This is a genomic window from Collinsella sp. LCP21S3_A3 (assembly GCF_052118905.1).
In the GTDB taxonomy this organism is placed as follows: Bacteria; Actinomycetota; Coriobacteriia; order Coriobacteriales; family Coriobacteriaceae; genus Collinsella.
The window spans coordinates 1-49,470 of record NZ_JBQKGH010000013.1 but is presented as its reverse complement, the minus strand read 5'-3'; the positions used below and the strand labels follow the sequence as shown (position 1 = coordinate 49,470).

At 58.4% G+C, this 49,470-nt stretch carries 36 protein-coding genes and 2 tRNA genes; 36 read left to right on the top strand and 2 right to left on the bottom strand.

Annotation, left to right across the window (positions count from 1 at the left end):
* Positions 1-94: 94 nt before the first annotated feature.
* Complete coding sequence (locus ACTQ0H_RS07360) at positions 95-418, bottom strand: hypothetical protein (RefSeq protein WP_441538542.1); 324 nt, start codon at positions 416-418, stop codon at positions 95-97.
* Positions 419-861: 443 nt separating this feature from the next.
* Here ACTQ0H_RS07360 and lspA point away from each other — a divergent pair, with 443 nt between their 5' ends.
* From lspA to ACTQ0H_RS07240, 24 genes are all read left to right on the top strand, one after another.
* On the top strand, positions 862-1,389 hold the full coding sequence (gene lspA / locus ACTQ0H_RS07355; protein WP_441548017.1) for a signal peptidase II: 528 nt from the start codon (positions 862-864) through the stop codon (positions 1,387-1,389).
* Positions 1,389-2,402 carry an RluA family pseudouridine synthase gene (locus tag ACTQ0H_RS07350; protein ID WP_441016312.1) on the top strand — a complete coding sequence of 338 codons (1,014 nt, stop codon included), beginning with the start codon at positions 1,389-1,391 and terminating at the stop codon, positions 2,400-2,402. The genes lspA and ACTQ0H_RS07350 overlap by 1 nt, the downstream gene beginning before the upstream one ends.
* Positions 2,403-2,484: 82 nt before the next feature.
* Positions 2,485-3,780, top strand: a complete 1,296-nt coding sequence (locus ACTQ0H_RS07345; protein WP_154515488.1) for a glycosyltransferase family 2 protein — start codon at positions 2,485-2,487, stop codon at positions 3,778-3,780.
* Positions 3,781-3,858: 78 nt separating this feature from the next.
* Complete coding sequence (locus tag ACTQ0H_RS07340; protein WP_427728148.1) at positions 3,859-4,281, top strand: prepilin peptidase; 423 nt, start codon at positions 3,859-3,861, stop codon at positions 4,279-4,281.
* A 31-nt stretch (positions 4,282-4,312) separates the two neighbouring features.
* Entirely contained in the window at positions 4,313-5,560 is a 1,248-nt protein-coding gene (locus tag ACTQ0H_RS07335; RefSeq protein ID WP_441538547.1) for a deoxyguanosinetriphosphate triphosphohydrolase family protein, read from the top strand.
* 60 nt (positions 5,561-5,620) lie between these two features.
* Positions 5,621-6,970, top strand: a complete 1,350-nt coding sequence (locus tag ACTQ0H_RS07330; protein ID WP_441538548.1) for a replication-associated recombination protein A — start codon at positions 5,621-5,623, stop codon at positions 6,968-6,970.
* A gap of 100 nt (positions 6,971-7,070) precedes the next feature.
* Positions 7,071-7,661, top strand: coding sequence for a hypothetical protein (locus tag ACTQ0H_RS07325; RefSeq protein WP_441538550.1), 591 nt, complete (start codon positions 7,071-7,073; stop codon positions 7,659-7,661).
* Positions 7,654-8,031: an ATP-binding protein gene (locus ACTQ0H_RS07320; RefSeq protein ID WP_154515503.1), complete on the top strand. Its 378-nt coding sequence runs from the start codon at positions 7,654-7,656 to the stop codon at positions 8,029-8,031. Before ACTQ0H_RS07325 ends, ACTQ0H_RS07320 begins: the two co-directional genes overlap by 8 nt.
* Position 8,032: 1 nt before the next feature.
* The gene (locus ACTQ0H_RS07315; RefSeq protein ID WP_427717298.1) at positions 8,033-8,824 is read left to right on the top strand and encodes an RNA polymerase sigma factor SigF; all 792 of its coding nucleotides are present in this window, start codon (positions 8,033-8,035) and stop codon (positions 8,822-8,824) included.
* A complete protein-coding gene (locus tag ACTQ0H_RS07310) occupies positions 8,821-10,230 on the top strand; it encodes an AI-2E family transporter (protein ID WP_441538552.1) in 1,410 nt (469 codons plus the stop codon). The genes ACTQ0H_RS07315 and ACTQ0H_RS07310 overlap by 4 nt, the downstream gene beginning before the upstream one ends.
* 148 nt (positions 10,231-10,378) lie before the next feature.
* Entirely contained in the window at positions 10,379-13,036 is a 2,658-nt protein-coding gene (gene alaS, locus ACTQ0H_RS07305) for an alanine--tRNA ligase (RefSeq protein ID WP_441538554.1), read from the top strand.
* 17 nt (positions 13,037-13,053) lie between these two features.
* Entirely contained in the window at positions 13,054-13,482 is a 429-nt protein-coding gene (ruvX, locus tag ACTQ0H_RS07300) for a Holliday junction resolvase RuvX (protein ID WP_035138185.1), read from the top strand.
* Complete coding sequence (gene mltG / locus ACTQ0H_RS07295; protein WP_427793774.1) at positions 13,475-14,908, top strand: endolytic transglycosylase MltG; 1,434 nt, start codon at positions 13,475-13,477, stop codon at positions 14,906-14,908. Before ruvX ends, mltG begins: the two co-directional genes overlap by 8 nt.
* 2 nt (positions 14,909-14,910) lie before the next feature.
* The gene (locus ACTQ0H_RS07290; protein WP_117646451.1) at positions 14,911-15,408 is read left to right on the top strand and encodes a YqeG family HAD IIIA-type phosphatase; all 498 of its coding nucleotides are present in this window, start codon (positions 14,911-14,913) and stop codon (positions 15,406-15,408) included.
* Positions 15,409-15,416: 8 nt separating this feature from the next.
* On the top strand, positions 15,417-15,950 hold the full coding sequence (locus tag ACTQ0H_RS07285; protein ID WP_154515515.1) for a shikimate kinase: 534 nt from the start codon (positions 15,417-15,419) through the stop codon (positions 15,948-15,950).
* Positions 15,947-17,056, top strand: a complete 1,110-nt coding sequence (locus ACTQ0H_RS07280; RefSeq protein ID WP_441538556.1) for a hypothetical protein — start codon at positions 15,947-15,949, stop codon at positions 17,054-17,056. Before ACTQ0H_RS07285 ends, ACTQ0H_RS07280 begins: the two co-directional genes overlap by 4 nt.
* Positions 17,057-17,188: 132 nt before the next feature.
* Complete coding sequence (locus ACTQ0H_RS07275; protein ID WP_441538558.1) at positions 17,189-18,319, top strand: M24 family metallopeptidase; 1,131 nt, start codon at positions 17,189-17,191, stop codon at positions 18,317-18,319.
* Positions 18,320-18,478: 159 nt separating this feature from the next.
* A complete protein-coding gene (gene efp, locus ACTQ0H_RS07270; protein ID WP_154515524.1) occupies positions 18,479-19,042 on the top strand; it encodes an elongation factor P in 564 nt (187 codons plus the stop codon).
* Between the two features lie 24 nt (positions 19,043-19,066).
* Positions 19,067-19,429 carry an Asp23/Gls24 family envelope stress response protein gene (locus tag ACTQ0H_RS07265; RefSeq protein ID WP_441538560.1) on the top strand — a complete coding sequence of 121 codons (363 nt, stop codon included), beginning with the start codon at positions 19,067-19,069 and terminating at the stop codon, positions 19,427-19,429.
* Positions 19,430-19,432: 3 nt separating this feature from the next.
* Entirely contained in the window at positions 19,433-20,017 is a 585-nt protein-coding gene (gene nusB, locus ACTQ0H_RS07260; protein WP_441538562.1) for a transcription antitermination factor NusB, read from the top strand.
* 2 nt (positions 20,018-20,019) lie between these two features.
* Complete coding sequence (locus tag ACTQ0H_RS07255; RefSeq protein ID WP_390397661.1) at positions 20,020-20,286, top strand: exodeoxyribonuclease VII small subunit; 267 nt, start codon at positions 20,020-20,022, stop codon at positions 20,284-20,286.
* An 8-nt stretch (positions 20,287-20,294) separates the two neighbouring features.
* On the top strand, positions 20,295-21,098 hold the full coding sequence (locus ACTQ0H_RS07250) for a TlyA family RNA methyltransferase (protein WP_441538578.1): 804 nt from the start codon (positions 20,295-20,297) through the stop codon (positions 21,096-21,098).
* On the top strand, positions 21,095-21,955 hold the full coding sequence (locus tag ACTQ0H_RS07245; protein ID WP_441538564.1) for an NAD(+)/NADH kinase: 861 nt from the start codon (positions 21,095-21,097) through the stop codon (positions 21,953-21,955). The genes ACTQ0H_RS07250 and ACTQ0H_RS07245 overlap by 4 nt, the downstream gene beginning before the upstream one ends.
* On the top strand, positions 21,945-23,573 hold the full coding sequence (locus tag ACTQ0H_RS07240; RefSeq protein WP_441538565.1) for a DNA repair protein RecN: 1,629 nt from the start codon (positions 21,945-21,947) through the stop codon (positions 23,571-23,573). Before ACTQ0H_RS07245 ends, ACTQ0H_RS07240 begins: the two co-directional genes overlap by 11 nt.
* Positions 23,574-23,793: 220 nt before the next feature.
* Here ACTQ0H_RS07240 and ACTQ0H_RS07235 read toward each other — a convergent pair whose 3' ends face one another.
* The gene (locus ACTQ0H_RS07235) at positions 23,794-24,651 is read right to left on the bottom strand and encodes a MurR/RpiR family transcriptional regulator (RefSeq protein WP_427717331.1); all 858 of its coding nucleotides are present in this window, start codon (positions 24,649-24,651) and stop codon (positions 23,794-23,796) included.
* Positions 24,652-24,922: 271 nt separating this feature from the next.
* Here ACTQ0H_RS07235 and ACTQ0H_RS07230 point away from each other — a divergent pair, with 271 nt between their 5' ends.
* The 12 genes from ACTQ0H_RS07230 (at position 24,923) to ACTQ0H_RS07175 (ending at position 49,226) form a co-directional block, all read left to right on the top strand.
* Positions 24,923-26,932 (top strand): fructose-specific PTS transporter subunit EIIC, encoded by a 2,010-nt coding sequence (locus tag ACTQ0H_RS07230; protein WP_441048795.1) that lies wholly within the window; start codon positions 24,923-24,925, stop codon positions 26,930-26,932.
* A gap of 505 nt (positions 26,933-27,437) precedes the next feature.
* Positions 27,438-27,701, top strand: coding sequence for an HPr family phosphocarrier protein (locus ACTQ0H_RS07225; RefSeq protein WP_022094575.1), 264 nt, complete (start codon positions 27,438-27,440; stop codon positions 27,699-27,701).
* Positions 27,702-27,834: 133 nt separating this feature from the next.
* Positions 27,835-29,538, top strand: a complete 1,704-nt coding sequence (gene ptsP / locus ACTQ0H_RS07220; protein WP_427728175.1) for a phosphoenolpyruvate--protein phosphotransferase — start codon at positions 27,835-27,837, stop codon at positions 29,536-29,538.
* A 74-nt stretch (positions 29,539-29,612) separates the two neighbouring features.
* Positions 29,613-30,545, top strand: coding sequence for a 1-phosphofructokinase family hexose kinase (locus ACTQ0H_RS07215; protein WP_154515554.1), 933 nt, complete (start codon positions 29,613-29,615; stop codon positions 30,543-30,545).
* Positions 30,546-30,772: 227 nt separating this feature from the next.
* Entirely contained in the window at positions 30,773-31,705 is a 933-nt protein-coding gene (locus ACTQ0H_RS07210) for a 1-phosphofructokinase family hexose kinase (RefSeq protein ID WP_441538568.1), read from the top strand.
* A 192-nt stretch (positions 31,706-31,897) separates the two neighbouring features.
* Positions 31,898-33,292, top strand: coding sequence for a CCA tRNA nucleotidyltransferase (locus ACTQ0H_RS07205; RefSeq protein ID WP_441538570.1), 1,395 nt, complete (start codon positions 31,898-31,900; stop codon positions 33,290-33,292).
* Between the two features lie 225 nt (positions 33,293-33,517).
* A tRNA-Glu gene (locus tag ACTQ0H_RS07200) sits at positions 33,518-33,594 on the top strand.
* Positions 33,595-33,616: 22 nt separating this feature from the next.
* Positions 33,617-33,693, top strand: a tRNA-Glu gene (locus ACTQ0H_RS07195).
* A 151-nt stretch (positions 33,694-33,844) separates the two neighbouring features.
* The gene (locus ACTQ0H_RS07190) at positions 33,845-35,137 is read left to right on the top strand and encodes a lysylphosphatidylglycerol synthase transmembrane domain-containing protein (RefSeq protein WP_441538572.1); all 1,293 of its coding nucleotides are present in this window, start codon (positions 33,845-33,847) and stop codon (positions 35,135-35,137) included.
* Positions 35,138-35,273: 136 nt separating this feature from the next.
* Positions 35,274-35,882 carry a TetR/AcrR family transcriptional regulator gene (locus ACTQ0H_RS07185; protein WP_441083359.1) on the top strand — a complete coding sequence of 203 codons (609 nt, stop codon included), beginning with the start codon at positions 35,274-35,276 and terminating at the stop codon, positions 35,880-35,882.
* 31 nt (positions 35,883-35,913) lie between these two features.
* Positions 35,914-37,509, top strand: coding sequence for a sensor domain-containing diguanylate cyclase (locus ACTQ0H_RS07180; RefSeq protein WP_441538575.1), 1,596 nt, complete (start codon positions 35,914-35,916; stop codon positions 37,507-37,509).
* A gap of 245 nt (positions 37,510-37,754) precedes the next feature.
* Complete coding sequence (locus ACTQ0H_RS07175; protein WP_441548016.1) at positions 37,755-49,226, top strand: SpaA isopeptide-forming pilin-related protein; 11,472 nt, start codon at positions 37,755-37,757, stop codon at positions 49,224-49,226.
* Positions 49,227-49,470: the final 244 nt, after the last annotated feature.

Here is a 49,470-nt window from a genome sequence, read left to right as displayed (position 1 = left end):
ACCTTCGTTGGCGCGGTTGGGCAAAATGCGTTGGCGCTGTTGGCACATCTATCTTGGTGCTATTGGATTTTTACGTTGGTGTAACTGGCCCTTTTTATATTGGCATTAACATGGCGGCGTCGTTCCTGTCGTTCTTGGAGGCCGAGTCGGCGGCCGACCTGGGGATCTTCGAGACCGCGGCGACGACGCACTCGACGCCGAGCCCGGCGAGCTCCCTTTGCGGGGCGAAGCCGAGGTAGCCGCTCTCGTAGGCCGCGAGCGACGGCCCGGGGAACCCATCCATCCACCCGGCGATCTCGCCCCAGGGGTTGCCGGGGAACCTCCTCGTCACGGCCTCGCCGGTGTCCGCGTCGAGGGCGCAGACGGTGGTCGACCTCAGGTGGACGTCCATCCCGAACGCGGTAGAATACTTTGGCATGGGAGCCTCCCAACCTCGTTGCGGCGCGGCTGCGCCTATGGCACTTCAACATCATTGTCGCAGCCCCGACCCGCGGTCACGAGCGGGGGCTCCTATCTTTTTAGTGCCCTCGGATTGGGTCATAGTGTCTGTCAGTAGTCTTTTTGGGACGGGGCTTTTTTAGCTGCCCTACCTCAAATAAGGACTTAATCTTCGAAAGCGCTGGACTGGGTAGCTAAAAAAGCCCCGTCCCAAAAAGACTACCCGGTGAAGGGACAAGGGGACAGCCCCTTTGTCGCATTGGTGGATATGTCGTGCGTTCTGCGTATGGCAATATAAGATGGTTATTTGCGTTAAATGGAATTCGATTATTTTGAGGGTAGGGGATTTCTTTGGGTCGTGGTGCGGATATGACGCCGCCTTTGCGTTGGCGGTTGCGTGTTGCTGGTGGGGTGGCGCTCTTTGTGTTGCTTGTTGACCAGCTGACCAAGCTTGCGGTTCGTGCCGTGGGCGATACCCTGCATATGACTGTTATCCCCGGCGTGATCGATTTTGTGTTTGTCCGCAATATCGGAGCTGCCTTTAGCATGGGCGAGGGCCATGGCATAGCGTTTGCCGTGCTGGCGCTTGGGGCCATTGCCGCCATTGCCGTGTACTTGCTCCGTGCTCCTCAGCTCGCTCGCCTAGAGGTCGTGGGTATGGCCATGGTTGCGGGCGGCGCCATCGGCAACGCGATCGATCGCCTGGCCATGGGCTTTGTGACTGATTTTATTGCCACTACCTTCATTGATTTCCCCGTCTTTAACGTGGCCGATATCGGCATTACCGCCGGTGTCGTGCTGGCGCTCATCGGATACATGTTCTTGAGTCCCGCCGCTCGCGAGGTCGATGCGACCGCCGAGCTCAACGCCCGTGACGAGGCCCGCGCCAAACGTAAAGCTAAGCAGCGTGGGGAGCATGCCCGCAAGATTCGCGAAAGGAATGAGCGCTAATGGCCGACATCCATATTCTCGTTGCCGACGATTGCGCCGGTCAACGTCTCGACGCCTATCTGGGCGCCAACGATGGCTGTCCCACGCGCTCTGCCTGCGCGCATCTGATCGAGGGAGGCGCCGTTGCCGTCAACGGCGAGACCTGCCTATCTAAAAAGTATGCCGTACGCTCCGGTGACCGCATCTCGGTCGACCTGCCCGAGCCGCATGACCCGACCGACGTGATCCCCGAGGCCATCCCGCTCGACATTCGCTATGAGGACGACTATCTCATGGTGCTCTCCAAGCAGCGCGGCCTGGTGTGCCATCCTGCGCATGGTCATGAGAGCGGTACGCTTGCGAATGCCCTGGTCTATCACTGCGGTATCGACCATCTGGGTACCGTGCAGGGCGAGGACCGCCCCGGCATCGTGCATCGTCTGGATCGCGATACCTCGGGCCTTATGCTCGCGGCTAAAGACGACGACACCCAGCGTGCGCTCCAAAATCTCATCCGCACGCGTACCCTCGACCGTCGCTACATTACGCTCGTTCACGGGCACATCGCCATGGACGAGGGCACTATCAATACTGGTATCGCTCGCTCCACGCGCGACCGCGTGAAGATGGCGGTTTCCGATGACCCCTTTGCGCGCCAGGCCATCACGACCTTTAAGGTCCTTGAGCGCTTTGATTCCACGCGCTTCGACGACGGCTACACGCTTGTCGAGTGTCACCTGTTTACCGGCCGCACGCATCAGATTCGCGTTCACATGCGCCATATCAACCATGCCTGCGTGGGCGATCCACTCTATGGTAAGTGCGATGCTCGTGCCGATCAGGGTCTGACCAGGCAGTTCCTGCATTCCTGGCGTGTGGCGTTCGATCATCCCGTGACGGGGGAGCACATCGAGTGCCGTGACGAGCTGCCATGGGATCTTGCGGCGGTTCTGGATGATTTGGCCCCGCGTTCGCTCGGCCGCACTGCCGCTGGCAACGAAATCGTCCCTCAGCTCGGTCTGCTCGAGGCCTAGCCAGTATTAGGTGGTTTCTTGAACTCCGTAAGCCTGCGGTAAGATATACGGTTGTTTACGTCACGCGTTCCTGGGAGCCTGCATGCTCGCCTTTTTACAAACCAACACACCCATCGTGATCTTCAACCAGATTGTCGTCACGCTGCTTACGGTCTGCTTTCTGTACCAGGTGGTCTTCTTTGTCATCGGCGCTCTTCGTGGTGAGGTCGCACCTCCCAAGGCCAAGAAGCTCCATCGTTATGCCTTTTTTATCGCGGCGCATAACGAGGAGGCCGTGATCGCCAACCTCGTGCGCTCCATTAAGGACCAAGATTATCCGTCCGAGCTTATCGAGGTCTTCGTGGTCGCCGATGCCTGCACCGACAACACGGCGCAGCTCGCGCGCGAGGCGGGCGCCGTCGTCTATGAGCGCAATGACTTGGCCCGTAAAGGCAAGAGCTGGGTCATGGACTATGGCTTCGACCGCATCCTTAACGAGTATCCCGATACGTTTGAAGGCTACTTTATCTTCGATGCCGATAACGTTATCGCCCGCGATTACGTGTCCAAGATGAACGATGCTTTTGACCAGGGCTTCCATGTTGTTACGAGCTATCGCAATTCCAAGAACTTTGGCAGCTCGTGGATCTCGGCAGCTAATGCCACGTGGTACCTGCGCGAGGCGCGCTTTCTCAACAACGCGCGCAACATCTGTAAGACGTCTTGCGCCGTTTCGGGTTCGGGCTACCTCATCTCCGCCAGCGTTATCGAGGGTATGCACGGCTGGCAGTTCCACACGCTGACCGAGGATATTCAGTTCACCACGTTCTGTGCCATTCACGGCATTCGCATTGGCTATGCGCCGGCGGAGTTCTTTGACGAACAGCCCGTGACGTTTAAGGCATCCTGGAAACAGCGTATGCGTTGGACCAAGGGCTTCTACCAGGTGTTCTTTACGTACGGTAAGCACCTGGTCAAATCGACCTTCCGCTATCATCGCTTTGCCGCCTACGACATGTTTATGACGATCGCACCGGGCATGCTGCTCTCTCTGATCTCGATGCTCGCTAATGCGACGTTCCTCATCGTGGGCGGCCTTTCGCACGGTTTCTTGGCTACCGAAGTCGAGATGCAGGCGTGTGCCGCTTCTCTCATTATGACCTTCGCTATGATGTATCAGACTTTCTTTATCCTGGCGCTGCTCACGACTATCTTTGAATACAAGCATATTCACTGCGCGCAAAAGTGGCGTCTGGTAACCAACCTGTTTACCTTCCCGATCTTTATGTTCAGCTATATCCCCATTACGGTGGCAGCGCTGTTCTTGAAGGTCGACTGGGTGCCGACGCAGCACGCCGTAAGCGTTACCCTCGACGAGGTCATGCAGGGCGCCAAATAACCACCATCAAAACCACCACAAAGGGGATAGAACCTTTGCGGTGGTTTTTACGTTTGAGCGCTCAGTTGAGGGGTTTCGATGTTCTATATCCCGTTTTGGATTTGCATCTTTGCCGGCGCGGCGATTGATGTCCGCGAGCGGCGGTTTCCCAATGAGCTTGCCGGCGCGTGTGCGGTGGCGGCGTTTGCAGGCGTCTGGCTCGACAAGGGTGTTAACATGGCGCTTGACCACGCCGGTCTTGCGGTCATCGTCTACCTTGCCCTTGTGCTTACTGAGTCACTCTGGCGTCGCCTTCGCCATGCCCCTGGCGTTGGCATGGGGGATGCCAAGGCGCTCTTTGCCCTTTGCACCTTCGATCCCCTGGGCGGCGTCGTCGCGTTTGCGGTTGCGCTCCTGACCCTTGCCGCTGCCTGTCTCATCGTAAAATCGCGCTCGCTGCCTTTGCTGCCGTTTTTGGTGCCAATATTTGCCATAATCGAGTTCGTGGGTAGTACGCTGTAACCGTTTGCGCGCCCTTTTTAAGGAGCATGCCATGGCAATCAATCAACAGACAGCCGCCATCAAGGCGCGCCTGGATCGCATTCCCGCGGCGTTGTCGCCCGAGCTGGTCGAGCGCATTGCCGCCGACCGCGCCGCGGGTGTCGTTAATCCCTATCGATGCGGTGACGACCAGGCCATCCGCCGTGTCGATCGGGCCGCAGACGAGGGCACGCTTATGCGTCCGGCCTTTATGCGCGATATCGAAAAGATTCTGCATCTGCCAGCATACACACGTTATGCAGGCAAAACGCAGGTCTTCAGTTTTCGCAGCAACGACGATCTGTCGCGCCGCGGCCTGCACGTGCAGCTTGTCTCGCGCATCGCTCGCGATATCGGGCGTGCTCTGGGCCTCAACTGCGATCTGATCGAGGCGATTGGCTTAGGCCACGACTTGGGCCACACGCCCTTTGGCCATGCCGGTGAGCGTTTCCTCAACGACATCTATCATGAGCGCACGGGGCGTTATTTTTTCCATAATGTGCAGTCGGTCCGCGTGCTCGACGCGCTGTACGGCCGCAACGTGTCGCTCCAGACGCTCGATGGCGTACTGTGCCACAACGGCGAGTACGAACAGCGTGTTTTTGAGCTTTCGGACATGGGTTCCTTTGACCAGTTCGACCGAACCGTCGAGGAATGCATTGCCACGGGTTATAGCGCAATTGAGCACCTGCGCCCCATGACGCTCGAGGGCTGCGTGGTTCGCATCTCGGATATCCTTGCCTACGTTGGGCGCGATCGCCAAGACGCCATTGCGGCGGGCCTGCTGTCACCCGACGACTTTGACGATGACCTGGGCGGTGCATACAACAGCTGGATCCTTACGCATGCCTCTATCGATATCGTCGAGCACAGCTATGGCAAGCCGCGCATCGAGATGAGCGAGGACCTGTTTGAGGAAATCCGCCGGGCCAAGCGCGAGAACTACGAGAAGATCTATAGCAAGGGCGGCATAGAAGGCGACTCCGAAGCGGAGCTGCGCGAGGCCTTCGAGAAGCTCTATGACCGTTGCCTGCGGGATATAAACGAAGGCGACGAGTCCTCGTATATCTTTAAGCACCACATTTCTCGCATTGAGCAGCAGCTTTCCTACTACGATCGCACCTATGCATGGCAGGACGATAAGGACCAGACGGTCGTGGATTACATTGCGAGCATGACGGACGGTTATTTCTGCGAGCTCACGAGCAAGCTGTTCCCGGGATTGATGTTTCCGCACCGTACCTATATTAACGAACGGTAGTTCGTATATATTCGGTATACTGTTCATGGAAAACGTTTTTGATTGATGCACGGGATGGCTATGGACGACCTTTTTTCTGCTTCGACGCGTGAGCGTTCCTTTCAGAATGCGCCGCTTGCGGTGCGCATGCGGCCCAATTCGCTCGACGAGTACGTGGGCCAGCAAAAGGCCGTCGGTAAGGGCTCGTGGTTGCGTGCCGCGATTGAGCATGACGTGCTGTCGAGTGTGATTCTGTATGGGCCGGCCGGTACGGGCAAGACGACGCTGGCCCACATTATCGCCAACCATACCAAGAGCGAGTTTGTCGAGGTCAGCGCCGTGACGGGCACTGTGAAGGACCTGCGCCGCGTGATTGACGAGGCCAAGACGCGCCTGAATACGTACGACCGTCGCACCATTCTTTTCATCGACGAGATTCACCGCTTCTCCAAGTCGCAGCAGGATGCCCTGCTGCATGCGGTTGAGAACCGTACCGTCGTTATGATTGGCGCCACGACGGAGAATCCGTACTTCGAGGTCAACTCGGCGTTGCTCTCGCGCGGTCGCGTGGTGGAACTTGAACATTTAAAGGACGAGGATATCGCCACGCTTATCGAGCGTGCGCTCGAGGCGCCGCAGGGTTTGAACGGCAAGTTCTCGGCCGATGAGGATACGGTTAAGACCATCTGCACGCTGGCTGCGGGTGACGCTCGCTCGGCACTCACGACGCTCGAGCTTGCGAGCGAGATTGCCGTCACGCGTCCCGATACCGAGGGAACGCCAGCGCCGGCGGCGGGGGAGCGTTATCCCATTACCGTGGATGACGTAAAGATTGCCAATCCGCGCCGTGGTTTTTCGTATGACAAAAACGGCGACATGCACTACGACATCATCAGCGCGTTTATTAAGTCTATGCGCGGCAGCGACCCCGATGCCACGATCTATTGGCTCGCGCGCATGATCGATGCGGGGGAGGACCCTAAGTTTATCGCTCGCCGTATTATGATTCAGGCTTCTGAGGATGTTGGCAACGCCGACCCGCAGGCGCTATTGGTGGCCCATGCCGCGTTTAAGTCTGCCGAGGTCATCGGTTATCCCGAGTGTCGCATTAATCTGGCTCAGGCTGCACTCTATGTGTGCTTGGCGCCAAAATCCAACGCGTGTGAGGCCTCGATTGATGCGGCGTTGGCCGATATTCATTCAAGTGGGCTGCGCGAGGTGCCGAGCTATCTACGCGATCGTCATCGCCCGGGCAGCGACGAATACGGTGTGTATAAGTATCCGCATGATTATCCCGAAGGCTGGGTCGATCAACGCTATTTGCCCGAGGGGCTGGAGCGCGGTGCGTTTTGGCAGCCTGCCGGCCGCGGCTGGGAAGAGTGGCGTGTAGAGCAAAGCGAGCGCGACCGTAGCGGGAATGCACCGAAGTAGCTGCTGGTAATTTTGTCTCACGTTGCTGCTTTTGGCATGTTCGGTCCCCTTTGGGGTACCATGAACAGCGTCTGTATTTCGATTCCTTCGGGAGGCTTGTATGAGTCCCATCCAAATCGCCCTGCTGCTGCTCGCCGTTGCCGGCGTGTGGGCTGTCATCGAGCTCGCGCTCACGCTGCGAAAGACCCGCACTGTCGTTGATTCGCTCGACAAGACGGTGAGCGACCTTAACAACACCATCGCCGAGGCTCAGCCCGTGGTAGCAAAGCTCGATGGCGCCGTCGATGAGCTCACCCCCGCGCTGGCGCAGGTTGAGCCGCTCCTCAAGTCGAGCAAGACCGCCGTCGACGCCCTTACCTCCAATCTCGTAGAGGTCGAAGCCGTGGTTCGCGACATTTCCGAGGTTACGGGCAGCATGGCCGAGGCCAGCAATGCCGTGTCGAGTGTGACCGACTCTGCGGCCGGTGCCGTTCAGAAACTCTTTAACAAGGTGAAGGCTCCCGCGGTCGAGGCCGAGCGCAATCTTTCCGCTGCCGCCGAAGCCGAGCAGCCGACCGAGCGTGTCCTGATTGGCGAAACCGGGGACGATGCCGCTGCTGGTGACGATGATGCACAGAAGCCTGCTGCTAAAGTAGCCCGGTATTACACCTACACGCCCGCCGAGACCTCTGAGGAGTCCTGCGATGAGTAGTGAAGCAACTTGCTCTATCACGCTGACTGTTGCCGGGGATCCGCGTCTGGCACGCTTGGTGCGCATGACGGCGGCTAATGTCGGCGCGCTGTGTTCCATGTCCGTCGATCGCATCGAGGACATTCGTATGGCTGCCGAGGAGGCCTTCATCTTTGGCTGCACGGCCGTTGATTCTGACGTTATCTCGATCAAATTCGATGTCGATGAGTCTCACGTGGGCATGACCTTCACCTTTGGCGACCAGGCGACTGTCGATGAGGATGACCAGGCCGCCGTATATGCCGAGCTCATTCTGGCAAGCGTGTGCGATTCCTACGAAAAGACTGCGGCGCCTCTGACGCTTTCCCTCGATCTCAAGGCGGATATCTAATATGACCGAACGTTCCCGGAGCGGTAAGACCGCTTGGGACAAGGAGAAAACCCGCGAGCTGTTTCGTCGCTACAAAGAGACCGGTGATCCGGACGCCCGCGAGCAGCTCGTCATGTCCCATATGAACCTGGTAAGGTTTCTTGCCAACAAATTTAAGAATCGCGGCGAGCCGCTCGACGACCTCATGCAGGTCGGCTATCTGGGTTTGCTCAAGGCTATCGACCGCTTTGACCCCGAGCGCGGACTTGAGTTCACCACGTTTGCCACGCCCACCATCTTGGGTGAGATCAAGCGTCACTTCCGCGACAAGGGTTGGAGTGTGCGCGTTCCGCGTCGCCTACAGGAGCTCTCTGCCAAGGTTAACCAGGCCACCGACAAGCTCACTAACGAGCTGCAGCGCTCGCCTAAGGTGGAGGAAATCGCTGAGTACCTAGACGTGACCGTTGACGAGGTGCTGGAGGCCATGGAATCGTCCTCGGCCTATACCTCGGTGCCCATCGAGGCCCCCGGTGCGTCCGATTCTGACGACGCGCCTTCAATTCTCGACCGCTACGCCGACGACGACAACGAGCTCGACTTCACCGATGACCGCCTGGTGATTGAGGAGGCCATCCGCGATTTCTCGCCGCGCGAGCGCGAGGTTATCGAGCTGCGTTTCGTAAAGGGCATGACCCAGATCGAGATCGCCAAGAAGCTGGGCATCTCGCAGGTGCAGGTCTCGCGCCTGCTGCGCCGTACCCTTAAGAAGGTTCAGGACAAGATCGACCCCGACGGAGTGATGGTTCGTTCATGAGTGAACACCCCCAACAAACCGATCGCGCGCTGCGCGATACCCGTATTCTGACGCTTCGCATTTGGGCCGTCGTCGGCTGCATTGTCATCGCCGCCGTCATCTTTAACCTTATGGGTATCTTGGCGCCGGTTATCGAGTTTCTAGCTGTCGGTTCCATCATCGCTTTTGTGATGTCGCCGATTACTAACTGGCTCGAGCATCACGGCGTCAACCGTGGCATTGGTTCGCTTATCGCGCTGATCGTGGTCGTTGCTGTGCTCGTCGGTGTCGTTTGCATCTTGTCGCCGATTCTCTTTGGTCAGATTATGGAAGTCCTGAGTCGCCTGCCTGAGCAGCTTCGTGTTGCGGGCGGTGATCTCAACGAGATGGTCTCGCATGCCAAGACGCTCAACAACACGCCGCTCAAAGAGTATCTGGACGATAATCTTTCTTCGCTGGTTACCGTGGCGTCCAAGTATGTATCTCAGATTGCCGCCGAGCTTGGTCGCGGTGTATTCCCGTTCATTACCAATACGGCCTCGCAGCTGTTCGTCATCTTCCTGGGTCTGGTGCTTGCCTATTGGCTGGCCTGCGACTATCCCCGTATGCACCACGAGGTCTGCACCATCATCGGGCAGGAAAAGGAGACCTCGTACCGCTTTATGGTTGCGATTCTTTCGCGCTCGGTTGGCGGTTATATGCGCGGCATGGTCGTGACGTCCATCTGCGGTGGCATCCTGGCCTTTATCGGCTTTACGCTCATTGGCCATCCCTACGCGGCACTCATGGCCATCTTTACGGGCATTATGCACTTGGTCCCGGTTGTCGGCCCCTGGGTGAGCGCGGCGATCGCCACGGTGCTCGGTTTTATGTTCAGCCCGATGCTGGCTTTGTGGACTTTGGTCGTGACCATGGTGGCGCAAAATGTCACTGACAACGTCATTTCGCCTAAAGTCATGCAAAGCTCGGTCCAGGTGCATCCCATCATGAGCCTGACGGCACTCGTTATCGGTTCGGCGCTTATGGGCGCCATCGGCATGGTTATCGCCATTCCGCTGTGCGCGGCCCTCAAGGGCATTTTCGTCTACTACTTTGAGAACGAGACCGGCCATCAGCTCGTGGCATACGACGGCGCCGTGTTTAAGGGCACGCCGTATCGCGATACTGAGGGTAACCCGGTCGCCGCCTACGATGCGCTTGGAGACGATACATTCATCTATGAGTCCGAGCTCATCGGTAACGAGACTGCGCCCGAGGCGCAGGCCATGCCCAAACCCGAGCTCGATAACCCCTGGATCAAGCTCTCGGGCCTTCAGCCCGATGCTACGGGCTTTTTCAAGAATCCCTTCGCCAAAGACGACGATTCCAACTCGGACGACGATACCAATACCGGCATCGACGGCTCCATGGACGATGATGAGCAGTAAGTCATTTCAAGTTCAAGTTCATAGGCAATAACGTGCAAATTCGCTGGAGGGTCGCTGTTTGGCGACCCTCTTTTTTGCACAGGCGCGGTGGGATGGTAATATCGTTACGTTTGAACTGTTTCGATGTGAAACCGAGGAGATTCCCTCTATGAGTGCTGACTACCCGTCAATGACTACGGCTGAGATTCGCTCCAAGTTCCTCAACTTCTTTGAGGAGCGCGGTCTTAAGCTCTATCCTTCTTCGTCCCTCGTCCCCGACGATCCTTCGCTGCTGCTTGCCAACGCCGGCATGAACCAGTTTAAGGAGTATTACCAGGGCAAGAAGACCATGAAGGAGATCGGCGCTATCTCCTGCCAGAAGTGCGTCCGCACCAACGACATCGACTGCATCGGCGAGGATGGCCGTCACCTGTCCTTCTTTGAGATGCTCGGCGACTTCTCCTTTGGCGGCGTCTCCAAGCAGCAGGCCTGCGCTTGGGCCTTTGAGCTCATCACCAAGGAGTTCAAGCTGCCGCTCGACCGCCTGTACTTCACCGTCTTTACCGAGGACGACGAGACTCACGACGTGTGGCGCTCTCTGGGCGTTGCCGAGGATCACATCTCGCGTCTGGGCGAGGACGACAACTTCTGGGCCGCCGGCCCCACCGGCCCCTGCGGTCCGTGCTCCGAGATCTACTTTGACATGGGCGAGGAGGTCGGCTGCGGCAGCCCCGACTGCAAGCCCGGCTGCGACTGCGACCGCTTCCTGGAGTTCTGGAACCTCGTCTTTACCCAGTACGACCGCCAGGAGGACGGCTCCATGCCGGAGCTGCCGCACCGCAACCTCGATACGGGCATGGGCCTGGAGCGCATGGCCGCTATCATGCAGCACAAGACCGCCAACTACGACGGCGATCTGATGCAGCACCTCATCAAGCTTGGCGAGGAGATCAGCGGCAAGACCTATGACGCCGACGATTACTCCGGTGCCAGCCGCTCGCTGCGTATCATCGCCGATCACTCCCGTGCCGTCGACTTCATGATCTCGGACGGCATCCTGCCCGGTAACGAGGGCCGCGAGTACGTCCTTCGCCGCCTGCTCCGCCGCGCCGTGTTCCACGGTCGCCTGCTGGGTATCGAGGGCGCCTTCCTAACCAAGTTCATCGACGAGGTCAACGCTCAGATGGGCGAGGCCTATCCCGAGCTGCTCAAGAACGTCGCGCTCGTCAAGGGTATCGTCGCCTCCGAGGAGGAGCGCTTCTCCACGACGCTCGACAACGGCCGCGTTTACCTGGACGAGGCCCTGGCCGCGCTCGCCGACGGCGCTGTCCTTCCGGGCGATGTTGCCTTTAAGCTGCATGACACCTTTGGTTTCCCCATCGACCTGACCGTCGAGATCGCCGGCACCGCTGGCCACGACGTCGACATGGACGGCTTTACCGCCTGCATGGAGGACCAGAAGGCCCGCGCCCGCGCCAATGCCAAGGGCGACGCCTGGGGCAGCTTCAACGACGTGTGGGTTGAGCTTTCCGACAAAGTTGCCGCGACCGAGTTCGACGGCTATGACAACGATGTGATCGAGGGTGCCAAGGTTGTTGCCATCGTGCGCAACGGCGAGTCCGTCGAGTCCGCTGCCGCCGGCGAGGACGTCGAGGTCGTGCTCGACCGCACTCCGTTCTATGCCGAGATGGGTGGCCAGCAGGGCGACGCCGGTAAGCTATCCGCCGAGGGCGTTACGCTGACGGTTTCCGATACCAAGAACCACAACGGCCTGTATGCCCACGTCGCCCACGTTGCCGAGGGCACGCTGACCGTCGGCGCTACCGTGACCGCCGCGCTCGACGCCGAGCGCCGTGGCTTCCTGCGCCGCAACCACACCGCCACGCACCTGCTCGACGCCGCCCTTAAGCAGGTCCTGGGCGAGCATGTCTCCCAGGCCGGCTCGCTGGTGACGCCCGAGCACCTGCGCTTTGACTTCACGCACTTTGAGGCCCTGTCTTCCGAGCAGCTCAAGGCTGTCGAGGACCTGGTCAACCAGCAGATCTTCGCTTCCAAGCCGGTCGTTACCCGCGTCATGGGCATCGATGAGGCCAAGGCCGCCGGCGCTGTCGCCCTCTTTGGCGAGAAGTACGGCGACGTTGTCCGCGTTGTCTCCGTGGGCGCCGAGGACCAGCCGTTCTCCCGTGAGCTTTGCGGTGGCACCCATGCCGCCAACACCGCCGAGATCGGTCTGTTCAAGATCATTTCCGAGTCCTCCACGGGCTCCAACGTCCGCCGTATCGAGGCCGTGACCTCTAAGGGTGCCCTCGACTACATGGCCGACCGCCTGGCACTCGTTGACGCCGCTGCCGCTGCGCTCAAGTGCCGCGTCGACGAGGTTCCCGCTCGTGTGGAGAACCTGCAGGCCGAGCTGCGCGAGACGTCCAATAAGCTCAAGAAGGCCCTGACCGGTGGCTCCTCCGACGCTATCTCCAGCGCCATCGAGGGCGCCGTCGAGCTTGATGGCTACAAGCTCGTCGTCGCTGAGCTCCAGGGTCTCGAGGCCGCCGACCTGCGCAACGTTTGGGATACCGTGCACCAGAAGGTCGCCGGCCCTGTCGCCTGCGTCGTCGCCAGCGTGACCGAGAAGGGCACCCCGGCGCTGCTCGCCGCCGGCTCCGATGACGCCGTCAAGGCCGGTTTCCACGCCGGCAACGTGATCAAGCAGATCGCGGGCCTGGTCGACGGTCGCGGTGGCGGCCGTCCCAACATGGCCCAGGCCGGTGGCAAGAACGCCGCCGGTATCGCCGATGCCCTCGCGGCCGCTAAGACCGCGCTGGGCGCCTAAGAACCGAAGTAGTCGCTGTGGTCGCGCTCGCACTGGACATAGGGGAGACCAGGATTGGCATTGCCGTCTCGAGCCGTGATGGCAAGATGGCGATGCCTGTCAAGGTACTCCCGGCCGCCGAGGTCACCGGTATGGCCAAGACGTTCCGTTACCTGGTCGAGGACTATGAGCCCGACATCCTGGTAAGCGGACGTCCCTTGACCATGGCCGGCGAGCCCGGCCCTCAAGCCGAGCGCGTTGCCGCCGTGGCACAAAAGATCGCCGACGAGCTTGATCTTCCGCTCGAGTTTGAGGATGAGCGTCTGTCCTCGCAAGAGGCAAAGCGTATCTTGCGCGAGCAGGGCCTCAACGAAAAGCAGATGAGGGGCAAGATTGACATGATTGCCGCCAGCCTGTTTTTGCAGACGTGGCTCGATCGTAAAAACGAGGAGGTTTCGCATGCCTAGCGCTTCCGATCCGCGCCAGCCGAATCGTACACGTCAGCCCGAGTCGCGCCCTGCCCAGCCTGGCCAGCGTCCGGCACAGCCGACGCAGCGCGCAGCTCAGCCTGGCGCGCGCCCGGTGCAGTCCTTCGCTCGTTCGGCCCAACCTGCTCAAAGGACGGGTCAGCAGCCTTCTGCTCGTTCGGTTCAGCATCCGGCTTCTCGCGCGGCTCAGCAGCCCACTGCTCGTACGGCCCAGCCTGCAGGCGGTACCCGCTTTAAGCAGCAGGCACCTGTCCGGCGAACGCAGGCTACCCAATCTCATTCGCATCATGCTCGCGGTTTGCATGGCGTTGCTCCGGCGACCCGCTCGAGCTACGACACGCGTGCTCGACGCGGTGCTCAAAAGAAGAGTTCTCCGGTTCCCATGATCATCGGCGTTGTGGTGGCGGTGCTCGCGCTTGCTGTGATCGCTTTCTTTGTCGTGCCGGCCGTCAAGGGCTTCTTTGCCGGTGAGGATACGAAGGTTACGGCTGGTCAGCAGGTTACGGTGACCATTCCCGACGGTGCTTCGGGCGACACCATCGCCTCGATCCTCTCCGAGAACCATATCGTCGAAAATCCCAAGGATTACTATGCGGCGGTCAAAAAGCTCAATGCCGATATGTCCCTCAAGCCTGGTACCTATTCGTTCACCACATTCATGGATGCGACCAAGGTTGTTCAGCAGCTCATGGAAGGCCCCAATGCGGGCTCCAATGCGCTTACTATTCCCGAGGGTCTAACGGTCGATCAAGTCGCCGACCGTGTGGCCCAGGCCTACGACAGCATCTCTAAGGAGGACTTCCTCAACCAGGCCAAGGCCTCCAACTACGTGGACGACTATAGCTTCCTTAAGGGCGCCGCCAACGATTCGCTCGAGGGTTTTCTGTTCCCCAAGACCTATTCGCTGGGCAAGGACCCGAGCGCCGATGACGTTATCCGCGCCATGCTCGATCAGTTCAACACCGAGTACAAGTCTCTCGATTTTGCCGGGTGCGAGGCCAAGATCAAAGAGCGTTACGGCGTGGAGATGTCCGATTACGACATCATCAATCTCGCTTCCATCGTTGAGCGCGAGGGTCTCAACGCCGAGCAGCGCGCACATGTCGCCTCGGTCTTCTACAACCGCCTTGCCGGCAAGCTCGACGGTCTGCGTTATCTCAACAGCGATGCGACCATGATGTATGTCACCGGTGGCGAGGTTTCCGCCGACGACCTGCAGAGCGATAGTCCGTACAACACCTATAAGCACGAGGGTCTGCCACCCACGCCCATCTGCTCCCCGTCGCTCGAGGCACTCAAGGCCACGCTTGAGCCGACCGACTCCGATGACCTGTATTTCTACATAACGCAGGACGAGGAGTACTTCTCGCAAACCTACGAAGAGCACCAACAGTCTTGGAATTAAACATGAGGATTTTCAGCCCCAAACGATATGTTGCATCCGTCGACCGCATCGACCTTGATACCCTGTGGGCCGACGGCAAACGCGCCATTCTGCTCGATCGCGATAACACCCTGGTGCCGCGCGACACCGAGCAGGTTCCCGCCGCGGTTTCCGCTTGGCTCGACGCCGCCCGCGCCAAAGGCTTTAAGCTGTGCATGGTGTCTAACAACTGGCATCGCGACCAGGTCATGAGCTCGGCACGCGAGCTGGGACTCGAGGCCATTAGCCACGCCATGAAGCCGGCTCCGTTTGCCCTCAAGGCGGGTCTTAAGCGCCTCGGCGCCACGGCCGACGAGGCGGTGCTGATCGGTGATCAGCTCTACACGGACGTGTGGAGCGGCAATTTCGCCGGCGTCGATACCATCCTGGTAAAGCCGCAGGCCACTCAGGACCTGTGGTATACGCAGATCTTCCGTATCTTTGAGCGCCGGGCCCTGCGCGACCTTCCCTGCGAGGAATAGGTCTCGCTATGTCCCAGCACACCAAACACGGCTGCGACCATATCTTCTTTATCGGCTTTTTGGGCGCGGGCAAATCGACGCTTGCGCGCAACGTGGGCACTATGTTCAAACGTCGCTTTATCGATACCGACCGCCTTGTCGTGCGTCGTTGCGGTAAATCGGTGACCGAGATTTTTGAGACCGAGGGCGAGGAGCGTTTTCGCGAGCTCGAGACCTCGGCGCTCCGTTCGCTCCAAAGCGAGCGCAGCCTGCTGGTTTCCTGCGGCGGAGGTATCGTCGAGACTCCGGTGAATATTGAGCTTATGCACCAGATGGGTATCTGTGTGTATCTCGAAGGTGACTTTGAGGATTCGATTCGCCAGATTCGTCGGTCCGACACGCGTCCCGATTTCCGTTCGCCCGAGCATGCCGCGCGCCTGTTTGAGCATCGCCGTCCGCTATATCGCCAGGCCGCCGATATTACTCTTGATATTCGCAACAAGTCCTTCGAGGACGTTTCCTACCTTTGTGCCGAGATGCTTTTGGAGCGTGGGCTGCTATGATTCGCCGTCAACTGATCAATTTCCAAAACCGCAGTGTCGATGTCCGCGTCGGATTGGGCGCGTTCGAGGAGCTGTCGCGCATGTTTGCCTCGGCTGTGGGCAAGCCTAAGCGCGCGTTGGTGGTTTGGAACGGCGCCACGTCAGAGCGTTTTGGCGAGGTCGTCGAGCATGCGCTGGTTGATGCCGGTTTTGTCGTGTCGCAGCTCCCACTCGAGGTTTCGCCTGCTGGTGCCACGCTGGCCGATGCCGATACCATCTTTGGTGCCCTATCTGCCAACGGAATTACCTGTGACGATCTGGTCGTCGCCGTTGGTGATGCCGCAACCTGCTCGGTTGTTAGCTGGTGTGCTAATCAGTGGTGCGGTCGCACCGAGTGCGCCTTGCTGCCGACAACGTTCGACGCCATGCTCACGGTCGCGACGACCATGAAGCCGCTCGTCGCCTCGTCGTCGAATGCGCTTCCCGCTATCGCGTTCCGTCCCGAATCGGGCTTGGTCGTGTGTGACCTCGACCTTGTTCGCGAGGCGGACTCCGAGGATCTCAAGCTCGGCTATGTGGTGCTTGTTGGCACCATGCTTTCGAGCAGCAAGTCCCGCTGGAATCAGTTTACCGAGACTGTTCCCGAGATTCTTTCCGGCGAGGAGGTCGCGCTCGTCAATGCTGTGCAGTGGTCCCAGACCGCGCGCAAAGACGTGCTCATGGCCACGAACCCCAGTGCTCGCCATGCACTCGATTTTGGTAAGACAGGGGAGCGCACCCTTCGCGCCTGCCTGGGCGAGGCCGCGGATAACGTTCCCGCATACCAGCTCCTTTCCGAGGGCATGCGCTTTGAGGCGCGCTTAGCACATGATGCCTGCGACTTCGATATCGACAATGTGTTTGATCTCGACGATTGCCTGGAGGACTTTGGCATCGAAGAGCTTGCCTTCGACTTGGAGCCCACCGCGTTTATCGAGGAGTTCCGCAAGCAGCAGTTTGCCCGCTCAAACCGCAGCATGCTGCCGCTGCCCGCGGCGCTCGGCGCCATTCGCCTGACAAATGTCGAGGACGAGATTCTCGAACGCCATGCGCAGGCGTATCTGGCTTCTCGCAAGGAACTTTTTTAACTTTATTGACATCCATCGTCTTTCGTATCATTTTGAGGGACGGGTTTTCAATCGGTTGCGAATCGCTTGTGGTTCGGCTATTCGTTTGAAGCCCGTCCTGCTCTTTTTGAGGACAATAAGAAAGGAATCTGAATGTCTGAGTTTGCTGCCGGTCCTGCCGGTCGTATCGAGCGTGTCCGTGCCCTGATGGTCGAGCGCGGCTACGATGCTATCGTCGTGCGCGATGAGGCCAACCTCCGTTGGCTCACGGGTGTGAAGGGCGTCTTCGATTACACCTTCGAGTTTCCGCACGCCGCATTTATTACGGCCGATCAATGCCTGTTCCATACCGACTCGCGCTATCTCAACAGCTTTGAGGAGAACACGCCCGCCGGCAGCCCCTGGGTCTACGACATGGACGAGGGCACCATCCCCGGTTGGGTTGCCGACAAGATCGCGGCCAACAAGTGTCGCGTCTGCGCCGTCGAGGATGACATGCAGATTAACTTTTACCAGGGTATTCAGCGTGGTCTTGAGGATCGCTCCGTCGCCTGCATGCTGCCGCTGATGCATGACGACATTCGTAAGATGCGCGCCATCAAGGATGCCGAGGAGATCGAGCTCATGCGACACGCGCAGTCGATCACCGATGCCGCCTTCCAGCACATGCTCGGCTTTATTAAGCCCGGTATGACCGAGAAGCAGGTCCGCAACGAGCTCGAGAACTTTATGTTCGCCAACGGTGCCGACAGCTTGGCCTTTGGCTCCATCGTCGCGAGCGGTCCCAACACCGCCAACCCGCATGCCGTCCCGAGCGACCGTGTCATCGAGAAGGGCGATTTCGTCCTCATGGATTATGGCGCGGGCTACTGCGACTATCGCTCCGATATGACGCGTACCGTCGTGATGGGCGAGTCCACGCAGGAACAGCTCGACCTGTACGAGCTCGTGCGCCGCACCCACGAGGAGTGCGTCGCCGCTATCCATCCGGGCGTCGAGGGTAACGATATCTTCAAGCTTTCCAAGAAGATCATCGGTGATGCCGGTTATGGCGATTACTACAACCATGGCCTGGGCCATGGTGTCGGTATCGACATCCACGAGCTGCCCAACTTCAACCGCAGCAAGAACATCATCGAGGTCGGCTCGGTTGTCACCATGGAGCCCGGCGTCTACCTGCCCGGCGTGGGCGGCGTGCGCTTGGAGGATTACGGTGTTGTCACCGAGAACGGCTATGAGCCCTTCACCAAGACCCCGCACGACTTGCACGTCATCGACTGCTAAGCCATTCAGTTTGATTTTGGAAGCGGGGCGTCCGAAATGATTCGGGCGCCCCGCGTTCTCTTTTTATGCGCTCGCCGCAGGCGCCGCCTGCAAGTGTATAATTTCGCTCGTATGTAATTTGGACGCTTGTGCGTTCTACCCATAACAAGAAAGGTCGCTATGCCTACCATTTCTACCGCCGACTTCAAGAACGGCCTCGGTCTCCGCATTAAGGACAAGGTCTACACCATCGTCGAGTTCCAGCACGTCAAGCCGGGCAAGGGCGGTGCTTTTGTGCGCTACAAGACCCGCGATATCAAGAGCGGTCGTGTCGTCGAGAACACCTGCAACGCCGGTACCAAGTTCGAGAGCGTCATGCTCACCACCCGTGAGTTCCAGTACCTCTACAACGACGGCGCCGACTACATCTTCATGGACAACGAGTCCTACGAGCAGGTTCCCGTTCCCGAGGACATGGTGGGCGAGAACTCCAAGTGGCTGCGCGAGAACGACACCTGCCAGTTGCTCTTCGCCGACGACGAGCTCATGGGCGTGACCCCGCCGATGTTCATCGAGACCACCATCGTCCAGACCGACCCGGGCTTTAAGGGCGACACCGTTCAGGGTTCCACCAAGCCGGCCACCATCGACACCGGTGCTGTCATCCAGGTCCCGATGTACCTCAACGAGGGCGAGGTCATCAAGGTTGACACCCGCGACGGCAAGTTCGTCTCCCGCGTCTAGCAACCAACTCTTCTAGGAGGACTCATGCCCCAGGAAATCAAGATTGACGGCATCGGTATTTCGCCCGATGTTCTGACCGCCATCGTCTCGCGCGCCGTCACGGATGTCGAGGGCATCGCCTCCGTGGGCGTCAAGGACCTTGCCACCAACCTTGTCTCCATGATGCTTTCGTCCAAGGCCCCGGCTTCCGAGCCGCCGGTAGAGGCCGAGGTCATCGGCGACAAGCTCGCACTCGCCGTGCGCGTCGTGGTGTTCTTTGGCTATCCGTTCAAGAAACTCGCCGAGGCCGTTCGCTCCGCCGTGGTCGCAGCTATCGATGCCCAGGTAGGTGTCGAGGTCGAGCGCGTTGACGTTTGCATCGACGGCCTCGTTTTCCCCAAGGAGTAACCTTTGAGCCTTAAGGTTTATCGCGGGCGTACGCTTGCCCGCAGTCAGGCGCTGCAGCTGCTGTTCCAGGCCGAGGCGACGGACAGCCCGCTCGAGCGCGTCCTCGAGGGCGATTTCCTGATCTCGAAGGGTCCCCTCGACCCCTACGCTCTGGAGCTGTGCCGCGGTGCCTACGAGTATATCGACCGTATCGACTGCGCCCTGCGCTCCATCGCCAAGAACTGGGATCTTATGCGCATGCCCGGCGCCGATCGCAATCTGCTGCGTATCGCCGTCTATGAGATGCGCTTCCTCACCGACGAGGAGGTCTCGGACGCCATCGTGATCAACGAGGCTGTAGAGCTTGCCAAGGCCTATGGCACCGACCAGTCCGCGTCGTTTGTCAATGGCGTGCTGGGCAAGATCGCGCGTAGCGAGGAGCTGCCGGGCGAGGACCTGTATCAGGAGCTGCTGGCCGAGGACCGCGCCCGCGAGGAGGCCCAGGCCGCCGAGGCTGCCGCCAAGGTTGCAGCCGCTCAGGCTGCGGCCGGCGTTCTCGACGAGGGTGCCGAGGTCGCCGAGGTCGAGAACGGTACCGTCGAGGAGTAGCCATGCCAGAGGGTTCCGTCCGCAACTTCGACGAGATCTCGAACCGCTTGGACCAGATCATCGCTACCGTTCGCTCCAAGGATACGTCCTTGGAGCGTTCGCTCGATTTGTTTGACGAGGCGATCGAACTTGGCTCCCGTGCGGTCGATATGGTCGACAAGTTTGAGTTGACGCCTCGTGAGGCCGATAAGCTCGAGCAGGAATACGATGAGGATGCGGCAAACGAATCCCAGGATAGCCAGGCCGCGTCTCCGGATACGAATGGTTGATGGCATTCATGAAACGCGTGCGTCTCGATGACGAACTGATTTCACAGGGCATCTGCGCCGACCGCGCGGATGCCCTTCGCACTCTTATGGCCGGCTTGGTCTCGAGTGGCGGCGAGCGTTTGACCTCGCCGGGCCTTAAGGTGACGCCCGGTCTGCCCCTGCACGTGAAGGGCCGTATTCCCTACGTGGGGCGCGGCGGGCTCAAGCTCGAGGGCGCGCTCGATGCGTTTGGGATCGATCCCATGGGCCTTGCTTGCCTCGATGTGGGCTGCTCCACGGGCGGCTTTACCGATTGCCTGCTCAAGCGTGGCGCCGCAACGGTCGTTTCGGTCGATGTGGGTCGCGCTCAGTTTGATTGGTCGCTGCGCCAAGACGAGCGCGTGAGGCTCCATGAGCGCACCAACGTGACACAACTGCCCGAGCTTGGCTACGGCGGCGCTATCGACTTGGCTGTCTGCGATGTGTCGTTTACGAGTATCGCGCATATCATCGACGCCGTGTTGGCGTGCCTGAAGCCTTTGGGTTCGTTCTGCACGCTCGTAAAGCCGCAGTTTGAGGCGCCGGCTGCGCTGGTGGGCGAGGGCGGTATCGTGACCGACCCCTCCGTCCGCCGCGATACGCTTGTGGCGGCGATTGAGCTCTTTGCCGCCAAGGGCCTGTTTCCGCTCGACGTGTGCGTGTCGCCCATCCATGGCGCCAAGGGCAACGTCGAGTTTTTCCTGTACGGCACGAGGTTTGCCTCTGGCGAGCGTGCCGACGATGAGCTGCAATCACAGGTAACGGCTTTGAGCGAGAAAGCTGCAACGCTATGAAGGTCTTTCTGGTTCCCAATTACTACAAGCAAGAGGCTGTCGAGAGCGGCCTGATGCTCGAGCTTTGGCTTTCGCGCCAAGGCTACGAGGTCGCATGGGCTGCCGATCAGCGTTCCAAGATCCAGCGTGCGCCCGATGTTGACGATGCCGACCTGGTCATTACGCTCGGCGGCGACGGCACGCTGCTGCGTGCCGCCCGCATTCTCAACTACCGCGAGATCCCCATTCTGGGCCTTTCCTATGGTCATTTGGGTTTTTTGACGGCTGCGAGCCCCGAGGATCGCGATATTTTGCGGGTCGTGAGCGATGCCCTTTCCGGTGAGCTCCATGTGAGTCGCCGCGCCACCCTCGCCGCGGATATCGTTTCGGTGCGCGAAGATGGCACGAAGGATGTCGTGCGCACGTTTGCCCTTAACGATATGGCGCTTACGCGCGGGCCCCTGTCCGATATGGTTGAGTTCGACATCACGGTGTCTGGCCATCATATCGACCGCCTGCGCGGTGACGGCGTCGTCGTTTCGACAGCGACCGGTTCCACCGGCTACGCGCTTTCCGCAGGCGGCCCCATCGTCAGTCCCGATTACACGGGCATGGTTTGCGTGCCCATCGCCCCACATACCATTCAGGCTCGCGCCTTTTTGACCTCGCCAAGCGATGTCGTCGAGATCTTTATGTCCGATGACCGCCCGAGCGTGCCTGCGATCGCCATCGATGGACAGTTTATTACCTGCGATGGCACGGTCGAGAGCGTGGCCGTGCGTCGCGGTCCCGGCGATGTTCTGCTGCTGGATTACGGCCCCGAGAGCTTCTATAACTCGGTGAGCCGCGTGTTCTACGGAGTGCGTCATGATCGATGAGCTGCAGGTTTCCAACATTGCCCTCATTCGCGAGGCGACGTTGGTTCCGAGCGCGGGCTTAACGGTTCTGACCGGCGAGACCGGCGCCGGTAAGACTGCGTTGCTCTCGGCACTTAAGCTCATTCTGGGCGAGCGCGCGGATTCGTCGACGGTGCGCGAGGGCGAGACGCTTGCCAACGTCGAGGCGCGCCTGTTTGACGGCCCGCACGACACGGAGGGCTTCACCGTGCAGCGCAGCCTTTCTGCCGAGGGCCGTAGCCGCGTAAAAATTGACGGCCGCATCGCCAGCGTGCGTGAGCTTTCGGAGCGCGTCGGCGTGATGATGGATCTTTGCGGCCAGCACGAGCACCAGCGCCTGCTCGACCCTGCGCATCATGTTGCCATGGTCGATGCATGGGCGGGGCGCCCGGCGCTCGAGGCGCTCGATCGCTATCGTGCTTGCCTTAAGGCATCTCGCGCGGCTGCCAAAGAGGTCCGTCGCGTCGAAGAGGCCTCGCGTGCGCAGGGGAGTCGTGTCGAGGAAGCGCGCTTCGCTCTGGAGCGCATCGCCGAGGTCGACCCCAAGCCGGGTGAGTATGAGGAGCTCGAGGAACTGCTGCCACGCTCCGAGCATGCCGAGGTGCTGGTGGCAACGGCCAACGATGCCCATGCGTCGCTTGCTGCCGAAGGGGGAGCACTCGATGCCGTGAACAGTGCCGTCGCGGAGCTTTCGCGCATGGCTACTGTCGATCGCAAGCTGGGTGTTATCGCCGATGCGCTTTCGGATGCCTGCATCTCGCTCGAGGATTGTGCCAACGAGCTGCGCGCCTATCGCGATGGGGTTGCCTTCGATCCGCGCGAGTTGGCTCGTATGCGCGAGCGGTATTCCGATCTTAAGGGACTTTTGCGTCAGTGGGGTCCCACCATGGACGACGTGTTTGCCATGCGCGATAGCTCGCGAGAGCTGTTGTCGCTGGTAGACGATGGTGATGAGCGGATTAAGAAGGCGCGCGAAGCGCTTGGCGCGGCAGAGCGCGAACTGTTCGCCGCCGCCAAGGCACTTAAGCGTGCACGCAATACGGCAGCCCCGCACTTTTGCCACGCGGTTGGCCGTCAGATGGCGCGCCTGGAGATGGGCGGCGCCGAGCTCGTTTGGGACTCGCGCGATCTTCCGCGCGCCGAGTGGACGCCGGCGGGTCCTTCGAGCTACGAGCTTTTGTATCGTAGCGGTGCCGGATTGACGCCGCGCCCCCTGCGCCGCATTGCTTCCGGTGGCGAGCTGAGCCGTGTCATGTTGGCGAGCAAGGTTGTTTTGGGTAACGCGGACGGCGTGGATACGTTGGTGTTCGACGAGGTCGATGCCGGTGTTGGCGGCTCTACTGCACGCGCCCTTGCGAGCGTTCTGGCAGATCTTGCCGCAACGCATCAGGTGATTGTCGTAACGCACCTGGCGCAGGTCGCCGTCATGGCCGACAAACATTACGTGGTGAGCAAAGAGCCCGGCGACGTTCCCCAAACCCATCTGGATGAGGTGACCGGGGACGCCCGTACCGCAGAGATCGCCCGTATGCTGAGCGGCGATCAATCGGAGGCAAGCTTGGCGCACGCTAAGCAGCTGCTCGAGGAAGCGCGTGCTTAGGCCGAGCCGTTACATGTATGTTCGACCCGGCCGCCACGAAACCGGCCCATCTACTACGTTTAATAGGCTATCGGCAACCACGCCTTGAATTGCAAATAGAAAACCGCAGGTAGAACGCCTGCGGTATTTCTATTTTCGGTATGTGGTTGGGCCATACTGATAAAACGTAGTAGATGGGCCGGTTTCGTGGCGAGTGGCGTTTGTCGGCTCGCCAAAATTTCTATTCCACGACCTTATCCGGCTGGATAAGCTCCTCGTAGTAGCTAATGTGCTCTCGGGCGTCCTCGATTTCGGGCAGCAGGAAGTTGTAGATAACCTCGATGATCATCGTGGCGCTGATCTTGGAGAACGCAAAGTCGCCCGTGGTGAGCAGCGCCTCGTGGTTCACGGTATTAAAGGTGTAGTCGGCTAGGCGAGCAAGCGGAGACTTGCTGTCGCTGCTGATGACGACTACGGTGGCACCACAGCCTCGAGCCGCTTTTGCCATGCGATTCAGTCGACGCGACTTGCCAGAGTTCGAGATCAGCACGATAACGTCGCCGGGGCGCAACGTGAGCGCAAAGCCGATTGATGTCTCGCTGATGGTGCTTGACATACAGCGAAGGCCCAGTTGCGAAAACTTAAACGTCGCGTCAAGCGCAACGGCGTTGGTATTACCTACGGCTGCAAACTCGATAGCCCCTGCGTTCTTAAACGCGTGCACGACGGCTGCCAGTGTATCGTGATCAATGCCATCGATGGTCGCATTGAGTTCACTGACCTTTGCGGCGAGGATGTTTTTGAGGCTCTGCTCCATATTATCGAGCGAGACCTCGTCTGTCAGGCCCTCGTTGCGCTGGCTCTCCAGGTCGCGCGCCAGCGAAAACTGAAAGCTGCGAAAGCTTCCAAAGCCCAGCTTGCGGCAGAAGCGCGAGACGGTGGCCTCGGAGGTTGCGGCGGCGCGCGAGAGTTGCGCGGCTGTTAGGAGCGGTGCCTCGGACTGGTGCTCTAGGATATAGTCGACAATGCGTTGCTCGGACTCGCTGTATCCCTTGTGCGTGCTAATAAGGGAGAGTGCGCTCTTGCTGCTATAGGACATGGATGACTCCTGGTTGGCATTAAAACCTGTCTTGTTGTGTGCCGCTCTAGTATACGGGGATTTCAATTACAAGATACACCTTGCTGTTTCAATAGTTGATGGTAAACTTTCATCGACCGTTTACGGTTGTGAAAGAACCTTTCACCGGAGAAATAGGCTGGATTGCTTCTCATATAAGCGGTGGCTTGGTATCTTTCAGGAGTGGAAAAACGCGCACCGTAGCGCGTGTAGGGGAGCGCCCGCGGGCGCAGTACTCAAGAAGGAGGGACACATGGCTAAGTTTGACATCATCGCCGCCACCGGTTGCCCGACCGGCATCGCGCACACCTTCATGGCGAAGGAGGCGCTGGAGAAGGCAGCTGCCGAGCGCGGTCTGACCATTAAGGTCGAGACTCATGGCCAGGTCGGTGTCGAGAACGAACTCACGAAGGGTGAGATCGCCGGTGCCAAGGCTGTCGTCGTCGCAGCCGATAAGGATGTCCAGGCGGAGCGTTTCGCCGGTAAGCCCATGGTTTCCGTCGGTGTTTCCAAGGCCCTGTCCGTCGAGGCTGCCGGCAAGCTGATCGACCGTGCTCTCGCCGCCAAGGGCGACGACACGGTTGCGGCTGCTGCCGATGTCGAGGATGAGGTCGAGGAGAAGGAGTCCATCGGTCACATCATCTATAAGCACCTCATGAACGGCGTCAGCCACATGCTGGTCTTCGTCGTTGCCGGTGGTGTTCTGACCGCCGTTTCGTTCCTGTGGGGCATCACGTCCTTCGACTCGACGGCTGCCGACTACAACAGCTTTGCCGCTATGCTCAAGATCATCGGCGGCATCGCCATGAACCTCATGGTTCCCGTGCTTTCCGCCTATATCGCCGAGTCCATCGGCAAGCGCCCGGCGCTCGTTCCCGGCTTTGTTGCCGGTATGATCGCCATCCAGGGCCTGCCCGTTAATGCCGAGACCGGCATGATCGATGCCGGCGGTGCCGGCGTGGGCTTTGGCTTCCTGGGCGGCATCGTCGGCGGCTTCCTCTCTGGCTATGTCATCCTGCTGCTCGAGAAGGTTTTTGCCAAGCTGCCCAAGAACCTGGACGGCCTCAAGGCTATCTTCCTGTACCCGCTGTTCTCGACCGCCATCGTCGGCCTGGTCATGCTCGGCATCTCCGGCCCCATGGCTGCCATTAACACCGCCATGATGGACTTCCTCAAGGGTCTGTCTGCCTCTGGCGCTGTTGTCCTGGGTCTTGCCATTGGCTGCATGTGCGCCTTTGATATGGGCGGCCCGGTCAACAAGGCTGCTTACGTCACCGGTACCGCTATGCTCACCGAGGCCCTGGCTGCCGGTGTCGGCACCGACACTTATAACTTCGGTACCAACTTCATGGCTGCCGTCTCCGCCGCCTGCATCGTTCCGCCGCTGATCACCACCTTTGCCGTTATCGTCGGCAAGAAGTACTTCAGCCAGGAGGATCATGACGCCGGTATCGTCAACCTCATCCTTGGTTGCACCCACATCACCGAGGGCGCCATTCCGTTCATGACCAAGAACATCTGGCCCGTCATGCCCATCATGATGCTCGGTTCCTCCATCGCCTCGATCCTGACCATTATGTTCAACGTCCACGATCCGGCGCCTCACGGTGGTTTCCTGGTCCTGCCCGTTGTCGAGAACGGTCCGCTGTGGGTCCTCGCGATCCTCATCGGCGCCGTGGTCGGTGGCATCCTGTTCGTTGCTTTCAAGAAGTATGACTTCGAGAAGAATCAGAAGGCCGCTCCCGCCGCTGCCGCTAAGCCGGTCGAGGCTCCCAAGGCCGCTGCCGTCGAGGCCCCCAAGGCTGAGGCTTCCGACTTCGTGAAGGTCGAGAACGTTTTTGTCGCCGAGGATTTTGCTTCTCGTGACGAGGCCCTGAGCTTTGTCTCCAACCAGGCTGTCAAGGCCGGTATCGCTGACGACGCCGACGCCGTAATGAACGCCTTCCTGGCCCGCGAGGCCGAGGGCACCACGGGCATGATGGAGGGCTTCGCTATTCCGCATGCCAAGTCTGATGCCATTACCGAGGCCGCCGTCATCGTCGTCAAGGACGACTCTGGCGTGACCGGTTGGGACACCATGGACGGCGCTCCCGTCAACGTGGCTATTGCCCTGCTCATCCCCGGTGCCCAGGCCGGCACCACGCACCTCAAGATCCTGTCCAAGGTCGCCGAGGCGCTCATGGACGAGGGCTTCCGTGCCACCGTTAAGGGTTCTACCGACGCTGCCGAGATCGCTAAGACGATCAACGCCCGTCTGGTCTAATCCCGCAGCTTGCGAATAACATCGCCCCCTGTATATAAGGCGGAGACTCCATCAGGGGTCCCCGCCTTTTTCAAGTAACCCGGTACTGAGGGACGTTTCCTTTCTGCCGACAGTTAGGGATACTCCTCAGTTCACAAGAGGGCATAGATAGCCCCATCAACCAGATCAACCAGGCGAACAAATTATCAGCCAAAATTTCGTTCGCACGATATTGCTCTGGACCGACTGAGTTTCCGCAGCTCGTCTGCCGGGCGGGGCGGTTAAGTTTGTCGCGAGTTCCGCACGCAAAGGAAAGCACTTAATGTGCTTTCCGTCTTGCGCAGGACTGTAGAGCAGCAAACTTAACCGCCCCGCCCGGCAGACGAGCGTGCAGGAACGACATCTGTCCAACAATTCGTGCGAAACATAATGAAAAACCGTTTGATGTGAGTTAATATAATCCACGTCGTGAATATGGCTCCTGTCGCATTGCTGATAGGGGTTAAACACAAAAAAGGAGTCAATTATGGTTTCTGAGAAGGCTACCCTCGTTAATCCTCAGGGTCTTCACATGCGTCCGGCTGGCCTCTTCGCCTCCACCATGGGCAAGTACGCCTGCGACGTGACGGTCGTCACCCCCGAGAAGGAGGTCAACGGCAAGTCCCCGATGGCCCTCATGGCTGCCGGCATCCCCTGCGGTACCGAGGTCGAGGTCAAGTGCGACGGCGCTGACGAGGCCGAGGCTCTGGCTGCTGCCATCGAGCTCATCAAGAGCGGTCTTGGCGAGTAGAACTCAAACGGGTCGCATGTTGAACAACTAAGTTCATATTTGGGGGCGCAGTGACCTGTTTAAAGGGAACTGCGCTCTTTTGTCATGGATATGGCAAAACGCTTTATCACATGACACGGAGAGAGGAATAGGAATGTATCAGGGAGTCAACGCTTCCGAGGGCATCGGTATCGGCACCGTCATGGTTGCCGTCGAACCCGACTTGACGTTTGAGCCGCACGAGGTTGCTGATTCGGCAGCAGAGAAGGAGCGCTATCAGACCGCCCTTTCGGTCTTCTGCGAGAAGACCCAGGCTCAGGCCGACCACATGAAGGAGACGGTGGGCGAGGCCGAGGCCGAAATCATGAGCGGACACATCGTCCTGGCTCAGGACCCGGGCATGACCGACGCCATCAACGCCGCCATTGACGGCGGCACCTGCGCCGAGCAGGCGCTCATGGACACCTCGACCATGTTTGAGAACATGTTCCTGTCCATGGACGATGAGATGTTCCGCCTGCGCGCGGCAGACATCGCCGACATCCGCACCGGTATTCTGGCCGAGCTTTTGGGCAAGGAGGTCGTCGATCTCTCCGTCCTGCCCGAAAACACTGTCGTTGTCGTGCACGACCTTACGCCGTCCATGACCGCCACGATCGATAAGGCTCACGTTGCCGGTATCGTCACCGAGACCGGTGGCCGCACGTCGCACTCCGCGATCATCGCCCGCGCCCTCGAGATTCCGGCTGTCCTTTCGGTTGCCAACAGCTGCACCGCGCTGCGCAACGGCATGACCGTTGTCGTCGACGGTGGCAAGGGTATCGTCGAGGCCGATCCCGACGAGGAGACGCTTGCCGCCTACACCGCCAAGGCCGAGGCTTTCGCTGCCGAGAAGGCAGCCCTCGAGGCTTTCCGTGGCAAGCCGTCCGTGACTGCCGATGGCATCAAGAAGATCATTGCCTGCAACATCGGTAACCCCGATGACGTGCCCAACGCGCTCGATCACGATGCCGAGGCCATTGGCCTGTTCCGCTCCGAGTTCCTGTTCATGGATTCCGCCGAGCTTCCTTCCGAGGAGGAGCAGTTCAACGCCTATCGTAAGGTTGCCAGCGCGCTCAATGGCGCTCCGGTCATCATCCGCACGCTCGACGTGGGTGGCGACAAAGAGATCCCGTACCTGCACATGGTCAAGGAAGAGAACCCCTTCATGGGCTTCCGTGCCGTGCGTTACTGCCTGGCCAACCCCGACCAGTACAAGGTACAGCTCCGCGCTCTGCTGCGCGCCAGCGCCTTCGGTGATGTCAAGATCATGATCCCGCTCGTCACTTGCGTCGAGGAGGTCTTGGCCGTTAAGGAGCTCGTCGAGGAGTGCAAGTCCGAGCTGACCGAAGAGGGCCGCAAGTTTAACGAGAACATCGAGGTCGGCATTATGGTCGAGACGCCTGCCGCATCGCTGATCGCTGACCGCCTGGCCGAGGTCGCCGACTTCTTCTCGATCGGCACCAACGACCTGATCGGCTACACCATGTGTGCCGACCGTGGTAACGACACCATTTCTAACCTGTACCAGGTGTACTATCCCGCCGTGCTTCGCTCGCTCAAGAACATCATCGAGAGCGGCGTCAAGGCTGGCATCATGGTCGGTATGTGCGGCGAGGCCGCTGCCGATCCGCTGCTTGAGCCGCTGCTGATCAGCTGGGGCCTCGAGGAGTTCTCGATGAGCGCTCCGTCTATCCTTCGCGCCCGCAAGACCATCAGCCAGTGGACCAAGGCCGAGTGCGACGACCTCGCCGAGAAGGCGCTCGCCTGCAACACTGCCGAAGAGGTCAAGGCGCTGCTTGAGGCTGCCGCTCGCTAATTTGGTATCAGAGGTAACCGCGTGGTTGGAATGGGCTGGCCGCGCGGCCCTCAAATATACAGGGGGTACTGTAAATGTTCTACACGCTAACCGCTAACCCGGCTGTCGACATGACGGTTTCGAGCTCTCCGCTCGAGCCCGACGAGAACGTCCGCACCGGCTCGGCCAGCTACACGGCTAACGGCAAGGGCCTCGACGTGTCCTTCGCCTTTAAGAAGATGGGCGTCGACACCGTCGCGCTCGGCTTCTTCGCCGGCTTCACGGGCAAGTTCATCGTCGAGGAGGTCATGAACCTGGGTTGCCTGTGCCGCCCGGTTTGGACCGACGGCATCACGCGTATCAACACCTATGTCAACGATGGCCAGCACGAGTACGGCATCCTTAACCCCGGCGCCCCGATTACGCCGGAGCACCAGAAGGAGCTCTACAACATCCTGGACACCGCGGGCGATCTTGAGTGCCTGATCGTCTCCGGCTCCGTGCCTCCCAAAGCTACGCCCGACTTCCTGGCTCAGGTCATGGATCACGCTCAGGCTCGTGGCGCCGACGTCGTCCTGGACCTGTCTTCCGACAAGCTCAAGGAGCTCGCTCACAAGAAGCCGCTGCTCATCAAGCCGAACCATCACGAGATGAAGGCCATCTTTGGCGTGCCGGTCGACACCGACGACGAGGTCCGCGTTGCTATGAAGATGGCTCACGATGCCGGCGTCCAGAACGTGCTGCTCACCCGTGGTAGCCGCGGCGACGCTTACTTCTCCAACGGCGAGGACATCTGGTACGCTAAGCGTGAGTTCAACATCAAGCTGGTTTCTTCCGTCTGCGCCGGCGACTGCACGCTCGCTGCGTTCCTGCACAAGTGGTACAGGGATCGCGACAACGTCGAGGAGGCCATGAAGCTCGCTATGGCCACCGGCGCCAATGTTGCCGAGTCCGTGGGCATCGGCGACTTCGGTCACGTCGATGAGTATAGTAAGCGCGTTGCTGTCCGCAAGCTCGATCGCAAGTAAGCGAAACGCTACATATTCTTGACTATATGGCGCCCCGGTTTAGGCTGGGGCGCTTATTTGTAAATTGCAAATGAGCTTCAGGGCAACCATTCCTGATATTTTTGCCCCGCCTTGCTGCTTTTCTGTCGACCTGCACGCGTTCTACACCGTTCGCCGAGTTGCTATGGTCTTTTCACAAGGTGTGGAATATACTTTCATTATCACGTTGCTTTGTGAAAGGAATATTCATGATTTACACGCTCACTGCAAATCCCGCCATTGATTACAACATTTCCTGCGACGGACTTTCCGCCAACACCGTCACCCGCACGCGCAACGCGGTCTATACGCCCAATGGCAAGGGTCTCAACGTCTCGTTCACCCTCGATCACTACGGTGTCGACACCACGATCCTGGGCTTTTTTGCCGGCTTCTCAGGCGAGTATATCGTCAAGGGCGCCGAGGCCCTGGGTGTGCCCGTCAAGCCCGTGTGGACTGACGGCATCACGCGCGTCAACGTTTTCCTCAACGCCGGTCCCGATACCGAGTACAACATGGTCAATGCAGGCGCTGCCATCAATGCTGCCAACGAGCAGGAGATGTTTGAGCTCATCGAATCGCTCGACGACATGACCTGCCTGGTCATTAGCGGCTCGCTGCCCCCCAACACCTCCGAGGGTTTCCTGGCCGAGGTTCTTCGCCGTGTTAAGGCAAAGGGTGCCGAGTTCGTGCTCGATATTTCGAGCCATCAGCTGGCCGATCTCATTGCCATGGAGCCGTTGCTCATTAAGCCCAACGACGACGAGCTGCTCGACATCTTTGGCATTAAGGTGAGCGGTGGCGACGACGAGTCCGTTAAGGGCGCTATGGCTGAGCTGCACGCCAAGGGCGCAAAGAATGTGCTGCTGACCCTTGGTGGCGACGGCGCGTACTTCTCCAACGGCGAGCACATTTGGTTTGCCAAGCGCACCTTTGAGGTCAAGCTGCTCTCGACGGTCTGCGCCGGCGATTCCTCTCTTGCCGCCTTCCTGTCCGTGTGGCATGATGCCCCCGAGTGCGTCGAGGACGCCCTGCGCCTCTCGATGGCAACTGGTGCCAACGTGGTCGAGTGCCCTGGTTTGGGCGATTTTGCCAAGGTGGACGAATATAAGAAGCACATCGACGTTCGCCAGGTCTGCTAACCGTTTAGACACATCGTTGCCGAACACCCGCTTTGGATCTCCGAGGCGGGTGTTTTTATCTGTTGGCCGCATGGGCTCTGCTGTCTCGTTCGCGCGAATCGACGATGTGATTTCATGTGCGCTCACGCTTGTTTCTTGCTAGACTGCTTGAGAACCATCGTTTAACGCTTGCAAGCGTAGGAGGCCATAGGTATGTGTAATGTTTCGCTCAACGGTACGCAGCCCACAGATGCCTCCCTGCGTGTGCTACGTGCGCTTGAGGACGCCGGTCTCGAGGCCTGGTTCGTAGGCGGTTGGGTGCGTGACGCCCTGATGGGACGCCCCAGCCACGATGTTGACATGTGCTGTAGCGGCCTGTGGCAAGAGTCCAAGGCGGCGCTCGAGGCAGCCGGCATTGCGGTAGTTGAGTCGGGCATAAAATTTGGCGGCATTACCGCCCTTTGTGACGATGAGCGTATTGAGGTCACGACGTATCGCCTGGACGGTTTTTACACCGATGGTCGCCATCCCCAGAGTGTAGAGCGTGCGGCGTCGCTTGAGGACGATCTGGCACGTCGTGACTTTACCGTTAACGCCATGGCTTGGCATCCCCAGCGCGGTCTTGTCGACCGTTATGATGGCCAGGGCGACCTGGAGCGTAAGCTGATTCGTGCCGTCGGAGATCCCAAGCGTCGCTTTAACGAGGATGCGCTTCGCATGCTGCGCGCCGTGCGTTTTGCCTGCCGTCTGGATTTTATGATCGAGCCTAAGACCAAACAGGCGCTTGCCGAGTGCTCGCCGCTGCTCGATGTCGTGGCACGCGAACGCGTGGGCATTGAGCTCGAGGGGATTCTATCGACCGGTCACGGGGGAGACGCGATGCTACGCTACCCCGAGCTTGTTTGCGCCGCCGTGCCCGAGCTTTCGCCGGCTCGTGGGTTTGACCAGCGCAGCGTCTACCACGCCTTTAATGTCTACGAACATATCGCTCGCGTTTTGACGGTAGCGGGGGAGCTGGCGCTGTGTGACGGCGTGGCGCCTTCGTCGAGCTTAATGTGGGCAGCGTTTTTGCACGATGTCTCCAAGCCCGATTGCTTTACGGTCGATCATGCGGGCAGCGGCCACTTTTACGGTCATCCTGAGCTTGGTGCCAAGAAAGCTCGCGCTATTATGGATCGCTTGGCGCTTTCGCACGATTTGGTTCGCGACGTGTGTCTGCTTATCAGGTATCACGATAAGCCGTTGCGCCCCGAGCGCTCCTGTTTGCTCAATATGATGCGCTCGCTTTCGGGTGAGGGCGTCGACACGCCGCGTTTGATTGACGAGCTTATGGACCTTAAGCGTGCCGATACGCTGGGTAAGGCACCGTCGTGCTTCTATTACGTCGAGACGATCGAGGAGATGCGTTCGCTCGCCCACGAACTGTTGGAAGCGGGGGAGCCCTATACGCTTAAGATGCTTGGCATCAACGGAGGGGACCTGATTCGCGCCGGCGTCAAACCGGGGCCTGAGCTGGGACAGCTTCTCAACGTCGCCCTCGACGCCGTGATCGAGAATAACGTTCCCAATACCCGCGAAGCCCTTCTGGCCCACCTCAACCTGGGGTAGCTCTTTTGGGACGGGGCTTTTTTAGCTACCCCGCTGTCAATAGGACGAACAATAGTGATTCTGGCAGGGGTAGCTAAAAAAGCCCCGTCCCAAAAGAGCTACCAGGTTGACCTGTGTATTCCATAACCTCACGACAAAATTTGGCCAATTTGGAATTTCTTCTTGCGCTCGCGTTTTTTGTCCCGTAATATATGTCCTCGCAGCACGGCAGTGCAGGTGTCATGTGGCCCGTTCGTCTAGCGGTTTAGGACGCCGCCCTCTCAAGGCGGAGATCACCAGTTCGAATCTGGTACGGGCTACCACTTCTTTTCTGCTGAGGCTTATGGCCCGTTCGTCTAGCGGTTTAGGACGCCGCCCTCTCAAGGCGGAGATCACCAGTTCGAATCTGGTACGGGCTACCAAGTATTGGATACCCGACCTTCTTTTCGAAGGGCGGGTTTTTTATTACCTGCGGGCTTGTCTGTTAATCCCATTTGCCCCATAGCTTTACGTTTTGCTTATCTCCCAGACGGGTACAATAGGCCAGATACATTGACGGTCAGAAGGAGCCTCATGACGGAGTCCTCTCAGCATACCCCAAAGCCTCAAGTCGATGTTTCGGGCGGCGATGACAACAAGAGCGCACGTCGTGGTGCCATCTTTATTGGCATTGTGCTGGCGGGCTATATCGTCTATTTGGTCGTGACCGGTCAGATGGGTCAGTTCTGGGCCGCCATGGCTAGCGTTCAGGCGCCGTGGCTCGCTGCCGCGTGCTTCTGCATGTTCCTATACTTGTTTTTTGGCATCGTGGCGTACGCGATTGCCGTATGGCTCGATCCCAATTCGCCTGTCGGCATCCGCGACCTCATTTCGGTCGAGGCGAGCGGCATCTTCTTTGGCAATCTGACGCCCATGATGATGGGCTCCACGCCTGCCCAGATTTATCGCCTGACCAAAGCCGGCCAAAATGTGGGCGAAGCGGGTGCCACGCAGTTCACCCGCTTTATCGTGTACCAGTTTGGTTTGGTGGCATGGGGTGCCATTCTGCTGCTCGCCCGCATGCCGTTTTTCGCCGAGCGCTATGGCGACATGACGCTGCTTTGCGTCTTTAGTTTTGGCGGCCACTGCTGCATTCTTCTCGGAATCTTTGCCGTGGCGTTGATGCCCAAGACCGTCACGCGCGTCGCACATTGTATTATCAATTGGCTCGAGCGCATGGGTGTTTCCGCTACTAAGATCGAGGGCTGGCGTACCTTTGTCGATGGCGAGATCTACTCGTTCTCCGAGAAATTCAAACTCTCTGCCGGCCATTTTTCGTCCATGCTGCTCACGGTCGTCATCACCATGTTGCAGCTGGCGTTTTTCTACCTGGTTCCGTATTTTTTGATGCTTGCCTTTGGTCAGTACGACGTTGACTTTTTCTCGGTCATGGCGGCGAGTGCTTTTGTACAGCTGTTGAGTTCCGCCGTCCCGCTGCCTGGCGGCACCGGTGGTGCCGAGGGCGGCTTCGCGCTGTTCCTGGGTCACTTTTTTGGCACGGCAGCGGCTGCCGGCTATCTGCTTTGGCGTTTGATTACCTTTATCGCGCCGACCATTTTGGCCGCCCCTCTTTTGGGCCTTAAGAGCGCTCATAACGAGAGTATCCATGCGCGCTGGGACCGTATGATGTGCAAGCTCGGGCGCACTCCTCAGAAGCCTTCTACGTCCGCTAAGGCACATCCAACCTCTCAGGTTACCGTGGACCCCAATCAGCATGCTCAAAAGACTGCTGTGGCCTCTAAACCGGCACGGAAGACCTATGTTCGTCAGACTGGCGACGGTATCCGCGTTTCCCCTGCGGCGCTCAATAAAAAGAAGCGGCCCTAGAGCCCAGTTGGTGAGTCGTGCGTTCTTAATGATGCTCGTCATCGCGATGTTAGATATAGGATAATCCTCTTACGTTGATTATCTCCCACTTGTACAGGAGCTATAGGTGGGCAGTTGACATGAAGGGGACACGTCTATGGCCACCACTAAACCGCGCCTTGACCGCCGCATCGTTCGCAGTCGCAATGCGATTCTTTCGGCATTCGAGCGACTGCTGATGGAAAAGCCCCTCGCCGATATTACGGTGAGCGCCATCGCGCGCGAGGCAAATGTCGACCGTAAGACCTTCTACGTGCACTTTGGCACGGTGGACGGCTTGCTCGATGCCATTGCCGTGGATGTGGTCGAGATGATTGTCGACTCAGTCGAGAAGACGCTTTCCTCTATGGGCGGTAACACCAACGAGCGAGCACTCGGAGCGGCGGCGACCTTCTTCAAAACCGTTAACGAGGCGCTGTGCAACAATTTGGTGCTCAATCGCCAGCTGATTGAAAACATTCCGCTCGACGACTTTATGGCTCGTCTTCGTGCGCCGCTCGAACATGAGATTGCCGAGCGCGGTCTGCTGCCCCAAGGTCTTAAGGACGAGATGTTCGATTACTACCTGGCGTTTTTGCTGTCCGGTATTATCGGTATCTATCGCACGTGGGCATTATCCGACGGCTCGGTTCCCATCGAGCGCGTCTCGGCGGTCGCCAACGACCTGACCCTGAACGGCCTTTCGAGCCTAGAGACCCGTTTGTAGTAGCAATAAAACAGAGATTGAAAAAATACGTATGAATAATATCGTTTCCTTGTTTATGTTTAGTCGTTGTGATTATGAGAAAGTAAAACAGAATGCATGGGAAGAAAACTGGAAAGCCATGCGGCTGTATTCTGTTGTGGCGCTTGTTGCCTTTGGAGTCATAACGCTGCTGAGTGCGGTTTCCCTGAGTATCGGAAATTATAAATGGGTGTATCTGGCCTATACGTTCCTTTCTTTGCTCTATTTTTGCATTTCTCGTTGTCAACTTAGAAGCTTCTTGGGGAAAGAGCTGGTTATATACAGCTTTTTTGCCGCGCTGCTGCTGTTCGGCATTATTACGGGAACGGTAATTACGCCGGAGGAGCTCACGGTCAACTACATTGTGTTCATGATGGTAGCGCCGCTGCTGTTTACCGCTAGAGCGGCGGTCATGAACGGGCTGATTCTGAGCAGCATGCTGCTCTATATCGGACTTGCTTTCTTTGCGCAGCATAACCCAATTTTATCCAAAAACCTCGTGAATGTTATTTTGTACGGGGTGCTGAGTATGTTTCTGACTGCCACGATGATGCGAAGCAAGCTCCAGAGAATTCTGTACCATAAGGAAATGGAAGCGTTGGAAGTCGGCAAGCGCGAATCGCAGGAACGACTCCTGAATTACGAGAGATTTCTCACGGACATGGTTCGGTATGCCGCTTCAGAAGCAACTCCGGACAAAGTACTGAATCAACTGGTGGAGTATATCGGACAGCGTGTGACCGCCGATCGAGCGTACATCTTTGAACAGAATGACCGCGGAACGTTTGACAACACCTACGAGTGGTGCAAAGCGGGCGTACCCAAAGAAAAAGATAACCTGCAGGATGTGCCGTATGAAGGCATCATTGAAACATGGTTTGCACAATATCAAGAATCCAACAATGCCATCATCCATGACATTGAAGAATGCAAAAAAACAAGCGAAGCCATCTATGAACGGCTGAAACCTCAGGGTGTCAATACCCTTGTGACAGGGCCAATCAAAATCAACGGCAAGATGGTCGGATTCTACGGTGTGGACAATCCTCCCAAAGAGAAACTGCATGAGATCTCGAATGAGATGGATATGATCGAGTTTATGGTCTCTTTTATGATAAGACTGCGCGATAATGCGAATGCACTGGAGCACAGTGCGTTATATGACCAGCTCACAGATTGTAAAAACAGAAAAGCACTGGATTGGGCGTACACAGAAAAGCTGGAGAAGTACTTTCCCCTGGCGGTTGTCATGTGCGACCTAAATGGCCTAAAGGAAATAAATGACCAAAAGGGACATGACGCCGGTGATAAAGCCATTGTGCAGACCGCACAGACGCTGAAATCTGTGTTCGGAAAGCGTCATGTGTATCGGCTTGGCGGAGATGAGTTCATTGCGGTTCTGCCAAACATCACACATCCGGCGTTTCAGAAACTACTGGAAACGGCAAAAAGCCAACTGGGGGCTACCGCGTCCCTCGGTACGACGATAAGCGGCACAAAGGACACGGATTTTGAGTCGCTTCTGAAAGCCGCAGATGCGCAAATGTATGAAAACAAGAAGCAATACTACATCTCGGCAGGGAATGATCGGAGAAGGCACAGCTTGTGAGAGGGAAAAGCTGCGCATATAAACGTAAAACTGCACGGTATTTCACGACTTTGACCGCACAGGGCAGCACGGTTCGTGATGTCGCTTTCAAGCAGATGGATGTTGCATTTAATCAGTCTGAAAATGCCCAGACGAGCATTTCGCCTGGGCAAGTAGTGCTCCGCCTTTCTTTAATCCTATTTTTCTCCGGTTGTTGTTTCGGTAAAATATGAGTTCTAGGACACTATTACCGAAAGTAGGTTGGGATGAGGCAGATTAAGCGTGCTGTGGCTTTTGCCCTCACCTTTATCATGTGCGTCGAGGCCCTTTTGGGTAACGGCGTTGCCAGCGCGGTTGCTCTTACGCTTGAGGACGCCCAGTCGTGGCAGGACATTGTCCAACCGTTTGCCGAGACCGATGCGGCGGAGGAGTCGGATGACAAGACCGGCTCGGACGCCGCATCGGGCGTCTCGTCGAGCGATAGTTCGGGTGAGGCTAGCGCGAGTGCTTCGAACGATGACAAGTCTGACTCAAACACTTCCAACAACACCACCGCCTCCAACGAGGACACTTCTGGCAACCAGGACGCCGTTGACGTGGTCCCGCGCGACTGGTCGCACGATGCCAGCGCGCTCACGGTATCCTCCGAGGGCCTTGCCTTTGACAAGCGCTTGGGAGAGCTTGCTGGAGCAGGCCCCATCGAGGAAATTCCTGTGCAGCTGCCTGCCTCGCTCAACATCAAGTGTGTTCTCAACACGGCGCTGCTTGAAGGCGACACCTTTACCGTCGATCTTCCCGCCGGGCTCACATTCGACCTCGATTCGGCCAAGCTCCAGGACCATGATGGCATCAAGCGCATTGCCCTCTATCGCTTGGACGCTGAGGGCAATACCACGCGCATCCGCCTTGGGTATGCACAGCTCACTGCCTCTAAGCTTACTGTGGCTTTCGCTACTCCGCATGACGAGCAGACCGATGCCGACCTTTCCTTTGAGGCTAAAGAGTCCTTTGCCGTCGATGCCGATGTACTGCTCGATTCCGCGCTCCTCAAAGACGAGGAGTCAACGCTTGACTGGGCGATACAGCAGACGCAGACCGAGGGCGTGCGTACTTGCGAGCTCACTATTCCCGCGCGCTCCCATGTTGAGGGGCTTCTTGGGATTGATAGGGCCGATGCTTCCTCAACGGTTGCCGTCACTGCGGCGGGCACCTTCCAGGATCCGGTTTCTGCGGTGACCCCTGTGGATTCTTACGGCAGCAAGATCACGTTCACCACGTTTTGGGCCGATAACAACAACGTCAACCGCCCGTCCGCGGAGGCTCTCCAGAATCGAAACGAATACCGTGTGTTCTATTCTCTTGATGGCGGTAAGACCTATGTGGCGCTCACCAAGGACGGAGATAACCTGTCCGATGAGGCGGCCGCGCAGCTCGGATTTACCCAGGAGACCCTCGATGCCGCCAAGACCGATGGCCACTTGGTAAGCGTTGCAGCGTCCACGGTCTCCGAATACGAGGCGTCCGTGGTACTCGCAGGCAAGCTTCCCGCCAAGGTCGTGACGCGAACGGACGACGGCACGGCGCAAGAACAGCCCATCACGTATGCAATTTCCCACGTGACGGCGGGCGGTGGGGCCGTGGAAGTCAAAACTGGCTCGACGCTCTATCCTAACTCCAACGCCGACCCTTCGCAGAGCTCTGAGTCTGGCGACTACATCGTGCCCGACTCCTCCATGCTGAGTGACCGTACGGACTATGTGGAGCCCTATGCCAAAGAATGTCTGATGATGCTCAAAAGCGTTAGCTTCAACGTCGATGTCCACATCGGCAACGATATGGTGGATCACAACCTTTCGGGCGATAATGGCTGGTATTCGAGATGGGGTAAGTACCTGACCCTTACGGCTGCGCGGCATATGGGTGCGTCTGACGACAAGGATGTAAGCAATATCAACGGGGACGGTCTTCTGCAGCTCATCGAACGCGAGCTCTTTAGTGTTACCTGGAATGACAATGCTTCCAACAACTATGTTATAAGCGGTCGCATGCCGGCCTACCATCCATCCGGCGTGTCGATGAAGTACCGCCTGATCCAGCAGACAATAGATAACTCCGGCACCTCCGGCTATCGCGATGCCTACGTGGTCTCCTACGACAACAAGGTTGTTCCCGACTATGCGAGCGATATCTCCGCGTGCTACAGCGGCGGTACTATGACGGTGCGCCATACGGGCACCACGCGGTTTGAGGCTACCAAGGTCTGGCTCGACGACTACGTGCCCGGTTCGACCGATTCCAATGGCAACGAGATTTCGCGCCCTGCGGCCACCTATACCCTGTGGCGCTATTCCGCAAGGCCCGGCAACGATGCGCGGAGCGCGGCGCAGGTGGTCGTGATGACGGGTGATCGCAAAGGCGAGTTCGTAAAGCTCGATGTCACGGCCGAGCAGAATAATGAGCTGGGCGCGAGCTACAACAGCGAAGACGGTTCCATCAACAACGCTACGATGGACCTTGGGAAGATGCTGCTCGATAAGTACGGCACCGATGGCTTCACGCAGTTTGCCAAGTACGATCCCGAGGGCTACCCCTATATCTACCAGCTCCGCGAGTCGACCCTCGCGGGTTATGAGCATGTGTTCGGCACGGTCGACAACGAGGGCAACACGTCGGGCGATCTCGGTCCCAACTATTTCAGTGCAAGCGATGCAAACACCGAGTATTTGCTTGATGGATGGATGCGCTCCGATTCCGACAACTTTGGCGTCTACAACGGCGGTACGCTCACCAATCGTCGTGCTGAGACCGAAACCGTTAGCGCCAAGAAGCGCTGGGATATCGGCGCCTTTCAAGATCAGCTCGGTACCGTCGAGGTGAGCTTTCAGCTCCAGCGCATCCTTAAAGAGCATGCTACATACAACAACGGACAGTGGTTCTCTAAGGAAGATCCCATGTATGGAGCTGATGGCTCGCTTATCGGCACCTATACCTGGAACGACGTCGCTGACGGTCGCGTCACGCTTAACGGCTGGAGCGCCGAGAATTCTGAGCAGTCCTTCTCGAAGAGCGGTCTGCCCCGATATGACGAGCTGGGCAACGAGTACGTTTACCGCTGGCAAGAGGTTGAGGTGCTGGACACGCAGGATCCTGACCGGTTCTCTGCCTTGCCTACCACACCGGACGGCCCGTTTGAGTTTTTTGGCACGTTTACTGATGCTAACGGCAACCAGAATCTCCTTTCCTTTAATGGCGAATATGATGCTAAAGAGAAATGCTTTGTCAACAGCTACGTGGATACAGTTGATGCGACCGTTGATAAGTATTGGCAGGCCCTTGATGCCGATGGCAATCCTATTTGGACACAGGATGCCAAACAATGTGGTAATGGCGTTGCTCCAAAGGTAACGGTCAAGGTAATCCGCAACGATTCGCTGCTTACAACGATTGAGCTGGACGGTCGCGTTGATCCCACGCCCAATTTTCAGACGATTCCTGGCTCTTCCTGGGAGCTTGGCTGGTGGGAGACGAGTCCTTGGCATGTTGAGTTTATCCGTCTACCCAAATATGACGACAACGGGTCTAAGTACGACTACCTCTTTCTTGAGGAATCGGTGGATGGCTTTAACCTAGACCATACGGTTCGCGGTATCGACCCCGAGTCTCGCAAAATCTATACCAAGTTTTATAACCGGCCCGTGATTGAAGGCAATGCCTCCAGTTCGAAATTTGCGGTCTCCAAGAAATGGCTTGATAGCGGCAACGCTGCCTCCCGCGTGCCTGTTGAGATTGGCCTGTATGCGAATCACGATATCTATTCTCACAGGGATAGACAGTTGGCCTATAGAGAGGGTGAACTGATTAATAAGGTCACTCTTAACGAAGAGAACTCTTGGTACGACGAATTAAATGTCCCAGTTGGCGGGCTTTCCAAGGATGACGTCTCTATCAGAGAGCTGTCTACGCTTAATAGCAGCGATACACCAGACGACCTAAGATATGAGGTCATCGATCGCGATACTGCTGTTCGCAGGGCTACAGACGGCTCTGCCGAGGAGATTGCGGCCTATGATTCGCTGCTTAGAAATTGGCCTGAGACGGATACCTCTACTCGCATGATCTCCAAGAACCTTTCGCAGGGCTTTTCGTATGAGGTTTCGTATGGGGAAAATCTCGATAAAAATTCTCTCGAGGTCACGAATCGCCGCGTTGGTTCGGTGGATATCTCTATCGATAAGACCTGGGCTGACGCTGGATCTGCTACGAGCAAGCGCCCCAAGGCTCAGATAACAATCTCTGCGCCCGCATCGAGCTCCGAGTTTAGGTTTGTCTATGACGGTAGCCGGGAGCTGTCCGTTAGGGTTGCCGGTAAAATCGACCAGCCTCTAAAGAAAAAAGATTCGGAGGGCAACTTTAGCCAGCTAACTGGGTCTGCTGAGGCCTCCGAAAACACTGATGTGATTGTTTCAGAGGATTCAAAGTCCATTACCTTTACGGTCGATGTGAACAAGGCCTCATCCTTCTTCTCCGTCGTGGGACTTCCTAAGTACGATCTTTCCGGCGCCATCGTTGATTGGAAGGTCGAGGAGAATATCGTCAATGCCGGTGACTATCGATCCGTCGGCGGACTTTCGAGCACAGACTTCGGTTCGCCCTGGCATCAGGAAGACCAGCTCAACTATTCGTTTACTAACAAGCGTACGGGCACCAAGGACGTGACGTTCCATACCAAGTGGTTTGACCACTACGTCAAGGACGTCCTCAACCAGCGCCCTGACGTTAAGCTGGTGCTGTATCGTGCGGCTTATACGTATGACGATAACGGCAATATCATTAAAGATGGCAATGGAAATCCCGTAATTACGCTCTCGTCGGTTTCTCCTTCCGAGTACGACGGCCACTTTGAGTGGGTGTCGTCCGACCCAGCCGATCGCCTGCGCAACGACACCAAGGGTGACTTTACCCAATACGCCACGTTCAAGAACCTTCCCAAGTACGACGGCAACGGCGGACAGTACGTCTATTACGCGCGTGTGGATATGAATGTCCTGGATGACACCAAGGGCGCGCTCGACTACTATGATGACGATACGGTTTCGAAGGATTCCTATACAAAGGACCCCGGCTCGTGGGATAAGGCAGATGACGAGGTTGGATCGTTTGCCGATTGCCTCCTTGCAGACAACGACCAGCAGCTCGTTTACCGTGAGGACTCGACGTTCAATTTCCATATCCACGGCTCGGTAACGGTCTCGGGTGAGAAGCTGTGGGAGAACGTCCCTGTCGGTTACTCCAAAGACGACCTGCCGGCGATTTCTATCTACGTGCAGCGCCGCCTGCTTGCGGGTTCGTACGGAGCTAACGGCAACTGGACCGATGGCGCTGCTTTGCCTTGGTCTGGCCTTGAACTGACTGTGGATGATACGCAGGCAAAGGGCTATACCGTGGCCAGCTCTAATACGGGTAAGACCGACTCTGGTCAGGAGATCCTTGACGGCAAGACTGCTGTGGCCTGGACAGACAGCCTTGAGAAAGACGGCAACAACTGGACGTTCAGCATCGGCCAGTACGGGGACAATTCCAATAGCAACGCTCTGCCGAGCGATAATAAGCTCGCGGCCTATGATGCCGAGGGACGTCGCATTGAGTACCGTGTGCGCGAGGTCATCGATGGCATTGTTGGTAAGGACGGTTGGCACCTCACGTCCGAAAGCGAACTCGAGAAGGCCTTTGACAAGGTCTACGATATTAGATATACGGACTTCTCGATCAGGAATACCTATAAGTCTAAGCAGAGCAAGCTCACGCTGTACAAGGTCTTTACGGGGCGTGCCGACGTTGACACCAAGTACCCCGACTCGACGTTTAGGCTGTACCGCTACTACGTCAAGGATGATGACTCCAAGAGCGCTCTGACCTTTGTGGCTGAGCAGACGCTCAAGGGCAAGGACGTCAATCATGCCACTGAGTCCGGTGCTGTCACGTTTGACAACCTCGACATCTACGCGCCCTCAGGTGCCAAGTGGCAATATGTTGCCGTTGAGGTTGTGCCCAACGGCTACACCGCCACGAGCGGCATGGGCGAGCTTGCCGCCGATGCTTCTGGTTTTAAGTCTTCGGATGAGTGGACGACCGCCAACGGCGTGTCGCTTCCAACGGACGTGACCGGTTCCCTCTCCATGGGCCCCACCGTTGAGCTTGCTGAGAACCCCTCCGCAGTGAGCGAGACGTTTAAGAATGCCTACGTGGTTGATTCGGTTGACCTAAAAGGCCAGAAGAAGTGGGTCGACAGCAATAATATCTTTGGCACGCGTCCAGAATCTATCAAGCTGACGCTTAAGCGCTGGTACCAGAGCGGTGGCCCCGATGAAGAGAACCCTGGCGGCGTCACGCTGCAAAGCAGCGATCCTTCTAGAGCTAACTACATCGAATGGGATAAATCCTCTGGAGACATCTGGACCTATACCATCAAAAACCTTGAGAAGTGGGCGCCCGACGGTACCGCTTGGAAGTATGAGGTCTCGGAATCGCCTGCTGACATGCCATACCAATACAAAATCAATGCCAAGAATAAAGGCGGATCGTGCCTTTCGACCGATCGTCCTAATTCCGAGGGCGTTCAGTTCCCGTTGATCCAGAATGAGTTGATGGGCCAAGTTGGGTTTAAAAAGAGCTGGAATCAGGTTGATGACGCTTGGGCACAGCGTCCTGCTCAGTACTACACGCTTCAGGCTCGCAAGCTTGGCTCCAGCGATGAATGGCAAGAGGCCGGCTCGTTCTTTGTCTCGTGTGGGATTGTCGAGGTCGATCTCGAGAAAGATACCAATTATGACAATACGGGCCTGATCGCCTATAAGCTTCCGGGCAGCAATCGATATACGGTCGATAAGCTCACCGCGGACGCTACAGATTCCACCACGTATGACTCAAACACTACTTGGACGAATCTTCCCTTGGAAGTCAAGACATCGAGCGGTGGGGTTAAGGTTGAGTACCGCGTGGTTGAGAGCCTGCTTATCTATGACAAGAAGGCAGGCAGCTCCAATACCGTCAAGGTCTACCTCGAGTGCGATAGGGACGGGAATTATTCAATTAAGAATTCCGCGGCGAGTGTCTACCTTCCCTCTCAGTCTGAAACCCATGAGCCAGGTAGCTCAAACTGGAAGTCAAATATCACGAATGTGTGTACAGTGGGAACCACTTCTGTTACGGTGCAAAAGACCTGGAATGACAGTGGCAACGCTTGGGTAACTCGTCCGGGCACGTCTTCTCCAAATGACTCCTGGGCTACGACGTTTGTCCTGCAGCGCTCTTCTGATGGCGGGCATACGTGGAAGTGGTTTACCAAGTACGGGTCCGTTGTCGACAATCCATTCGTTGAGAATCAAACTAACGGTTTTATTCTCAACGATAACCTGCTTACCCGAAATGTCAGTGTCGCAGATACCAATGTTTCCTTTGATAAGTTGCCTGCGCAAGGCGTTGGTGTGAACGGTCAGGCCGTTGAGTACCAATACCGCGCAGTGGAGCTGGTTAAGGGCAGCTATGAGGCCACGACTGTTTCGGCGGATGTTCTCGCTATAAGCGACGACCGCTCGATGCGTCTTGAGCTGGTGCCGGCCTCAGAAGAAGGGGTTCAGCGCTATGTGAACACGCTGGTGACGACCACAGTTACCGGTACTAAGACTTGGAATGACTGGGGCACGGGGCTTGCTTCGACGCTTGATCCTTCTACCTGCGGTATTAAGCTCAATTTGTATCGAAAGGTCGAGGGTGGCAGCGAGGAGCTTGTTAAGGTTGCCGATGCCACTGGCGCCCTGCGTGATGCTGCGCCCACGTGGAGCAAGAATGAAGATGGCACCTGGACCTACGAGTTTACGGGATTGCCCCAGACCGCCCAGAACGGCAAGGTGTATTCCTACAGCGTGAAAGAGGTCGACGGGTCCGTTGCCGGTTGGTATAACGCTCAGAATGATAAGGGCAACCTTACCAACGCTGCGACGCGCTTGACGTTTGACAAGGTCGAGGGCGGAAGCGGTACGGGCGTTGCCGCCGATACGAAGCTCAACGGCGTGACGTTTGAGATCTTCGATAACACTGGTCAGATGGTTGCCACGTGGTCGCGCGATGAGAATGGCGCTGTCTCCGTTACTGTGGAGGACGGTTATGGCAAGGCTGGCGCCGGCGAAAACGCTGGCTGGATCGTGGGTTTGCCGGCAGGGGAGTACAAGGTTCACGAGGCTGTGGTGCCCGCGGGCCATGTCGCCGTGGCGGACTTCACGGTCAAGATCGGCGTCGATGGCGTCGTGACGCACGAGGAGCCGCCCGAGGGCGTCGATGGCGTTGTGACGATCGAGGAGCCGCCCGAGGGCGTCGAGCGTCACGCCGCCAAGATCACGGTGGCCGACCCGCTCTACCGCTCCGCCTTCTCGCTGGAGAAGGTCTACAGGCACGGAGATTCCGAGCTGCCGGTCGCGGGCATGGCGTTCGACCTCTACTGCGGCACCTACCATGCCTCCTCCGTTGACGGCGGCGGTGTGAAGATCGCCGCGATCGTGACGGATGCCGATGGCAAGTGGAGTGCGGACGGCTCCGTCGAGTGGCTCAACCGCGATGACGCCTTTGGCGTGCTCGCCGGCTACTTTTTCAAGCAGTCCGACGGCCTGCCCGCGGGCGACTACTACCTGGTGGAGACGGGCGAGTCCGCGCTTACCAAGAAGCCCGGCGGGGTGAAAGAGTTCACGCTGGATGGCAGCGTTAGGGGAACGACGATGGCCGTCAAGGTCGAGAACCGTGAGTTCAACGCGGGGCTCGAGATTCATAAGCGGGATGCGCTCACGCATTCTGCGGTTAACAATGCCACGTTTGAGCTGCGCTACACGCCCTTGGGCTCTACCGATGTTGTGACTATTGGCGGGCTCAAGTCTGGCTATTCTTACGCGCTCGGTGCCGCGGGCACGAGCTGCCTGGCCCCTGTTCCCGCTACGCCGGGCGCGCTCAGGGTGACGGGCCTCAAGAAGGGTCAATATCAGCTTGTCGAGACTTCGCCGGCGGTTGGCTATGCTTCTGTCGGGGCCGCCGGCACGGTTGTGCGAGAGTTTGTCGTGGGCGAGGGCTCGGCCGGGCTTGCAAATGTTGTCCCCGACCCCGATGTCACCAACATGCCGCTGCTGGGCAGCGTGACGATGCATAAGGTGGACACTGACAGCAATGCGATCGCGGGCGCTCAATTTAAACTGCAGCGTTTGGCTGGCGGTGACTGGACCGATGTGGCAGACGGCCTCTATACGACCGACGCTGACGGGCGCATCACCGTGACGGGTCTCGCTTGGGGTACCTATCGCTTTGCCGAGGTCGCGCCTGCCGCAGGCTTCTACATGAGCGGCAGCGTCACCACCAAGAGCGTTACCGTCGGGGCCGATAACGTGGCTGGCTCCATCATTTCGCCCCTCGACTGCGGCACGGTGACCAACGAGAGGCTCGGCTTTGGGCTCATCAAGGTCAACTCCGCCCGCGAGCGCCTCTCGGGCGCGCGCTTTACGGTGACGGGCGAGTTCTCCGACGGCTCGGCCGCGCGCGTTCTCGTGACCGCCGCTGACGGCACGGCTTCGCTGCCCGATGGCCTGCTCGTGGCCGGGAAGACCTATACCGTGACGGAGACTGCGGCGCCCGAGGGCTACAAGATCGGCGACGGCTCTGCGGCAAGCGCGTCCTACCGCTTTACCGTCAAGGCTGACGGCACCTTTGCGGCTGACGGCACCTATACCAAAACCGTGTGGTCTGCGGCGGGCACGGGCACGCTTGAGCTCACCATGAAGGACACGGCCAATGTCGTCTCGCTCTCCAAGGCCGACGCGAGCTCGCGCGTGTTTGTTTCGGGTGCGACGTTTACCGTCACCGGGCGCTTCTCCGATAGCGCCGACGGCTCAAAGACCGTCAGCCCCGTGGACGGCGCCGTCGAGCTGCGCGGCCTCATCAACGGCGAGGTCTACCGCATCGAGGAGACCGTCGCCCCCGACGGCTACGTGCGCCTGGACGCTCCGCTCTGCGTGCGCTTTGACGAGCGCGGCGAGCGCCTTGTTGTGGTCGACGAGCGCGGCACGGCGCTCTCGCAGGCCCCCGAGGGCTGGGTCGTGACTGACGGTCGTGCGATCACTGCCAATGACCCGCTCTACCGCTCCGCCTTCTCGCTGGAGAAGGTCTACAGGCACGGTTCTTCCGAGCTGCCGGTCGCGGGCATGACGTTCGACCTCTACCGCGGCACCTACCATGCCTCCTCCGTTGACGGCGGCGGCGTGAAGATCGCCGCGATCGTGACGGCTGCCGACGGCAAGTGGAGTGCGGACGGCTCCGTCGAGTGGCTCAACCGCGATGGCGCCTTCGGCTCGCTCGCCGGCTACTTTGTCAGGCAGTCCGACGGCCTGCCCGCGGGCGACTACTACCTGGTGGAGACGGGCGAGTCCGCGCTCACCAAGAAGCCCGGCGCGGCCGGCGCGGTGACCGCGTTCACGCTGGGTGGCAGCGATAGGGGAGAGACGAAGTCCGTCAAGGTCGAGAACGATGAGTTCAACGCGGGGCTCGCCATTGAGAAACGCGATGCCGCGACCGGATCTCTGGTCAACGGTGCGGGCTTCGAGCTCGTCTATACGCCGCTTGGCAAGACTGACTCCGTGACGATCTCCGGGCTTAAGACCGGCTGTTCATATGTGCTCGACGCGACGGGCACGCAAGTGGCGGCGCATTCCTCAAATGCGGACGGCTGCCTTAAGGTGACGGGCCTCAAGAAGGGCGGCTATCGGCTGATCGAGACGGTTTCCGCAACCGGCTATGCGCCGGTTGCGCCGGGCGGCTCGCTCGTGAGCTCGTTCGATGTGCTCGATGCCGCCAATGGGGTCGGCAACGTGCTCGCCACGGCAGACGGCTCGGCTCCCGTCGTTACCAACGAGCCGCTGCTGGGTAGCGTGTCGATGCGCAAAGTCGACGAGGGCGGACAGCCCATTGCCGGCGCAACGTTTAAGCTGCAGCTCAAGAGCGGTTCGGACTGGGTCGATGTGGGCGATGGCCGCGCAACCGATACGGATGGCTCCATCGTGGTGACGGGTCTCGCGTGGGGCACCTATCGCTTTGTCGAAGTCGCCCCCGCGGCTGGCTATTACCTCGATCGCGAGGAAGTCGCTACAAACGAACTGACCGTTACGGCAGATAATGTGGCCGGTTCCATCGAGTTACCGCTCGACTGCGGCACAGTGACCAATACGGCTTTTGCCCTAAAGCTCCTCAAGCGTAATGGGTCCGGCGATGCGCTGCCCGGTGCGGTCTTTACTGTTGAAGGCCGGTTTGCCGACGGCTCATCTGTCGTTGAACTTACCAGCGGCGACGATGGCATCGCCTCGCTTGGCTCGGCCCAGCTCGTGGCCGGGGAGACCTATACCGTGACGGAGACTTCGGCGCCTGCCGGTTACATGATCGGCGACGGTACCGCCGCGAGCGCATCGTTCTCCTTCTCGGTTGCCGCAGACGGATCTTGGTCCGCTGTGAACGACTACAACCGCGACGTATGGTCCATGGGCGGCACGGGCTCCCTTGAGCTTGCTGTGACCGATAAGGCCCATAAGGTCTCGCGTTCCAAGGACGGCATGCCCGGCACGGGCGACAGTCTGTTTGCTGTCTCTGACGCACTCGCAACGCTTGGTCTCATGGCGCTTGCCATTGGCTTGCGTCGCACGCGTCGACGCAGCTAGGCGGTAATTAATTACGCCAAGGCGGGGCATACGGTTCATCACCGTATGCCCCGCCTTTCTTGTCTGATGCGTCATCCCGCGTTAGCAGCTGCTCTTCGCCGCTCGTATCGCTCTCGCCCATGATGGTGCCGCCGATCGCGTCGAAAATGTTGGTGTAAGGGTGACACCCTAGCGCTCGTTTAACGAAGAACGGCCTTCGTCCTAGAATCTGAAATCACCACAACAACAGGTTCTAGGAAAGGAC

Coding starts and splice junctions, on each gene's coding strand:
- ACTQ0H_RS07230 (WP_441048795.1), top strand. CDS start 24,923: ATGGCTAAGTTTGACATCATCGCCGCCACCGGTTGCCCGACCGGCATC.
- ACTQ0H_RS07250 (WP_441538578.1), top strand. CDS start 20,295: ATGAAACGCGTGCGTCTCGATGACGAACTGATTTCACAGGGCATCTGC.
- ACTQ0H_RS07315 (WP_427717298.1), top strand. CDS start 8,033: ATGACCGAACGTTCCCGGAGCGGTAAGACCGCTTGGGACAAGGAGAAA.
- ACTQ0H_RS07320 (WP_154515503.1), top strand. CDS start 7,654: ATGAGTAGTGAAGCAACTTGCTCTATCACGCTGACTGTTGCCGGGGAT.
- mltG (WP_427793774.1), top strand. CDS start 13,475: ATGCCTAGCGCTTCCGATCCGCGCCAGCCGAATCGTACACGTCAGCCC.
- ACTQ0H_RS07190 (WP_441538572.1), top strand. CDS start 33,845: ATGACGGAGTCCTCTCAGCATACCCCAAAGCCTCAAGTCGATGTTTCG.
- ACTQ0H_RS07180 (WP_441538575.1), top strand. CDS start 35,914: ATGAATAATATCGTTTCCTTGTTTATGTTTAGTCGTTGTGATTATGAG.
- ACTQ0H_RS07335 (WP_441538547.1), top strand. CDS start 4,313: ATGGCAATCAATCAACAGACAGCCGCCATCAAGGCGCGCCTGGATCGC.
- ACTQ0H_RS07265 (WP_441538560.1), top strand. CDS start 19,067: ATGCCCCAGGAAATCAAGATTGACGGCATCGGTATTTCGCCCGATGTT.
- ACTQ0H_RS07340 (WP_427728148.1), top strand. CDS start 3,859: ATGTTCTATATCCCGTTTTGGATTTGCATCTTTGCCGGCGCGGCGATT.
- ACTQ0H_RS07360 (WP_441538542.1), bottom strand. CDS start 418: ATGCCAAAGTATTCTACCGCGTTCGGGATGGACGTCCACCTGAGGTCG.
- ACTQ0H_RS07310 (WP_441538552.1), top strand. CDS start 8,821: ATGAGTGAACACCCCCAACAAACCGATCGCGCGCTGCGCGATACCCGT.
- ACTQ0H_RS07275 (WP_441538558.1), top strand. CDS start 17,189: ATGTCTGAGTTTGCTGCCGGTCCTGCCGGTCGTATCGAGCGTGTCCGT.
- ACTQ0H_RS07215 (WP_154515554.1), top strand. CDS start 29,613: ATGTTCTACACGCTAACCGCTAACCCGGCTGTCGACATGACGGTTTCG.
- ACTQ0H_RS07225 (WP_022094575.1), top strand. CDS start 27,438: ATGGTTTCTGAGAAGGCTACCCTCGTTAATCCTCAGGGTCTTCACATG.
- ACTQ0H_RS07285 (WP_154515515.1), top strand. CDS start 15,417: ATGTCCCAGCACACCAAACACGGCTGCGACCATATCTTCTTTATCGGC.
- ACTQ0H_RS07345 (WP_154515488.1), top strand. CDS start 2,485: ATGCTCGCCTTTTTACAAACCAACACACCCATCGTGATCTTCAACCAG.
- alaS (WP_441538554.1), top strand. CDS start 10,379: ATGAGTGCTGACTACCCGTCAATGACTACGGCTGAGATTCGCTCCAAG.
- ACTQ0H_RS07205 (WP_441538570.1), top strand. CDS start 31,898: ATGTGTAATGTTTCGCTCAACGGTACGCAGCCCACAGATGCCTCCCTG.
- ACTQ0H_RS07325 (WP_441538550.1), top strand. CDS start 7,071: ATGAGTCCCATCCAAATCGCCCTGCTGCTGCTCGCCGTTGCCGGCGTG.
- ptsP (WP_427728175.1), top strand. CDS start 27,835: ATGTATCAGGGAGTCAACGCTTCCGAGGGCATCGGTATCGGCACCGTC.
- ACTQ0H_RS07210 (WP_441538568.1), top strand. CDS start 30,773: ATGATTTACACGCTCACTGCAAATCCCGCCATTGATTACAACATTTCC.
- ACTQ0H_RS07235 (WP_427717331.1), bottom strand. CDS start 24,651: ATGTCCTATAGCAGCAAGAGCGCACTCTCCCTTATTAGCACGCACAAG.
- efp (WP_154515524.1), top strand. CDS start 18,479: ATGCCTACCATTTCTACCGCCGACTTCAAGAACGGCCTCGGTCTCCGC.
- ACTQ0H_RS07175 (WP_441548016.1), top strand. CDS start 37,755: ATGAGGCAGATTAAGCGTGCTGTGGCTTTTGCCCTCACCTTTATCATG.
- ACTQ0H_RS07255 (WP_390397661.1), top strand. CDS start 20,020: ATGCCAGAGGGTTCCGTCCGCAACTTCGACGAGATCTCGAACCGCTTG.
- ACTQ0H_RS07245 (WP_441538564.1), top strand. CDS start 21,095: ATGAAGGTCTTTCTGGTTCCCAATTACTACAAGCAAGAGGCTGTCGAG.
- ACTQ0H_RS07330 (WP_441538548.1), top strand. CDS start 5,621: ATGGACGACCTTTTTTCTGCTTCGACGCGTGAGCGTTCCTTTCAGAAT.
- ACTQ0H_RS07185 (WP_441083359.1), top strand. CDS start 35,274: ATGGCCACCACTAAACCGCGCCTTGACCGCCGCATCGTTCGCAGTCGC.
- ACTQ0H_RS07290 (WP_117646451.1), top strand. CDS start 14,911: ATGAGGATTTTCAGCCCCAAACGATATGTTGCATCCGTCGACCGCATC.
- ACTQ0H_RS07280 (WP_441538556.1), top strand. CDS start 15,947: ATGATTCGCCGTCAACTGATCAATTTCCAAAACCGCAGTGTCGATGTC.
- ACTQ0H_RS07240 (WP_441538565.1), top strand. CDS start 21,945: ATGATCGATGAGCTGCAGGTTTCCAACATTGCCCTCATTCGCGAGGCG.
- ACTQ0H_RS07350 (WP_441016312.1), top strand. CDS start 1,389: ATGGCCGACATCCATATTCTCGTTGCCGACGATTGCGCCGGTCAACGT.